At 62.0% G+C, this 56,903-nt stretch carries 50 protein-coding genes and 1 other RNA gene (2 of these 51 cut by a window edge); 34 read left to right on the forward strand and 17 right to left on the reverse strand.

Features of this window, described 5'->3' with window-relative positions:
- The 4 genes from ILFOPFJJ_RS03510 to tkt all read right to left on the reverse strand — a co-directional run.
- Nucleotides 1-410, reverse strand: the 5' portion of a protein-coding gene (locus ILFOPFJJ_RS03510) for a phosphoglycerate kinase (RefSeq protein ID WP_173509171.1). 790 nt of this gene lie to the left of the window's left edge; only the first 410 of its 1,200 coding nucleotides appear in the window; the start codon lies at nt 408-410; the stop codon falls past the left edge of the window.
- Entirely contained in the window at nt 410-1,000 is a 591-nt protein-coding gene (locus ILFOPFJJ_RS03515) for a putative glycolipid-binding domain-containing protein (protein WP_173509172.1), read from the reverse strand. The genes ILFOPFJJ_RS03510 and ILFOPFJJ_RS03515 overlap by 1 nt, the downstream gene beginning before the upstream one ends.
- A gap of 5 nt (nt 1,001-1,005) precedes the next feature.
- A complete protein-coding gene (gene gap, locus ILFOPFJJ_RS03520; RefSeq protein ID WP_173509173.1) occupies nt 1,006-2,016 on the reverse strand; it encodes a type I glyceraldehyde-3-phosphate dehydrogenase in 1,011 nt (336 codons plus the stop codon).
- A 71-nt stretch (nt 2,017-2,087) separates the two neighbouring features.
- Nucleotides 2,088-4,070, reverse strand: a complete 1,983-nt coding sequence (gene tkt / locus ILFOPFJJ_RS03525; RefSeq protein ID WP_173509174.1) for a transketolase — start codon at nt 4,068-4,070, stop codon at nt 2,088-2,090.
- Between the two features lie 519 nt (nt 4,071-4,589).
- On the opposite strand from tkt, the gene ILFOPFJJ_RS03530 reads away from it, so the two are divergent.
- From ILFOPFJJ_RS03530 to ssrS, 3 genes are all read left to right on the forward strand, one after another.
- Nucleotides 4,590-4,859 (forward strand): DUF4164 domain-containing protein, encoded by a 270-nt coding sequence (locus ILFOPFJJ_RS03530; RefSeq protein WP_173509175.1) that lies wholly within the window; start codon nt 4,590-4,592, stop codon nt 4,857-4,859.
- Between the two features lie 10 nt (nt 4,860-4,869).
- Nucleotides 4,870-5,247, forward strand: a complete 378-nt coding sequence (locus tag ILFOPFJJ_RS03535) for a cell division protein ZapA (RefSeq protein WP_173509176.1) — start codon at nt 4,870-4,872, stop codon at nt 5,245-5,247.
- 57 nt (nt 5,248-5,304) lie between these two features.
- Nucleotides 5,305-5,462, forward strand: a non-coding RNA gene (ssrS, locus tag ILFOPFJJ_RS03540) — 6S RNA.
- A gap of 50 nt (nt 5,463-5,512) precedes the next feature.
- On the opposite strand, the gene ILFOPFJJ_RS03545 is transcribed toward ssrS, so the two are convergent.
- Entirely contained in the window at nt 5,513-6,391 is an 879-nt protein-coding gene (locus ILFOPFJJ_RS03545) for a LysR family transcriptional regulator (RefSeq protein WP_246299457.1), read from the reverse strand.
- 111 nt (nt 6,392-6,502) lie between these two features.
- Between ILFOPFJJ_RS03545 and ILFOPFJJ_RS03550 the strand changes: the two genes are divergently transcribed.
- From ILFOPFJJ_RS03550 to ILFOPFJJ_RS03585, 7 genes are all read left to right on the forward strand, one after another.
- Nucleotides 6,503-6,733: a hypothetical protein gene (locus tag ILFOPFJJ_RS03550; RefSeq protein ID WP_173509178.1), complete on the forward strand. Its 231-nt coding sequence runs from the start codon at nt 6,503-6,505 to the stop codon at nt 6,731-6,733.
- A gap of 690 nt (nt 6,734-7,423) precedes the next feature.
- Nucleotides 7,424-8,005 (forward strand): 5-formyltetrahydrofolate cyclo-ligase, encoded by a 582-nt coding sequence (locus ILFOPFJJ_RS03560; RefSeq protein ID WP_173509179.1) that lies wholly within the window; start codon nt 7,424-7,426, stop codon nt 8,003-8,005.
- 113 nt (nt 8,006-8,118) lie between these two features.
- Nucleotides 8,119-8,943, forward strand: coding sequence for a TIGR00282 family metallophosphoesterase (locus ILFOPFJJ_RS03565; RefSeq protein WP_173509180.1), 825 nt, complete (start codon nt 8,119-8,121; stop codon nt 8,941-8,943).
- 289 nt (nt 8,944-9,232) lie between these two features.
- Nucleotides 9,233-10,393, forward strand: a complete 1,161-nt coding sequence (locus ILFOPFJJ_RS03570) for an efflux RND transporter periplasmic adaptor subunit (protein WP_173509181.1) — start codon at nt 9,233-9,235, stop codon at nt 10,391-10,393.
- The gene (locus ILFOPFJJ_RS03575; RefSeq protein WP_173509182.1) at nt 10,390-13,572 is read left to right on the forward strand and encodes an efflux RND transporter permease subunit; all 3,183 of its coding nucleotides are present in this window, start codon (nt 10,390-10,392) and stop codon (nt 13,570-13,572) included. Before ILFOPFJJ_RS03570 ends, ILFOPFJJ_RS03575 begins: the two co-directional genes overlap by 4 nt.
- Before the next feature lie 270 nt (nt 13,573-13,842).
- Nucleotides 13,843-14,676, forward strand: coding sequence for an MBL fold metallo-hydrolase (locus ILFOPFJJ_RS03580; protein ID WP_173509183.1), 834 nt, complete (start codon nt 13,843-13,845; stop codon nt 14,674-14,676).
- Between the two features lie 131 nt (nt 14,677-14,807).
- Nucleotides 14,808-15,554, forward strand: a complete 747-nt coding sequence (locus ILFOPFJJ_RS03585; RefSeq protein WP_173509184.1) for a YebC/PmpR family DNA-binding transcriptional regulator — start codon at nt 14,808-14,810, stop codon at nt 15,552-15,554.
- A 93-nt stretch (nt 15,555-15,647) separates the two neighbouring features.
- Here ILFOPFJJ_RS03585 and ILFOPFJJ_RS03590 read toward each other — a convergent pair whose 3' ends face one another.
- The gene (locus ILFOPFJJ_RS03590; RefSeq protein WP_173509185.1) at nt 15,648-16,649 is read right to left on the reverse strand and encodes an LLM class flavin-dependent oxidoreductase; all 1,002 of its coding nucleotides are present in this window, start codon (nt 16,647-16,649) and stop codon (nt 15,648-15,650) included.
- 224 nt (nt 16,650-16,873) lie between these two features.
- On the opposite strand from ILFOPFJJ_RS03590, the gene ruvC reads away from it, so the two are divergent.
- The 4 genes from ruvC (at nt 16,874) to ILFOPFJJ_RS03610 (ending at nt 20,185) form a co-directional block, all read left to right on the forward strand.
- Complete coding sequence (gene ruvC, locus ILFOPFJJ_RS03595; RefSeq protein ID WP_173509186.1) at nt 16,874-17,386, forward strand: crossover junction endodeoxyribonuclease RuvC; 513 nt, start codon at nt 16,874-16,876, stop codon at nt 17,384-17,386.
- A gap of 56 nt (nt 17,387-17,442) precedes the next feature.
- A complete protein-coding gene (ruvA, locus tag ILFOPFJJ_RS03600; RefSeq protein ID WP_173509187.1) occupies nt 17,443-18,060 on the forward strand; it encodes a Holliday junction branch migration protein RuvA in 618 nt (205 codons plus the stop codon).
- Between the two features lie 181 nt (nt 18,061-18,241).
- Nucleotides 18,242-19,282, forward strand: a complete 1,041-nt coding sequence (gene ruvB / locus ILFOPFJJ_RS03605; protein WP_173509188.1) for a Holliday junction branch migration DNA helicase RuvB — start codon at nt 18,242-18,244, stop codon at nt 19,280-19,282.
- Nucleotides 19,283-20,185, forward strand: coding sequence for a metallophosphoesterase (locus ILFOPFJJ_RS03610; protein ID WP_173509189.1), 903 nt, complete (start codon nt 19,283-19,285; stop codon nt 20,183-20,185).
- A 69-nt stretch (nt 20,186-20,254) separates the two neighbouring features.
- Here the strand turns inward: ILFOPFJJ_RS03610 and ILFOPFJJ_RS03615 are convergent, their stop codons facing one another.
- The 3 genes from ILFOPFJJ_RS03615 to ILFOPFJJ_RS03625 are packed head-to-tail and all read right to left on the reverse strand — an operon-like array spanning nt 20,255 to nt 23,252.
- Nucleotides 20,255-21,160 carry an NAD-dependent epimerase/dehydratase family protein gene (locus tag ILFOPFJJ_RS03615; RefSeq protein ID WP_173509190.1) on the reverse strand — a complete coding sequence of 302 codons (906 nt, stop codon included), beginning with the start codon at nt 21,158-21,160 and terminating at the stop codon, nt 20,255-20,257.
- Nucleotides 21,157-22,035 (reverse strand): glycosyltransferase, encoded by an 879-nt coding sequence (locus ILFOPFJJ_RS03620; protein ID WP_173509191.1) that lies wholly within the window; start codon nt 22,033-22,035, stop codon nt 21,157-21,159. The genes ILFOPFJJ_RS03615 and ILFOPFJJ_RS03620 overlap by 4 nt, the downstream gene beginning before the upstream one ends.
- A complete protein-coding gene (locus ILFOPFJJ_RS03625) occupies nt 22,032-23,252 on the reverse strand; it encodes an NAD-dependent epimerase/dehydratase family protein (RefSeq protein ID WP_173509192.1) in 1,221 nt (406 codons plus the stop codon). The genes ILFOPFJJ_RS03620 and ILFOPFJJ_RS03625 overlap by 4 nt, the downstream gene beginning before the upstream one ends.
- 130 nt (nt 23,253-23,382) lie before the next feature.
- Here ILFOPFJJ_RS03625 and ybgC point away from each other — a divergent pair, with 130 nt between their 5' ends.
- Nucleotides 23,383-23,850, forward strand: coding sequence for a tol-pal system-associated acyl-CoA thioesterase (gene ybgC / locus ILFOPFJJ_RS03630; protein WP_173509193.1), 468 nt, complete (start codon nt 23,383-23,385; stop codon nt 23,848-23,850).
- Between the two features lie 156 nt (nt 23,851-24,006).
- Here ybgC and ligD read toward each other — a convergent pair whose 3' ends face one another.
- Both ligD and ku read right to left on the reverse strand, forming a co-directional pair.
- Nucleotides 24,007-26,604 carry a DNA ligase D gene (gene ligD / locus ILFOPFJJ_RS03635; protein WP_173509194.1) on the reverse strand — a complete coding sequence of 866 codons (2,598 nt, stop codon included), beginning with the start codon at nt 26,602-26,604 and terminating at the stop codon, nt 24,007-24,009.
- 8 nt (nt 26,605-26,612) lie between these two features.
- Complete coding sequence (gene ku, locus ILFOPFJJ_RS03640; RefSeq protein WP_173509195.1) at nt 26,613-27,467, reverse strand: non-homologous end joining protein Ku; 855 nt, start codon at nt 27,465-27,467, stop codon at nt 26,613-26,615.
- Between the two features lie 376 nt (nt 27,468-27,843).
- Here ku and tolQ point away from each other — a divergent pair, with 376 nt between their 5' ends.
- The 13 genes from tolQ (at nt 27,844) to serA (ending at nt 43,833) form a co-directional block, all read left to right on the forward strand.
- Nucleotides 27,844-28,563 (forward strand): protein TolQ, encoded by a 720-nt coding sequence (gene tolQ, locus ILFOPFJJ_RS03645; protein ID WP_173509196.1) that lies wholly within the window; start codon nt 27,844-27,846, stop codon nt 28,561-28,563.
- A gap of 27 nt (nt 28,564-28,590) precedes the next feature.
- Entirely contained in the window at nt 28,591-29,043 is a 453-nt protein-coding gene (tolR, locus tag ILFOPFJJ_RS03650; RefSeq protein ID WP_173509197.1) for a protein TolR, read from the forward strand.
- A gap of 9 nt (nt 29,044-29,052) precedes the next feature.
- Nucleotides 29,053-30,123, forward strand: a complete 1,071-nt coding sequence (gene tolA, locus ILFOPFJJ_RS03655; protein ID WP_173509198.1) for a cell envelope integrity protein TolA — start codon at nt 29,053-29,055, stop codon at nt 30,121-30,123.
- 79 nt (nt 30,124-30,202) lie between these two features.
- Nucleotides 30,203-31,513, forward strand: a complete 1,311-nt coding sequence (gene tolB, locus ILFOPFJJ_RS03660; protein ID WP_173509199.1) for a Tol-Pal system beta propeller repeat protein TolB — start codon at nt 30,203-30,205, stop codon at nt 31,511-31,513.
- A 381-nt stretch (nt 31,514-31,894) separates the two neighbouring features.
- Nucleotides 31,895-32,425 carry a peptidoglycan-associated lipoprotein Pal gene (gene pal, locus ILFOPFJJ_RS03665; protein WP_173509200.1) on the forward strand — a complete coding sequence of 177 codons (531 nt, stop codon included), beginning with the start codon at nt 31,895-31,897 and terminating at the stop codon, nt 32,423-32,425.
- 196 nt (nt 32,426-32,621) lie between these two features.
- Nucleotides 32,622-33,653 (forward strand): tol-pal system protein YbgF, encoded by a 1,032-nt coding sequence (ybgF, locus tag ILFOPFJJ_RS03670; RefSeq protein ID WP_173509201.1) that lies wholly within the window; start codon nt 32,622-32,624, stop codon nt 33,651-33,653.
- Nucleotides 33,654-33,664: 11 nt separating this feature from the next.
- The gene (gene tilS, locus ILFOPFJJ_RS03675; protein WP_173509202.1) at nt 33,665-35,050 is read left to right on the forward strand and encodes a tRNA lysidine(34) synthetase TilS; all 1,386 of its coding nucleotides are present in this window, start codon (nt 33,665-33,667) and stop codon (nt 35,048-35,050) included.
- Between the two features lie 57 nt (nt 35,051-35,107).
- The gene (ftsH, locus tag ILFOPFJJ_RS03680; RefSeq protein ID WP_173509203.1) at nt 35,108-37,045 is read left to right on the forward strand and encodes an ATP-dependent zinc metalloprotease FtsH; all 1,938 of its coding nucleotides are present in this window, start codon (nt 35,108-35,110) and stop codon (nt 37,043-37,045) included.
- Between the two features lie 335 nt (nt 37,046-37,380).
- Nucleotides 37,381-38,733: a phosphoglucosamine mutase gene (gene glmM / locus ILFOPFJJ_RS03685; RefSeq protein WP_173509204.1), complete on the forward strand. Its 1,353-nt coding sequence runs from the start codon at nt 37,381-37,383 to the stop codon at nt 38,731-38,733.
- A gap of 270 nt (nt 38,734-39,003) precedes the next feature.
- On the forward strand, nt 39,004-39,768 hold the full coding sequence (locus ILFOPFJJ_RS03690; protein ID WP_173509205.1) for an outer membrane protein: 765 nt from the start codon (nt 39,004-39,006) through the stop codon (nt 39,766-39,768).
- A gap of 212 nt (nt 39,769-39,980) precedes the next feature.
- Nucleotides 39,981-40,817 (forward strand): outer membrane protein, encoded by an 837-nt coding sequence (locus ILFOPFJJ_RS03695; RefSeq protein ID WP_173509206.1) that lies wholly within the window; start codon nt 39,981-39,983, stop codon nt 40,815-40,817.
- Nucleotides 40,818-40,980: 163 nt separating this feature from the next.
- The gene (locus ILFOPFJJ_RS03700) at nt 40,981-42,159 is read left to right on the forward strand and encodes a phosphoserine transaminase (RefSeq protein WP_173509207.1); all 1,179 of its coding nucleotides are present in this window, start codon (nt 40,981-40,983) and stop codon (nt 42,157-42,159) included.
- Nucleotides 42,160-42,237: 78 nt separating this feature from the next.
- Nucleotides 42,238-43,833 carry a phosphoglycerate dehydrogenase gene (gene serA, locus ILFOPFJJ_RS03705; protein ID WP_173509208.1) on the forward strand — a complete coding sequence of 532 codons (1,596 nt, stop codon included), beginning with the start codon at nt 42,238-42,240 and terminating at the stop codon, nt 43,831-43,833.
- Between the two features lie 129 nt (nt 43,834-43,962).
- Here the strand turns inward: serA and ILFOPFJJ_RS03710 are convergent, their stop codons facing one another.
- Complete coding sequence (locus tag ILFOPFJJ_RS03710) at nt 43,963-44,853, reverse strand: DMT family transporter (protein WP_173509209.1); 891 nt, start codon at nt 44,851-44,853, stop codon at nt 43,963-43,965.
- Between the two features lie 205 nt (nt 44,854-45,058).
- Between ILFOPFJJ_RS03710 and ILFOPFJJ_RS03715 the strand changes: the two genes are divergently transcribed.
- Together ILFOPFJJ_RS03715 and ILFOPFJJ_RS03720 are read left to right on the forward strand one after the other, a co-directional pair.
- The gene (locus ILFOPFJJ_RS03715; RefSeq protein WP_173509210.1) at nt 45,059-46,357 is read left to right on the forward strand and encodes an adenylosuccinate synthase; all 1,299 of its coding nucleotides are present in this window, start codon (nt 45,059-45,061) and stop codon (nt 46,355-46,357) included.
- A 65-nt stretch (nt 46,358-46,422) separates the two neighbouring features.
- On the forward strand, nt 46,423-48,699 hold the full coding sequence (locus tag ILFOPFJJ_RS03720) for a hypothetical protein (RefSeq protein WP_173509211.1): 2,277 nt from the start codon (nt 46,423-46,425) through the stop codon (nt 48,697-48,699).
- A gap of 100 nt (nt 48,700-48,799) precedes the next feature.
- Here the strand turns inward: ILFOPFJJ_RS03720 and rpoH are convergent, their stop codons facing one another.
- Nucleotides 48,800-49,705, reverse strand: coding sequence for an RNA polymerase sigma factor RpoH (gene rpoH / locus ILFOPFJJ_RS03725; protein WP_173509212.1), 906 nt, complete (start codon nt 49,703-49,705; stop codon nt 48,800-48,802).
- Nucleotides 49,706-50,016: 311 nt separating this feature from the next.
- Nucleotides 50,017-51,045 (reverse strand): RluA family pseudouridine synthase, encoded by a 1,029-nt coding sequence (locus ILFOPFJJ_RS03730; protein ID WP_173509213.1) that lies wholly within the window; start codon nt 51,043-51,045, stop codon nt 50,017-50,019.
- 31 nt (nt 51,046-51,076) lie between these two features.
- On the opposite strand from ILFOPFJJ_RS03730, the gene ILFOPFJJ_RS03735 reads away from it, so the two are divergent.
- Nucleotides 51,077-51,460 carry a hypothetical protein gene (locus tag ILFOPFJJ_RS03735; protein ID WP_173509214.1) on the forward strand — a complete coding sequence of 128 codons (384 nt, stop codon included), beginning with the start codon at nt 51,077-51,079 and terminating at the stop codon, nt 51,458-51,460.
- Between the two features lie 10 nt (nt 51,461-51,470).
- Nucleotides 51,471-52,301 (forward strand): TrmH family RNA methyltransferase, encoded by an 831-nt coding sequence (locus ILFOPFJJ_RS03740; protein ID WP_173509215.1) that lies wholly within the window; start codon nt 51,471-51,473, stop codon nt 52,299-52,301.
- Between the two features lie 80 nt (nt 52,302-52,381).
- Here ILFOPFJJ_RS03740 and ILFOPFJJ_RS03745 read toward each other — a convergent pair whose 3' ends face one another.
- Entirely contained in the window at nt 52,382-53,563 is a 1,182-nt protein-coding gene (locus ILFOPFJJ_RS03745; RefSeq protein ID WP_173509216.1) for a coiled-coil domain-containing protein, read from the reverse strand.
- 227 nt (nt 53,564-53,790) lie between these two features.
- Nucleotides 53,791-54,378 (reverse strand): DUF1134 domain-containing protein, encoded by a 588-nt coding sequence (locus ILFOPFJJ_RS03750; protein ID WP_173509217.1) that lies wholly within the window; start codon nt 54,376-54,378, stop codon nt 53,791-53,793.
- A 354-nt stretch (nt 54,379-54,732) separates the two neighbouring features.
- Between ILFOPFJJ_RS03750 and chpT the strand changes: the two genes are divergently transcribed.
- Entirely contained in the window at nt 54,733-55,377 is a 645-nt protein-coding gene (gene chpT, locus ILFOPFJJ_RS03755) for a histidine phosphotransferase ChpT (RefSeq protein WP_173509218.1), read from the forward strand.
- A 240-nt stretch (nt 55,378-55,617) separates the two neighbouring features.
- Nucleotides 55,618-55,980, forward strand: coding sequence for a response regulator (locus ILFOPFJJ_RS03760; RefSeq protein ID WP_173509219.1), 363 nt, complete (start codon nt 55,618-55,620; stop codon nt 55,978-55,980).
- A gap of 393 nt (nt 55,981-56,373) precedes the next feature.
- Here the strand turns inward: ILFOPFJJ_RS03760 and ctrA are convergent, their stop codons facing one another.
- Nucleotides 56,374-56,903 carry the 3' portion of a response regulator transcription factor CtrA gene (gene ctrA / locus ILFOPFJJ_RS03765; protein ID WP_136508054.1) on the reverse strand. Its footprint extends 172 nt past the window's final position, so 530 of the gene's 702 nt are visible here — the last part of the coding sequence; the start codon falls outside the window, past its right edge; its stop codon occupies nt 56,374-56,376.

Here is a 56,903-nt window from a genome sequence, read left to right on the forward strand (position 1 = left end):
GCCGCCAGCGCCGTGACGAAAGCCGGATCGTTCTTTTCCTCGCCCTTGTGGAAGCGGGTGTTTTCGAGCAGCAGCACATCGCCGTCGTTCATCTCGGCAATGGCATTGGCGGCCTTGTCGCCGATGCAGTCAGCGGCGAAATGAACGCGCTGGTCGAGAATTTCCTCGACGGCGGGCGCGATCATCTTCAGCGACATGTCGGCGACCGGCTCGCCCTTCGGCCGGCCGAAATGCGCGAGCAGGATGACCTTGGCACCCTTTTCCGAGAGCTCGCGAATGGTCGGCGCCACGCGCTCGATGCGGGTGGTATCGGTCACCTGACCGTCCTTGACTGGTACGTTGAGATCGACGCGCACCAGTACGCGCTTTCCGGCGATGTCGGTCAGATCGTCGAGAGTCTTGAAAGTCATCAGATAGTCTCCGGTGATAGTCTCTGGAAAAGGGTAGGGTAGTCGATGACGAGGCCGTCCTCGTCCACCGGCAGGTCGGCCGTGAAGCTTCCATCCTCTGCCTCGAAGCGGTAGAGCTTGCCGTTCTCGAGGCAGGTGTAATGCTGGCCGTCGACCGTGGGTTCGAAGCTATCGAACGGCACAAAGAGCATCTTGAGCTTTGTCGTACCGGCTTTCCGGTTGAGGTTGAGCCTGCGGATCGGGAGCGTGTTGGTGAAGGGTGTGCCGGCCAGGTCGACGTCGATGCAGCCGTCGAATTCAGGAAGGGCGACGCCGTTGAGGTCGCGCCAATGTCCCTGGCGGTCCGAGAGCAGGTGCAACGTCCTGCCTTCCGTCGTTTCGATCAGCAACGACATCACCTGCCAGTGCGCGTCGCAGTCGATCCGGTAACGCAGGCCATAAGGACGGCCGCCGCGCTCGCCGATAACGACGCTTTCGGCGCGGATGGCCGCGCCGGCCGTTGCTTCAAGAGCCGTGAGGCTCAGATGTTCGAGCCCTTCCCCTTCGAGCGGGCGCCACCGCACCGTCGTTGAGGAAAGGGCCCGAAACATCGGTCTTACAGGAGCTTGCCGAGGGCGACCGCCGTATCCGCCATGCGGTTCGAGAAGCCCCACTCGTTGTCGTACCAGGACAGGATCGACACGAACTTGCCTTCCATGACCTTGGTCTGATCCATATGGAAGATCGAGGAATGCGGGTCATGGTTGAAGTCGACGGAGACGTTCGGCTGAAGCGTATAGCCGAGAATGCCCTTGAGCGGACCATCGGCGGCCGCCTTGATGGCCGCGTTGACCTCTTCCTTGGTCGTCTCGCGCTTGGCGACGAACTTGAGGTCGACGACCGAGACGTTCGGGGTCGGCACGCGCACGGAGACACCGTCGAGCTTGCCCTTCAGTTCCGGCAGCACGAGGCCGACGGCCTTGGCAGCACCGGTGGAGGTCGGGATCATCGACAGGGCGGCCGCACGTGCACGGTAGAGATCCTTGTGCATCTGGTCGAGCGACGGCTGGTCGTTGGTGTAGGAGTGGATCGTCGTCATCATGCCGTGGTCGATGCCGATGGCGTCGTGCAGCACCTTGGCGACCGGCACCAGGCAGTTGGTCGTGCAGGATGCGTTGGAGATGACGAGGTGGTCCTTCGTCAGCTTGTCGTGGTTGACGCCGTAGACGACCGTCAGGTCGGCGCCGTCCGCGGGGGCCGAGACGATGACGCGCTTGGCACCGGCTTCGAGGTGGGCGGCCGCCTTGTCGCGCGCGGTGAAGATGCCGGTGCACTCCATGGCGATATCGACGCCGAGTTCCTTGTGCGGCAGTTCAGCCGGATTACGGATGGCGGTCACCTTGATCGGCTTGCCGTTGTTGATGACGATGGCGTCGCCCTCGACCTTCACATCAGCGGGGAACCGGCCGTGGATGGAATCGAAACGCAGCAGGTGCGCATTCGTCTCGACCGGGCCGAGGTCGTTGATGGCGACGACTTCGATGTCGGTGCGGCCGGATTCGACGATCGCGCGGAGCACGTTGCGGCCGATGCGGCCAAAACCGTTGATGGCGACTTTCACTGTCATGTCGGGTCTCTCCCTGTCAGAATGGCATTGTACGGAAAGAGGGCGCCCTTGGGGAGCGCCCTCCGGCTTGATCAGGACAGTTTGGCTTCCGCGGCCGCTACGACGGCTTCCGGCGTGATGCCGAAATGCCTGTAGAGGTCCTTGTAGGGACCGGAGGCGCCGAAGCTCGACATGCCGATGAACGTGCCATCGGTGCCGATGAAGTGATCCCACCCCTGCCGGACGCCGGCTTCGACCGCAATCTTGACCGGTGAATCGCCGATGATGGCCTGCTGATAGTCTTCGCTCTGTTCGGCAAAGAGCTCGAAGCAGGGAACCGACACGACGCGCGTCGAAACACCCTTGGCGGTGAGCGTCTGGCAGGCCTTGACGGCGATCTCGACTTCCGAGCCGGTGGCGAAGATCGTCACCTGGGCGTCGCTTGCGGAAATCAGGTCGTAGGCGCCGCGGGCGCAGAGGTTCTCTTCCTCATACTCCGTGCGCACGGCCATCAGGTTCTGGCGCGTAAGCGCGATGCCGGACGGACGGTTATGGCTTTCGAGCGCAAGCTGCCAGCATTCGGCCGTTTCCGTCGCGTCGGCGGGACGGAACATCAACAGGTTCGGAATGGCGCGCAGCGCGGCCATGTGCTCGACCGGCTGGTGGGTCGGGCCGTCTTCGCCAAGACCAATGGAATCGTGGGTCAGCACATGGATGACGCGGATGCCCATCAGTGCCGCAAGGCGGATCGACGGGCGGCAATAATCCGAGAAGATCAGGAAGCCGCCGGAATAGGGGATGAGGCCGCCATGCAGCGCCATGCCGTTCATCGCCGCCGCCATGCCGTGCTCGCGCACGCCATAGTGGATGTAGCGGCCGGAGAAGTTGTCCGGGGTGATCGAATGGGTCTGGCTCGTCTTGGTGTTGTTTGAGCCGGTGAGGTCGGCGGAACCGCCGATCGTCTCGGCGAGAACACCGTTGATGACTTCGAGCGCGTCCTCGGAGGCCTTGCGGGTCGCGGGCGACGGCTTGGTGTCAGCGAGTTTCTGCTTGTAGGCGCTGATTGCGGAGGCAAGGCTGCCTTCGAGTTCGCCGGAGAAGCGGCGGATGAACTGTGCCTTCTTCTCGGTCTCGGTCTTTTCGAGACGCTCTTCCCAGTCTTTCCGCACTTTGGTCGAGCGAAGGCCGGCGAGACGCCAGGCGTCGAGCACGTCCGAGGGAACGGTGAAGGCCTCGGCCTCCCAGCCAAGCGCCTTGCGGGTGGCGGCGATTTCGTCGGCGCCGAGCGGCGAACCATGGACCTTGTGGGTACCGGCCTTGTTCGGAGCGCCGAAACCGATGACGGTCTTGCAGGCGATCATCGTCGGCTTGTCGGATTTCTGGGCCTGTTCGATCGCGGCGGCAATCGCGTCCGGATCATGGCCGTCGACTGCGATCGTGTTCCAGTTGCAGGCGCGGAAGCGCGCGTGCTGGTCGGTCGAATCGGCGATCGAGATCGGGCCGTCGATCGAGATGTTGTTGTCGTCCCAGAAGACGATCAGCTTGTTGAGCTTGAGGTGGCCGGCAAGCGCGATCGCTTCCTGGCTGATGCCTTCCATCAGGCAGCCATCGCCGGCGAGCACGTAGGTATAGTGCTCCATCAGGTCGCTGCCGAACTCGTCACGCAGCTTGCGCTCGGCGATCGCCATGCCAACCGAATTCGCGAGGCCCTGGCCAAGCGGACCGGTGGTGGTCTCGATGCCGGCCGCATGGCCGTATTCCGGATGGCCGGCCGTGCGCGAGCCAAGCTGACGGAAGTTCTTGATCTCGTCGATGGTGATGTCCTCGTAGCCCGTGAGATAGAGCAGCGAGTAGAGCAGCATCGAGCCGTGGCCGGCCGAAAGCACGAAGCGGTCGCGGTTGGGCCAGGCGGGGTTCTTGGGGTCGAAGCTGAGGTATCGCGTGAAGAGGACCGTTGCGATATCGGCAGCGCCCATTGGGAGACCCGGGTGGCCGGAATTTGCCTTCTCGACGGCGTCCATGGAGAGGAAGCGGATCGCATTTGCCATCCGATCGTGTTTTTCGCGAGAGATCATGACTGTTCCGTTTGAGTTCGGTGGTCAGGGACGGTCTCTATCCTCCAAGACCGTGTGAGAAGCGGCAGACACATAGCAGGTGCTCCACGCGAGTCAATAAATACGGGCCTTCCGCGGCCAAATGGCGACGTGCTTTTCGATACCGTTCTTGTGCGGGCAGCATACAGTATGAGTGCGATTGCTCGGGAGCAATGATCCACAGCTTCCGACGGCGTTTTGCCGCACGGGGCATTGTTGAGACTTATATAATGGGTTTAAAAAGAACCGAGGCGAAGCAGCGGACTGCGTCTGGCGATTCGGCTCTTCCGGAGCGCCGCGTTCGGGGAACGTGCAGACGACTCTACAGCGCCGCGCGTCCGATCGGACGCGCTAAGGTCGCTGTAGCACTTTGAAATGCTGCATGATTTTGTCCTAAATCGATTTCGATTTGAGGAATCATGCAGCGGCAGATTGATTTAGGGCGGGGCGGAAATCCGCTTCACACTTTTCCTCATCCCGCTCTAGAGAGGTATCGGGAGCATGCCGGCAAAGACGGTCAAAGCGGCGATCGAGGAGCTACGGAACGCGGTGCAATCGCTTGAGGGCGCGATAGACGGTCGTTTCGACAAGGAAAGGAATTTGAACGAGTTCGAGGGCGAGGTGCGGCGGGTCAATATCGATCGGTCGCGGCTGGCGCAGGAACTCGATCAATCCCAGTTCCGGGCCAATCGGCTGGAAGAGGTCAACCGCGAAGTCTCCCGTCGCCTGGTGACGGCGATGGAAACCATTCGAGCGGTGCTGGATCGTTGAGGTTTACGCTATGGCGCAGGTAACGGTGACGATCGACGGCAAGGCCTACCGGATGGCCTGCGAGGAAGGGGAGGAGGATCACCTGAGCGACCTTGCGGCGAGGTTCGATCAATATGTGAGCCACCTCAAGGGACAGTTCGGAGAAATCGGCGACCTGCGGCTGACCGTGATGGCCGGCATCATGGTCATGGATGAACTCAGCGAGGTCAATCGCCGGCTCAAGAGCCTCGAGACGGAACTGAGCAACCTGAAGAGCGGCCGCGACGTTCAGCTTTCCGAGCAGGCGAGGAGCGAGGAGGCGCTGGCCTCGGCACTCAGCGAAGTGACGGCGCAGATCCACAGCATTGCCGCCAAGCTCAACGGCCGCGCCGTTGCTCCGGCGAACTGATCGTCTTCTTTAAAAACGCCTCTGGCGAAAACGGCCAAGAGCCTCTATATCTGAGCGCGCGGTCTGCGCTTCCCGACAGGAACCACAATCCCCGGGGCCATACACGATCTCAAGGGAGTTGTCCCTGGCCGAACTCGTGGGTTCGGACACACGGCGCCCACCTACTTTGTAGGCACCCGGGATCGTAAACATCCACCGGTCGTCGTGGATCGCACTTCCCCTTTTCGTGGCGGGTCCTGCTGCTACAGCGTCTTTGCGCGTCTTATCAGGCGCGCGGCACTGTAGTGCCCAGGAAAGCGCTGCGAATGGCATCGGCCATTGCATCAGTCGTCGGTGATCGGTTCTCCGATCTCGTGCGCAGCACCACGTTCGACATGTCGATGACACCAAAACCGTCGTCCTCGGTCAGTTCGCGGCAACCGGGCGGTATGGCGCTGCGCGACAGCGGCGCGATCGCAAGACCGGAAACGACGGCGGCAATCAGACCCCCGCTCGTGCGGCTGACATAGGCTATGCGGCTCTGTCTCCCACGCTTCTTCAAATTCTGCATCGCCAGGTCGTCGCACCATCCGCCCGTTGCATAGGTATAGGCGGCGATCGGCAGGGGCTGCCGCTCGTGTATGCCGTGTTGATCCGAGGTCACCCAGACGGTTGGATCCACCATGAGGACCTCGTTCTTGCTGCGTCCACCGGGCTCAAAAACGATGGCGATATCGATCTCGCCCGCCTCCAGCGCTGCCAGGTTGGACATCGACGTACCCTGTTGCACCGTGACCTCCACGCCAGGATGGATGGCGGCGAACGCACCCAAGGCTTTTGGCAGGGTGGAGTTGATGTATTCCTCGGGGATGCCGATCCTGACCGAGCCGTCCAAGGCCGGCTGGCGCATGGATGCCGCCGTGTCATCGAGAAGGGCGACGATGCGCCGCGCATTGTCGACGAGGCGCTGGCCTTGCGTCGTCAGCACGACCCCGCGCGAATGCCGGTCGAACAGCGCGTCGCCCAGCATGTCCTCAAGCTTCTTGATCTGCATGCTCACGGCCGACTGGGTGCGGCCGACGCTGTCGGCCGCCTTGGTCAGATTGCCGGAGTCGGCAACCGCAAGGAAGGTTCTCAGGAGATCGCTGTCGAGTGGAAGGGACATGTAACCAGTCATCAGAAAATCTGATGATAGGTATGTTCGCAATTCGTTTGTCAGATGTCAACCAATGGCGGAAAATACAACTCTTTCGAGCGTCCTTTCGGAGATCCGCTCATGAGCATGCCCTTCACTGCCCGTTCCGCCAGCGCTTCCTCGATCGTGCAACTCCGTTCGCTGCTTGCGCACTGGCGTGCCTGGCAGGCGTCGCAGGTCGCGCAGTACCGCGAGGCGCCGTGGGACAATCCGCGATTGCTCAAGGACGCTGGCCTGAGTGGGCCCCGATGGCCAGCGGGCCTGAACGCGGCGCGCCTGGAGGCCGTCTATCGTTCGCACTGGATGTTATGAAATCAGCTTGAGCCCTGCTGCGCGAAAGATCGCTTCGGCGAGATTGCCTGCCTGCAGCTTCCGCATTGCGCCGTCGAGCGCCTTGTCGATACGTTTCATCGGAATGTCCGTCTCACACCACCATGTCCCGCCGGCTCCTGCCGCAGGCGGCAAGGGCGAGGCAACGCAATTCGAGGGCGAGTTGATTCATCTTTTCGGCCATGGACTTCCGCCCGCCACACTCTCGCAAGGCCGTGCCGCCGCAATGCACGCGGCATTTGGCCTGAGCTAATTATTTGAAATCGCGAACGTATCTGCACACGCCAGGCGCCTTTCGAAAGCGGAACCGTGCCTAGAGCGCCGTGCGTTCGAATGAACGCGCGAAGGACGCTCGAGCACTTTGATTCTAGAGCATCTTATCCGCTTTAGGTGATTCCAACTGAAAGCGGGATGCTCTAGTGATCAATGACGCGCGAACGCTGTGCCGAAATGGGAAAGGCGCGGAGGACTGTTGCGCGGTGTTGCAAACGCGGCGGCATGTATTCAGCAGCTACAGCGCCGTGCGTTCTACCAGACGCACAGAGGTCGCTGTAGCACCTTGAATTACTGCATGTTTTTGTCCTTAAATCCGCTCCGATTTAAGGAGACATGCGGTGAGCGCTTCGCGCTAACCGGCATGAAGGGCGAGGAACCCGCAGGGAGAGGTCTCGGATGTCACCGAAGGATTTGAAGGCAGCGCTGCGAAAGGAACGCCTGGCTTTGCGGGATGCGATGCCGTTGGAAGTGCGTATCGAGGCGAGCCTTTCCATGGCCGACCACGCCGGCGATGTCATTGCGCTCGATCCCGGTCATGTCGTTTCCGGCTTCTGGCCGATTCGCTCGGAAGCGGACATCCGGCCGCTGATGGTACGGCTCAAGGATCGCGGCGCGCGGCTCTGCCTGCCGGTGATCATCGACAAGAACACCATCCTTTTTCGCGAGCTCGTCGATGGCGTGGCGGTGGTCCAGACCGGCTTCGGCACGACCGGGCCGGGGCCGGACGCGCCAGAGATCGATCCCGACATCATGCTCGTGCCGCTTTCGGCCTTCGATTCGGTGGGGCATCGGATCGGCTATGGTGCCGGCTATTATGACCGCGCAATCGACCGATTGCGCCGCAAGGGTCACATGCCGCGACTGATCGGGATTGCATTCGACTGCCAGGAAGTGGCATCAGTGCCGGCTGAACCGCACGACGTGGCGCTTGACGCGGTGCTGACGGAGAGCGGTTTTCGGCATTTTAGAGCGGAATGAGGAAAAGTGCGCGGTTTCCGCCGCATCCCGCTCTAGCTTTTAGAACCGATCACGTTGTGGGACTTAGGGTCGATTGACCCAAACCATGGTGATCCAAGCGGGATTGAACGGGTATGCGACTTCTTTTTCTGGGGGACATGGTTGGCAAGACGGGCCGCACGGCCGTCTGGGAGCGTCTCCCGGGATTGGTCGGCGACTTGAAGCTCGACTTCGTCATTGTCAACGGCGAGAACGCCGCAGGCGGGTTCGGCATCACCGAAGACATCTTCCTGGAAACGATCAATGCCGGCGCCGACGTGGTGACGACCGGCAACCATGTCTGGGACCAGAAGGAAGCGGTAGTCTTCTGCGAGAGGCACGACCAGTTCCTGCGCCCTGCCAACTATCCGGCCGGGACCCCGGGGCGCGGATCCAATCTCTTCTTTGCCCGCAACGGCGCTCGCGTGCTGGTCGCCAACATCATGGGGCGGGTCTTCATGCATCCCGAGCTCGATGATCCTTTCAAAGCCGCCGAGACGATCCTCGATGCCTGTCCGCTCGGGGAGCAGGCTGACGCCATCGTCTTCGACTTCCATGCCGAGGCCACCAGCGAAAAGCAATGCTTCGGCCATTTCGTCGACGGCCGCGCGAGCTTCGTGGTCGGAACGCACACCCATGTTCCGACTGCCGACCATCAGATCCTCAACGGCGGCACCGCCTATATGAGCGATGCCGGCATGTGCGGGGACTATGACTCATCGCTCGGCATCGACAAGGAAGAGCCGCTCAATCGGTTCATCTCCAAGATGCCGAAGGGCCGCTTCGAGGCGGCTTCCGGCCCGGCAACGATCTGCGGCGTCGGCGTCGAGATTTCCGATCGCACGGGCCTTGCGGAGAAGATCGCGCCGCTCCGACTTGGCCCGAGACTCAGCGAAACGATCCCGCAGTTCTGGTCGTAATCCCAGGATAGCCCGCGCGATCTGGCGATTTTACACGCGATTTCTGGCGTTTGCCGCCGGCAATCCGGTGCTGCATATCGTCTTTCCCGAGTTGCCTTTTTCAAGTGACAGCCCCACCAAATGGTGGCAGGTTAGCGTCAAATCCAGAGCCGCACGGGATGCGGTCGCCGTTTGCAAGTTTTCCATTTGATGCTGCCCGCAGGCTCCTGCTTCGGGTTTTCAGTGTCGCCGGATGTACCGGGTTCGCGCCGGTCGTTTTGGTGGTTTCAAGCGCTATCGGAGGACGTGCATGTTGCTAAAGTGGCATTTGCCGACAATCTTCAGCGTTCCGTTCTTTCTTCTTGCCGCACTGCCCGCGGCCGCCCAGAACGCACCGCCGCCGCCGACTGTGACCGTCGCCAAGCCGGTGGTGCGCGATGTGATCGACGCTGACGAATTCATCGGCCGCTTCGAACCCGTCGACGAGGTCGCCGTCCGCTCCCGGGTCGGCGGCTATCTCGACGAGGTCTTATTTACCGACGGTGCACTGGTGAAGAAAGGCGATAAGCTTTTCGTCATCGACCAGCGACCGTTCCGCACCGCTCTCTCCCAGGCCGAAGCCTCGCTTGAAGCGGCGCGATCGACGCTTCAGTTCGCGGAATCCCAGTTCAAACGCACGGAATCGCTCGCCGGTACGGGCACGCTCTCGGTATCAGCGCTCGACGACGATCGTCGTGCGCTGCTTGCGGCGCAAGCCAATGTGCGCGGCGCCGAGGCAGCCGTCGAGCGGGCCAGGCTCGATCTCGAATATACGACAATCACGGCACCCCTGAGCGGCCGCGTTGACCGGCGCCTGTTGTCGCCGGGCAACCTCGTCCAGGCGGATCAGACCGTGTTGACGACGATCGTTTCGCTCGATCCGATCGATTTCTATTTCGACGTCGACGAGCGGCGGGTACTTTCCTACGCCCGCACCGCGCGGGAGCGGGGCAGCGTGCTTCAGGAGGGCGGGGGGGCGCTCAACGTACTGGTTACGATCGCCGACGCCAGCGAACGACCATTCGAAGGCAAGCTCGACTTCTCGGAAAACAGGGTCGACAACCAGACAGGCACGATGCGCCTGCGCGCCCGGTTCGCGAACCCGAACTTCATCCTCCAGCCGGGCCTCTTCGGGCGCGTGGAGGTTGAAGGCTCCAATACCTACAAGGCGATCCTCGTTCCTGATGAGGCGATCGCCGCCGACCAGAACGAACGCGTCGTCTACGAGGTCGGCGAGGATGGAAGCGTCATGACCAAGCCCGTGCGTCTCGGGCCGAGACTGCATGGCTACCGGGTCATTCGCAGCGGCATGACGGGCGAGGAGACGATCATCGTCAACGGTCTCATGCGCGCGCGACCGGGCGCGAAGGTGAAGCCCGAACTCGTCGTGCTCCCGCAGGAAGCAGCGCAAGCGGCGGAGAATGCCCAATGAGATTTGCGCACTTCTTCGTCGATCGGCCGATCTTCGCTTCGGTGCTGTCGATCGTTCTCCTGATCGTCGGCGGCATCGCCTACTTTCAGTTGCCGGTGGCGCAATATCCGGAAATCGCCCCGCCCACCATCGTCGTGCGCGCCTCCTATCCGGGGGCGGATGCCGAGACCATCGCCAATACAGTCGCCACGCCGCTCGAACAGGAAATCAACGGCGTCGAGAACATGCTCTACATGTCCTCCTATTCGACTGCCGACGGCTCAATGGCATTGACGATCACGTTCAAGCTCGGCGCGGACCTCGACCAGGCGCAGGTGCTGGTGCAGAACCGCGTTTCCGTCGCCGAACCACGACTGCCGGAGGAGGTCCGGCGCATCGGTGTCACCACGACCAAAAGCTCGCCGGACCTGATGATGGTCGTTCATCTGCTGTCGCCGAACGATCGCTACGACCAACTCTATGTCTCGAACTACGCCCGTACGCGCATCCGCGATCTGCTCGTTCGGCTGGACGGCGTCGGTGATGTTACCCTGTTCGGCGAGCGCGAATATGCGCTGCGCGTGTGGCTCGATCCGCAGAAGCTCTCCGCCTACGGCATGACCTCGGGTGATGTGGTCGAGGCGCTGCGCGAGCAGAACGTCCAGGTTTCCGGCGGTGCCATCGGGGGCCCCCCGATGTCGGGCGACAGCGCCTTCCAGTACACGGTTACGACCGACGGGCGTTTCAGCGACGCCCGACAGTTCCGCTACGTGATTGTCAAGGCCACGGAAGACGGCAGGCTTGTGCAGTTGCAGGATGTCGCCCGCGTCGAGCTCGGCGCCCGCGAATACGTCACCAACAGCTATCTGAACGGCAGCCCCGCCGTCGCGCTCGGCATCTTCTCGCGCCCTGGTACCAACGCGCTCGCCGCGGCGGAAGCGATCCAGGCCACCATGGCGGAGCTTTCGAAGGATTTTCCGGAGGGGCTGGAATACAGGATCATCTACAATCCGACGGAATTCATCGCGGAGTCGATCAATGAGGTCTACAAGACGATCGGCGAGGCCGCGATCCTGGTGGCCCTCGTCGTCATCGTTTTCCTGCAATCCTGGCGCACGGCGATCATTCCGATCGTGGCCATCCCCGTCTCGCTGATCGGTACCTTCGCGCTGCTTTTTGCCTTCGGCTTCTCGCTGAACATGCTGACGCTCTTCGGTCTGGTGCTCGCAATCGGCATCGTCGTCGATGACGCGATCGTCGTCGTCGAGAACGTCGAGCGCAATCTCGCGCAAGGCATGACCCCGAGGGAGGCGGCGCATGTGACGATGGACGAAGTGGGCGCGGCGGTCATCGCGATTTCGCTCGTCTTGACCGCGGTGTTCGTGCCGACCGCCTTCATTCCCGGCATAGCCGGCCAGTTCTATCTGCAGTTTGCGGTGACCATTGCGGTGGCGACAGTCATCTCTGCGCTCAACTCTCTGACGCTTTCGCCGGCGCTTGCGGCCATTCTGTTGCGGCCGCATGAAAGTCACGAGCATGAAAGCCGCAATCCGATCACACGGTTCGGTCGGGCGCTCGCCAATGGCTTTAACCGTGGCTTCGATCGCATGGCTGATGGCTACGGATGGGTGGTGCGCAACCTCGTCAAGACACGGATGGCGCTCGCGGCCGCGCTCATCGTTTTCGTCGGCCTCCTTGGTGCTACCTGGTACATGGCCCAAGTCGTGCCGCGCGGCTTCATTCCGACGATGGACCAGGGCTATGCCATCGTCGTCATCCAGCTTCCGGACGGCGCTTCGCTCGAACGGACCGACGCGGTCGTGCAGCGGGCATCGGCGATGATCAGGGACGTGCCCGGCGTCAGGGACGCCGTCGCCTTTGCCGGTTTCAGCGGCGCGACCTTCACCAATGCGTCCAATGCCGGTGTCATCTTCACGCCCTTCGACAGTTTCGAGGAGAGGCTCGAGAACAACCAGAGCGCCACCCAGATTATCGGTCAGATCTTCGGTACGATGCAGAGCATCCAGGAGGCCTTCATCATCGCCATTCCGCCGCCGTCCGTGCGCGGCATCGGCAATGCCGGTGGCTTCAAGATGCAGGTCATGGACCGCCAGAGCGCCGACATGCGCCGTGCACTCGGGCTTGCCCGCCAGATGATGGGCATGGCCAGCCAGACCGAAGGGCTGACCGGGGTCTTCACCACCTTCTCGGCATCGAGCCCGCAATTCTTCCTGGCGATCGACCGCGACAAGGCGCGAGCATTGAACGTGCCGATCCCGAATATCTTCGAGACGCTCTCGATCAATCTGGGGACGTCCTATGTCAACGATTTCAATGCATTCGGCCGTGTCTACCAGGTTCGCGCCCAGGCCGACCAGGAATATCGCGTGGAGAGGGAGGATATTCTCGCTCTGAAGGTGCGTTCCGCGTCGGGTGCGCTGGTACCGCTCGGAACGCTTGTCGAGATCCGCGACACCAGCGGACCTTCGCTCGTCCAGCGCTACAACATGTATGTTTCCGTGCCGCTGCAGGGCAATCCGGCGCCTGGTGTCTCGACCGGCACGGCGCTCGACAAGATGGAGGAACTCGCCGCCCAGGTCCTGCCGCAAGGTACCACCTTCGAATGGACGGAGCTTGCCTTCCAGGAGCGCCAGACAGGCAACACGGCCGCCTTCATCTTTGCGCTTTCGGTGATTTTCGTCTTCCTCGCGCTAGCCGCACAATATGAAAGCTGGGTGCTGCCGCTGGCGATCATCCTGATCGTGCCGCTTGCCGTTCTCGCCGCGCTTCTCGGCGTCGCCATCCGCGGGTTCGACAACAACGTGCTCACGCAGATCGGCCTTATCGTGCTGATCGGCCTTGCCGCGAAGAACGCGATCCTGATCGTCGAATTCGCGAGGCAAGGAGAGGAAGAAGGCAAGACGCCGGTCGAAGCGGCGATCGACGCAAGCAGGGTGAGGCTTCGGCCGATCCTGATGACCGCCTTTGCCTTCATCCTCGGCGTCGTGCCGCTGGTGATCGCAACAGGTCCCGGCGCCGAAATGCGCCAGTCGCTCGGCACGGCCGTCTTTTCCGGCATGCTGGGCGTGACGTTTCTCGGTCTGTTCCTGACGCCCGTCTTCTATGTGACGCTGCGCTCACTTGGCAGGAAACTTGCCAAGGTCATCAAGGAAGAAGCGGCAGGGGCGCCGGCGGAATGACCATGTTCCTTGGGCCGGCCTGAAGGAAACGCTTCGGGCCGGGGCGTTCGAGAAATGCGGAAATGACGCGATTGTGAGCGCCGGTGCTTGTTTGGCGCTGGACGGAGCGGCGAGCTTGAATGATCCTGCCACGCGCTAGATCACGATGACTTTAGGTCTCATCGACCTAAAGTCATCGTGATCGATTCTAATGAGTTAGAGCGGGATGCGGCGGAAAACCGCGCACACTTTTCCTCATCCCGCTCTGAAAACGCGTGTGAGGGGTGAAGGATGCTGCTCCGATACCTTGCCTACACTCTGGCCACCATCTGGCTGATCCATAGTTTTTGGCCGGAACATGCCCATGCGCAGCAGTCTCCGCCCCCGGTCAGCCAATGCCAGGCGATCGCGGAAGCAACGCCGAAGGCGACGTTCGTCAGCGTCACGCCTCCGGGAGCAACGCTTGCGGCCGCAGCCGACAGCGAGGTCGACATAACCTATCTCGGCCACTCGACATTCCTGATCGAAACGCCGGGCGGCATTTCGATCGCCACGGACTACAACGGCTGGTACCGGCCTCCCGTGCCGCCCACCGTGGTGACGATGAACAAGGCCCATTCCAGTCATTACACGCTGACGCCGGATACTGCCATTCGCCACGTCCTGCATGGCTGGGGCGAGGATGGCGAGGCGGCCGACCATGATCTGGTCGTCGGCGACGCCTATATCCGCAACGTGACGACGGACATACGCTCCGGCTACGGAGGCTCGGAACTCAACGGTAATTCGATCTTCATCTTCGAGGTCGCGGGGCTCTGCATCGGCCATCTCGGTCACCTCCATTACGAGCTCGACGACAGCCATTACCGTCAGATCGGCCGGCTAGACGTGCTGATGGTGCCTGTCGACGGCGGCCTGACCATGGGGGCCGAAAGCATGAGCCGCGTCGTTTCCCGCCTGCGTGCGGCGCTGATCCTGCCGATGCACCGGCCGCCGTTGATCGACGATTTTCTGGCGATGTTCGGCGACGGCTTTGACAAGAGCTTTGCCACGGGGGCGACCGTCAAGGTCTCGCTCCGATCCTTGCCGAATAAGCCGTTGATCTATGTTCTGAGGGGCATGTGAGTGAGGCGCCGTTTCGATCACGGTCGCCATTTGCCGCGAATTGAAAAGACGCGGCCCCTGCTGGACGGGGCGCGGCAATAAAACTATAAGGCGGCCCCATCTCATTAAATTTCATGCATGCAGAGGGTGCCATGGCTGGCCATTCACAGTTCAAGAACATCATGCACCGCAAGGGCCGTCAGGATGCGGTGCGCTCGAAAATGTTTTCCAAGCTCGCGCGCGAAATCACCGTCGCGGCAAAATCCGGCATGCCCGACCCCGCGATGAACCCGCGCCTCAGGCTCGCGATCCAGAACGCCAAGGCGCAGTCGATGCCGAAGGACAACATCGAGCGGGCGATCAAGAAGGCGTCGGGTGGCGATGCGGAGAACTATGAGGAAGTCCGTTACGAGGGCTACGGCCCGGGCGGCGTCGCCGTCATCGTCGAGGCGCTGACCGACAACCGCAACCGCACCGCCTCGAATGTCCGCTCGACCTTCACCAAGGCTGGCGGTGCGCTTGGCGAAACCGGTTCGGTTTCCTTCTCCTTCGATCGCGTCGGCGAAATCACCTACAAGCTTTCCGTCGGCGATGCCGACAAGGTCATGGAGGCCGCGATCGACGCAGGTGCCGATGACGTGACGACGGACGAAGACGGCCACACGATCATCTGTGGCTTCGAGGACATCGGCGAGGTCTCGAAGGCCCTCGAGGAGGTTCTTGGCGAAGCGGAAACCGTCAAGGCGATCTGGAAGGCGCAGAACACCGTGCCGGTGGACGAGGAAAAGGCGCAGTCGCTGATGAAGCTGATCGACAACCTCGAAGACGACGATGACGTTCAGAACGTCTATTCGAACTTCGAAGTTTCCGATGAGGTTCTTGCCAGGCTTTCGGCCTGACGTTCCCTTTTGATCTGACGAAAACGACCCGCGCTCCGAGTGGAACGCGGGTTTTTTGTTTCAGCATGGCTTCGCAGCCGACGAAACTCTCGCTCACTCTGCAGCCGCGAGGTTCCGCTGCGCCTCGCCAAACAGCTTCAAGGAATGCAGCCGCGCCTCCATGTCGAAGATCGGCATGGAAATGATCAGCTCGTCGGCCCTGGTCTGCTCAAGGAAGGTCTGAATTTTCCTGCGGATCGTCTCGGGACTACCGACGATCGCATAGGACATGGCGTGATCGACGAAGATCTTTTCGTCGCCGCTCCACAACCCTTCCATGGATTTGACCGGCGGCGGGAAGCGGCCGCGGGCGTTGCGGCGAAGTGCCACGAAGGACTGCTGCATGGAGGTGAAAAGATAATTCGCCTCCTCGTCGGTATCGGCGGCAACCCCCATGACGCCGACCATCACATGCGGCTTGTCGAGTTGCGACGACGGCGTGAAGCGTTCGCGGTAGATTTCGAGCGCGGTGAGCAGCATGTCGGGGGCGAAATGTGAGGCGAAAGCGAAGGGGAGACCGAGCATGCCGGCGAGGTGAGCACTGAAGTGGCTGGAACCGAGCAGCCAGATTGGCACATTGGAATCGGCGCCGGGCACGGCGATGATCTTCTGGTCGTCGGTGACGGGACCGAGCAGCGCCTGGAGTTCCACGACATCATTCGGAAAATTGTTGGCGCTGGCCTCCATGTTGCGCCGGAGCGCCTGGGCCGTCCTCATGTCGGTGCCGGGCGCACGGCCGAGGCCGAGATCGATGCGGCCGGGATAAAGCGCAGCCAGCGTGCCGAACTGCTCAGCTATGACGAGAGGCGAGTGATTGGGCAGCATGATGCCGCCCGAGCCGACGCGGATCGAGCGCGTCGCCGCCGCCACATGGGAAATGACCAGCGACGTCGCGGCGCTGGCGATGCCTTTCATTCCGTGATGCTCGGCCAGCCAGAAGCGCTTGTAGCCGTTCTCCTCCGCTGAGATCGCCAGCCGGCGCGAGTTTTCGAGCGACTGGGCGACGCTGCCGCCCTCGGTGATCGGCGACAGGTCGAGAACGGAGAAAGGGATCATGGCAGGACCTTCAATTAAAGGAAATTGATCGATCGCAATGTAGGTTCAAGTTTCTTAAAGCCAAGAGTGGCACTTCATGTTTCCTTAAATCGTACCGATTTGCGTCTGAAAAGACGCGCGGCGCTGTAGGCCGTTTTCGCGACCGCGCGTGCCATTCCTGTGCAATGTTTTTGTTTTGTTCACTTTTTTCTGGCAGCGTCCGGCTGAGCGACATAGGGTGAGGCATGCAGAGCACGATTCGCATCATCGGCATCGACCCGGGCCTTAGACGCACGGGCTGGGGCATCATCGAAACCTTGGGCAATTCGCTGCGTTTCGTGGCCTCTGGCACCGTGACCTCCGACGGCGAGATGGACCTCGCATCGCGCCTCTGCCAATTGCATGACGGGCTCGCGGATGTCGTGCACAGCTACCAGCCTCACGAAGCGGCCGTCGAGCAGACTTTCGTCAACAAGGATGCGACCGCGACGCTGAAGCTCGGCCAAGCGCGCGGTATCGCTATGCTTGTCCCGGCTCGTGCCGGCCTCAGAGTGGCCGAATATGCGCCAAACGCGGTGAAGAAGGCGGTGATCGGCGTCGGCCACGGCGAGAAGCAGCAGATCCACATGATGCTGAAGGTGCTGATGCCGAAGGCTGAGTTCAAGGGCAATGACGCCGCCGACGCGCTCGCCATCGCCATTTGCCACGCACACAACCGGCAGGCGATCACGAGCCGCCTCGCGGCTCTTGCCGGCTAGGTTGCCCATCTGCTTAAACGGTTGCGCTCCTAAACCACCCAGAAAGACAAGGTCAGATGATCGGCAAACTCAAGGGCACCATTGACGAGATCGGCGAGGATCACGTCGTTCTCGACGTGCATGGCGTCGGATATGTCGCCCACTGTTCGGCACGCACTCTCGGCAGGCTGGGATCGGCGGGTGAGGCGGCAGTGCTCTTCATCGAGACCTATGTGCGCGAGGACCAGCTGAAGCTCTTTGGTTTCCTGACCGCGCTCGAGCGTGAATGGTTCCGCCTCCTCCAGAGCGTGCAGGGCGTCGGATCGAAAGTGGCGCTGGCAGTGCTCTCGACGCTGACACCCAGCGAACTCGCAAGCGCGATCGCGCTGCAGGACAAGGCGTCGGTTTCTCGGGCCCCGGGCGTCGGTCCCAAGGTGGCCGTACGCATTGTTACCGAACTCAAGAACAAGGCGCCCGCCTTTGCAGGAGAGCCATCTGCCGCGATCAACCTCAAGCAGGAACTGGGCGAGGGGGTTGCCTCGGCACCTGTCGCGGACGCGGTTTCCGCACTGACCAACCTCGGCTATTCGCGCGACCAGGCGGCAAACGCCGTCGCCGCGGCCTTGAAGAACGGGGGGGAGGGCGGCGACAGTGCCAGGCTTATTCGCCTTGGGCTAAAGGAACTGGCGCGGTGAGGGCGGAAGGCCAAGCCTTTCTCCGGCCACAAAAGCATTGGAATGAGGTAATCGCGTGCCGACCGCGCTGGATTGCCCGTTGCGTTCCCAATATGGTCGAACGCGCTGGAACCACCGTGGCAAGGGGCTTAGACCCGGACGCCATGCTGCCGTGCCGTTCATCCCGAAATGGAAGTTTGACATGAGTGAAGCCGCACGCCTGATTGCGCCGGAGAAGCGAGGCGAGGATCTCGATGCGACGATGCGTCCGCAGTCGCTGGACGAGTTCACGGGCCAGGCGGAGGCGCGAGCCAATCTCAAGATCTTCATCGAGGCGGCCCGCAATCGCGGCGAGGCGCTCGACCACGTGCTCTTTGTCGGTCCGCCCGGTCTCGGCAAGACGACGCTCGCGCAGATCATGGCGAAGGAACTCGGCGTCAACTTTCGCTCGACCTCCGGACCGGTCATTGCGAAGGCCGGCGATCTCGCGGCGCTGCTCACCAATCTCGAAGAGCGCGACGTGTTGTTCATCGACGAAATCCATCGCCTGAACCCGGCGGTCGAGGAAATCCTCTATCCGGCCATGGAGGATTTCCAGCTCGATCTCATCATCGGCGAGGGCCCGGCGGCGCGCTCGGTGAAGATCGACCTTTCCAAGTTTACGCTGGTGGCGGCGACCACCCGCCTCGGCCTGCTGACGACGCCGCTGCGCGACCGCTTCGGCATTCCGGTGCGGCTCAATTTCTATACGGTCGAGGAACTGGAGCTGATCGTCCGCCGCGGGGCGCGGCTGATGGGCCTCGGCATGACCGATGAGGGTGCGCGCGAAATCGCGCGTCGGGCGCGCGGGACGCCGCGTATTGCCGGCCGTCTCTTGCGCCGGGTGCGTGATTTCGCCGAGGTGGCACGGGCGGAGGCCGTAACCAGGGAGATCGCCGACGAGGCGCTGACCCGCCTCCTCGTCGACAGCATGGGGCTAGACCAGCTGGACCGCCGCTACCTGACGATGATCGCGCACAATTTCGGCGGCGGGCCGGTCGGCATCGAGACGATTGCGGCCGGGCTTTCCGAGCCGCGCGACGCGATCGAGGACATCATCGAACCTTATCTGATCCAGCAGGGTTTCATCCAGCGCACGCCGCGCGGCCGGGTGCTGACGGCGAACGCCTGGAAGCATCTCGGCCTCAATCCGCCGAAGGACCTGGAAACAACCCAGTTCCGCCTGACGCTGGAGAACGACTGAATGATCACGCGCCGGGGATTCCTGCAGACACTCGGCAGCGGCTTCGCGAGCTTCGCGGCGCTCGGCAGTTATGCCTTTGCGATCGAGCCGCTCGCGCGGCTGAATATCGCGCGCTACAGACTGACACCGCCCGGCTGGACGCCCGGCCTGAAGCTTCGCGTGGTAGCACTCGCCGATCTTCATGCCTGCGAACCCTGGATGTCCACCAAGCGCATCGCCTCCATATGCGCGCAGGCCAACGATCTCGGCGGCGATGTCACGGTTCTACTTGGCGATTACGCCTCGGGCATGAACCTCGTCACGCGCTATGTCCACTCCAGCGAATGGTCGAAGGCGCTCGCCACGCTCAAGGCTCCGCTTGGCGTCCATGCGATCATGGGTAATCACGATTGGTGGGAGGACAGGACCGCGCAGAAGAACGGCGGCGGCGAGACCTTCGGGCATCGGGCATTGGCGAATGTCGGCATTGCGGTCCACAGCAACGGCGCCATCCGCCTGGAGAAGGACGGATTTGGATTCTGGCTTGCCGGGCTCGAGGACCAGCTGGCGCTTCTACCCGGCAAGAAATGGGGCCGGCGCTCGATGACGGGCCTCGATGACCTCGACGGAACGCTGGCGCAGGTGAGCGATACGGCGCCCGTCATCCTGCTTGCTCATGAACCCGATATCTTTCCGGAAGTGCCGGCGCGCGTTTCCCTGACACTGTCCGGCCATACTCATGGCGGCCAGGTGCGGTTTGCGGGTCTTGCTCCAGCGGTGCCTTCCCGTTTTGGCGACCGGTATGCTTATGGTCATATCGTCGAAGGGGATCGCAATCTGATCGTCTCGGGCGGTCTTGGGTGCTCGATCGCGCCGATCCGTTTCGGCGTCCCACCGGAAATCGTCGTGGTCGATCTTGGATAGGTTGCCGTGACCGTTTTGCCGGTTATTGCCCGTCATCCGGCGGCCTTCTCCCGCTTTGACAGGGAAAGGCTAGGGGCAATCGCCCGCATCCCCGGCCAGTTCGCGTATCGTTGCCGCCAAAAGATCCCGTCCTCCGGGCGACCAGCCGAGCGCTCGCAGCTTGTCCGTCGACATGACCTTGAATTCATCCGTACCCGCCTCAGCTGGCAACGGAAGGGGACATCCGGTTGCCGCCTGAAGAAGCGAGAGGATGTCGCGGTTGTCCGTGAGCACGTCTGAGACGTTGAAGACCTCGCCTGCGACTTTTGCGGGGTCGGCTTCCAGCATCAAGCGCACTGCCTGGGCGACATCGTCGCCATGGACCTCGGTGCCGGCGCGCGGCGGAACGGCCTTGCCTGCGAGGTAGTCGGCAAAGAGGCTGCTCCATTTGTGGTTCCGGCCGGGACCCGCTGGCCCGTAGACCCCGGTCGCGCGCAGGCTGATGGTGACGAAGCCGTGGCCGGTCATCGATTTCAAGGCGTCTTCACCGGCAAGCTTCACCGCGCCGTAGAGCGTGTCGGGCATGGCGGGCGATGTCTCGTCGACGAAAGGTACCGGCGTTTCGCCGTAGACGGCGCGGCTCGACAGAAAGACGCAGCGGCGAACGCCGGCAGCGCGGGCCTCTTCGAAGAGACGGACCGAGCCGTCGAGATTGGCGCGGCGGAAGCCGTCCGGGTCACTGCCTTCACCGCCTCGATACTTTCCTTCGACATGCCCGAAGGCCGCATGGACGAAATAATAGATATCGTCGAAGGCGGTGATCTGCTCCGCATCCGGATCGAGATGAAGCGAAACGTGGGATACCGGCTGCGAGAAGAACCCCGCGGGCGGTGGCATGCGCCCGCCGACCGTGACCTTGTAGCCGTGGGCGATGAGGTGCTCGACGATGAAACGGCCGACGAAGCCGGTGCCGCCGGAAACAAGAACGCGGGTCATGAGGGCACGGTGCCGGCTTGTACCGGATTGTCGAGCTTGGCGAGGTCCGGAATATTCTCGCCAGTCAGGTAGGCGCGCCAGAGCTCGATGAGCGGGCGAAGAGCCTCGGCGCGCGGGTGATCCGCCTCCCATGGTTTTTCATACTGGTAATGCAGCACGCAGATCGAGCGCCAGTCCCAGAGCGCCGGCAGATTGAACCAGACATATTGCAGCATGTTCATCGTCACGGGCAGGCCATGCCAGTCGGGAAAGTAGCTCTGCAGGAAAGTCTGGTCGGTGCGCGGCCAGAAGGCGTCCGGCGCATCGAGCACCGCAACCATCTTCTCGAACGTATCGAGCGACGGTTCCGCGACGAAAACGCCGGAATTCAGCCGATGAAAGTCGCCGAGGCTCTCATAGACGTTCGGAGCGGCGGAAAATTCCGGGTAACGAAAGAGTTTGTCGATGTTGCGGAGCACGATCGCATCGGCATCGATGAAGACGCAGCGCTCGTATTCGACGAGTTGCCAGAGCCTGAGCTTGCAGAAATTGTCGAGCGGCGAATGGAAATCGGGTTTGCGGCCCTTGGTGAAGGGCGCTTTTTCATGAACATTGCGCCGCGCGTGCCTGGTGTTGAATTCGTCGGATAGCGGCAGCAAATCCGATTCGACAAGGCGGCAGCCGAAGTCGCCGAGCGGCTCAAGTGTCGAGGGGTCCACGCCGCCGGTGTGCAGGACGACGATATCGGCTCTCGTTCCCGTCAGGCGAATGGAGCGGGCGAGTGCCCGCGCGCCGAGGGCGTAATCGGCATTGGTGACCAGCGTCACAAAGGCGTGGCGAGCGCGGGCGGGTGAGGAGGGGCGGAGCCCCTCCGGATCGGTAGTCGAGAGGCTCATGAAACGGATTTCAGACGCTTGCCTTCCGGATCGTGGTTGATCAGCGGCGCTATTTCCTTCGTCCAGGCCGAGACGGCCGGTACCCGCGAGCGGTCTACGCGATAGGCGAACTTCTTCGCCACATCGACGATTTCCGAGAGCAATCCATCCTGAAGCCGGATCGGCTCGAGACCCAGCGCCAGGAACTTCTCGTTGTGCACCACCAGATCGTTTTCGGCCGCTTCCTTGCGCGGATTGGGCAGCCAGGCGATCTTGGTTCCGGTCATGCCGGCGATCATCTCTGCGAGGTCGCGGACGCGATGCGTCTCGGTCATCTGGTTGAAAATCTCGACGCGGCTGCCGCGCGCAGGCGGATTGTTGAGCGCGAGTTCGATGCAGCGGACCGAGTCCTGGATGTGAATGAAGGCGCGGGTCTGGCCGCCGGTGCCATGAACCGTCAGCGGATAGCCGATCGCCGCCTGGATCAGGAAGCGGTTCAGTACCGTGCCGTAATCGCCATCATAGTCGAAACGGTTGATGAGCTGCTGGTGCCGGCGCGTCTGCTCGGTGTGCGTGCCCCAGACGATGCCTTGGTGAAGGTCGGTGATCCTGAGACCGTCATTCTTGGCATAGAACTGGAAGAGAAGCTGATCGAGGCACTTTGTCATGTGATAGATCGAGCCGGGATTGGACGGATAAAGAATCTCCTGGCTCACCGTCTCTCCGCTCATCGTCTCGATCCCGACCGGCAGATAGCCCTCGGGGATCGCCGCGCCGACGGTCGAATAGCCGTAGACGCCCATTGTCCCGAGGTGCACGAGATGGGCGTCGAGGCTGAGTTCCACCAGAGCGTTGAGGAGGTTGTGCGTGGCGTTGACGTTGTTGTTTACCGTGTAGTTCTTGTGCCGGTCGGTCTTCATCGAATAGGGCGCGGCGCGCTGTTCGGCGAAATGGATGACCGCATCCGGCCGGTGCTCGGCGAGCCAGTTCTTGAGAAGTTCATAGTCGCGAGCGAGATCGATCAGGTTGAAGTGGATGCGCCTGCCCGTCTCCGCGTGCCAGATGCGGGTGCGCTCCTGAATCGAGTCCATCGGGGTCAGGGATTGCACGCCGAGCTCCGTATCGATCCAGCGGCGGGAGAGGTTGTCGAGAATGTGGATGTCGTGGCCCGCATCAGACAAATGCAGCGCGGTCGGCCAGCCGACGAAACCATCACCGCCGAGGATTGCAATCTTCATGCACGGTTCTCCTGATCGCGAAGAAGGACATGGTGAGGTGATAGGATAGGATTGTGACAAAGCTGCAATGCTTGCAAATGGCTTTTTGTTCCTGCACAGAAAAAGACAAATCCTCCCGGAGAATGAGACGATGTCACTAATTTCGCTCGCGGGCGAGCTGACCGAAAATGGCCATCGGCTGGTGCAGCGAGTCTATTACGAGGACACCGATTTTTCGGGCGTTGTCTATCATGCGCGCTACCTGCATTTCATGGAGCGGGCCAGGACGGACTACCTACGATTGCTCGGCGTCGAACAGGCATCGCTCGCAATCGAGGGGGATGCGGAAGGCCTCGTCTTCGTCGTCCACCGCATGGAGATCGACTTCAAATTGCCGGCGCGCATGGATGATATCCTGACGATCGAGACGGCGACCGAGCGGGCCGGTGGCGCCAAGATGGTGCTGCAGCAGGAGATCCGCCGCGACGGTATGCTGCTGATCGCCGCCAAGGTCATCATCGCCGTCATCAACGGGCAGGGGCGACCACGAAGGTTGCCGGAAGCGCTGGCAGTAAAGTTCCTGGCGGCGGGTCATAGGATTCCGACCCGGGTCGAATAGCCCTACAGCGCCGTGCGTCTTCTCAGGCGCACAAAGGTCGTTGTAGCACTTTGAATTGCTGCATGTTTTTGTCCTTAAATCGGTTCCGATTTAAGGAAACATGCAACAGGCACGGTGCTGTCGGGAAGCCGCATAAACTTGCCTTCCCGTCGCGAATCAGCCGGGGACCGAACTCAATATCTTCTTCGTCAGCGATTGCCTGATCTCGCCGGTATCCGCCCACGGATCGCTTCCGGCTTCGATGCGTTCAAGAATATCGGAAATCTGGAACGTGTTGGCGGCTGCAAGGCTTTCGAGTTCGTCCCAGCTGACTGGAGTGGCGACGGGGCCGCCTGCGCGGGCGCGGGTGGAGTAGGGGGCGATCGCCGTGGCGCCGCGGTCGTTCCGCAGCCAGTCGATGAAGATCCGTCCCTTGCGCTTCGCCTTCGACATGGTGGCGACGAAATGCTCCGGATCGCGCTCGGCAAAGGATTGCGCGATCGCCTTGGCGAAGCCTTTTGCCTCGTCCCACCCGGCATGCGGACGAAGCGGCACAATCACGTGGACGCCCTTGCCGCCGGTCACCATGGCAACCGTTCTGAGGCCGATATCGGCCAGTTCGTCGCGCAGGGCGGCGGCCGCCGCCTTCACGGTGGCGAAATCGACGCTCGGATCGGGATCGAGATCGAACACCAGCCGGTCAGGCTTCTCCAGCCGGTCGATCTTTGCGCCCCAGATGTGGAACTCGAGCGTGCCCATCTGCACCGCGGCGACCAGGCCCTTTGCATCGTGTACATACATATAGCTTTCGGTCTCGCCCGACGCCTCTTCAATCGGCACTTCCCGGATGGCGTCCGGAAAGCCGTCGCTTGCATGTTTCTGGAAGAAGCACTGTCGCTGCCCGCCCTGCGGGCAGCGCACCAGCGAGACGGGATGATCGGCCGCAAAGGGCAGCATCCTGTCCGCCACGATGCCGTAGTAGCGGGCGAGGTCGATCTTGGTGATCCCCTGGCCTTCGAAGAGGACGCGGTCCGGATGCGAGATGCGGACGCTAAGGACATCGGCATCGCCCTTTGCAGCCGACGCTGTGCGCGTCGTGGCTGACGATTTGCCCCTTCCCGTGTCCGCCTCGGCGGCTGTCGGCTTCGGTGTTTCCAGTTTCACGGCCTTGGCCTCCTTGTCCTCGCGCAATCCCTCGAATGAGCCGTGGCGGATATGTCCGTCAGCCGTAAACTCGGTGAAATCCACCTCTGCGACAAGATCGGGCTTCAGCCAGACGGCATTTCGGTTCCTTTCCCTCGGCACGCTGTCGAAGGGCGACGTCTGCCGCCTGCGCTTTGCAAAGACGGCGGCGAGTTCCTCCATCGCCTTTTCACCGAAGCCGGTACCGACGCCGCCCCGGTAGACCAGTTTGTCGCCCTCGAAGGTCCCGAGAAGGATCGAGGCGAAGGCGCGCCCCTTTTTCGACGAGGGGGTGTAGCCGCCAATGACGAATTCCTGGCGTTTCGTACATTTGACCTTCAGCCAACTCCGGGTGCGTCCGCTACGGTAGCGAGCATTCGCTTCCTTGGCGATGATGCCTTCCTGTCCGGCCTTGCATATGGCGGCCAGCACATGCTCGCCATTGCCTCGAACGTGCTCGCTGTACTGAATGGTCGACGTGGTGCCGAGCGTGTCGAGCAGGGTCTCCAGCCGCTCCTTTCGCTCGACGAGTGGCTTGCTGCTCAGGTCCTTTCCGTCGAGCTCGATCAGATCGAAGGCATAGAGCCGTGTGCTGGCTCCGGTCCTCAGTGCCTTCTGCAGGGCAGAAAAGGACGAGCCTTCTTCCGACAACGCCACCACCTCGCCGTCGATCAGGGCGGACTTGCAATCGAGCTCGGCAAGGGCGGAAGCAATAGCCGGGAACTTCGCGGTCCAGTCGAGACCATTGCGCGTGTAACAGCGGACGGTGCCGCCGCCGATGGCGCACATCAGACGGTAGCCGTCGAACTTGGCTTCGTTCAGCCACGCATCGCCGGCGGGCGCTTTCGTCACCAGCGTCGCAAGTTGCGGCGCCTTGAACGCGGGCAGCTTGCCGGAGGATTTTCGCGTTGGACGCTTGCCTGCATTGTCGTTCTCGGCAATCGCGCCAGCCTTCAGATTGGCCGCCGTGCTCTTGTTCGAGTGCCAGACACGCGCCCGCTTTTCGCCCTTGCCCTCGTCGATCTCCTCCATCCTGCGGCCGGTGACCACGCTGGTGATGTTCTCTTTGATCAGGCTCTCGCCGTCCTCGGACGCTACTTCGTCCGACTCCTTGACGAGCAGCCAGTTTTCGCGCTTCTCGCCGTCGCGCGGCCGCATGCGGACGAGCGCCCAGCCACCCTTCATTCTGCTGCCATGCAGCCGGAACGAGAGTTTGCCCTTCTTCAGGCCTTCGGACGGGTCATCTTCCGGCTCCCACCAGCCGGTGTCCCACAGCATTACCGTGCCGCCGCCATACTCCCCTTCCGGTATCGTGCCCTCGAAGTCGCCATAGGCCAAGGGGTGATCCTCGGTGCGCACGGCCAGCCGCTTGTCTTCCGGATTGAGGCTCGGACCACGCGTCACCGCCCAGCTCTTCAGCACACCTTCCCATTCGAGGCGGAAGTCGTAGTGCAGGCGCGTGGCATCATGCTTCTGGACCAGAAAGCGCTTTTTGCCGGGATGCGCCCGGACCACCGTACCCTTCGGCTCGCGCGTTCTCGAGAAGTCGCGGCGTCGGTTGTATTCAGACAGCTGTTCATTGCGAGCGGCCATGGTCACCCTCATGCCGATTTCCGGCGGCCGCCGCGCGCAGACGACTTCGCCTTGGTTTGCGGTTTCTTGCCACCACCGCCTTCCAGGCTCTTCTTCAGGGCCGACATGAGATCCACGACATTGTCGCCTCGCCGTTGCGGCCGTTCGCCTTCTTCGACCTCGACACGCGCCGACTTGCCCTTCATCTTGCGATTGACCAGCTCCTTCAGCGCCGCAGCATAGTTGTCCTTGAATACATCGGCGTCGAAAGGGGCGCTCTTCTTCTCGATCAGCGCGGTCGCGACGTCCAGCAGCTCCTTGTCCGCCTTCTTCCCGGAGATCTCGGAGAACATCGGGTCGGCCTTTCGCAACTCGTCGGCATAGCGGAGCGTCTCCAGAAGCAGGCCGTCGCCGCAAGGCTTTACGGCGACGAGATATTCCCGGCCCCTCAGCGTCAATTGCCCGAGCCCGACCTTGTTCGATGTCCTTAGTGCGTCGCGCACGACGCGATAGGCATCCTCCGCCAGTTCATCGGCGGGCACGAGGTAATACGGCTTGTCGAAATAGAGCGGCGGGATATCGCTGGTCTCGACGAACTGAACCAATTCGAGCGTCTTCTTGGTCTCCAGCTTGATCGCATCGACTTCTTTGGGTTCGAGCAGGACATACCTGTCGTCCTCGTATTCATAACCCTTGACGATTTCGTCCACATCGATTGGCCCGATGCCTTCGACCACCTTCTGGTAATGCACCGGTTTGCCCGAGGGTTTATGAATTTGCCGGAAGGAGATGCTGGCTCCCGAGCGGGTCGCGCTGAAGAGCTCGACGGGTATCGAAACCAGCGAAAGCCGAAGCTGTCCCTTCCACATTGCCCGAGGCGCCATGGCAACACCTCACACGGAGTCCGTTGCAGCGCGGCGGAAGTGCCGCGTCGGTTTTTTCGCTTTCAGTCTCAGGGAAAAGGAACTCATGCGATCGAAACGTGCGACGCGGTGTGAAGTTCCGTGACGATCCAGTCGTCGAAGTGCCGTCCCAGTAACACTCCCTTAACCATAATGGTGTCTTAATCCGTGTATTAGGATTTGTGCAGTGCACGTCATCCTTTGACCAAAATTGACGGCAAGAAGGCAACCTGAAGCATTAGATCGCAATGCCGCGATCAGCGGCGATGCCGGGGCATTCTTGCAACAGGACGTTTGGGCGACCCGGTCATGAGCATGAGCCGCTCTTGCCGGGTATTTGGATTCGGGGACTGGAACGATGGAACAGGTTGGATTGGCCGCGACGAGCGATGTGACCCTCTGGTCGCTGTTCATGGAAGCGGGCTTTGTCGTGAAGCTGGTCATGCTGGGGCTGATCGCAGCCTCGATCTGGACCTGGGGTATCGTGGTCGACAAGACGCTCAACTTCGGGCGCGTTCGCCGCCAGCTCGACAATTTCGAGCAGGTCTTCTGGTCCGGCCAGTCGCTTGAAGAGCTTTATCGCACGCTGTCCGACCGGCAGACGGCAGGCATGGGCGCGATCTTCGTCTCGGCGATGCGCGAGTGGAAGAAGAGCTTCGAACGCGGTGCCCGCTCCCCGATCGGCCTGCAGATGCGTATCGACCGGGCGATGGACGTCACGCTCGCTCGTGAATCCGAGACGCTCGAGGCAAGGCTCGGATCGCTGGCGACCATCGGTTCGGCCGCTCCCTTCATCGGTCTCTTCGGAACGGTTGTGGGCATCATGACCTCGTTCCAGGCAATCGCCGGCTCGAAATCGACCAACCTTGCCGTCGTCGCGCCGGGTATCGCTGAGGCGCTTCTTGCGACCGCCATCGGTCTGCTCGCCGCTATTCCCGCGGTTATCGCCTACAACAAGTTTTCCGCCGACGCCGGCAAGCTGACGGCACGCATGGAAGCCTTCGCCGACGAGTTCTCCGCCATCCTGTCGCGGCAGATCGACGAGAAGCTGCAGTCCTCGCGCCAGGCCGCGCAATAACGACCCTCGAGCACGGAGACCACGCTGATGGGTATGGCAGTTGGCGGAGCCAAGGGTTCGGGCGGCGGACGTCGTCGACGCAACGGCAAGAAGGCAATCATGAGCGAAATCAACGTCACGCCCTTCGTGGACGTGATGCTCGTGCTGCTCATCATCTTCATGGTGGCGGCACCGATGATGACGGTCGGCGTGCCGATCGATCTGCCGGAGACGCAGGCCAAGGCGCTCAACTCCGATACCCAGCCGATTACCGTTTCGGTCAATCCGGCCGGGGAAATCTTCCTGCAGGAAACGCCGATCGCCATCGACGAGGTCGTTCCGAAACTCGAGGCAATTGCCACCACCGGCTACAACGAGCGCATCTATGTGCGCGGCGATACCAACGCCGACTACGGCACGGTGATGAAGGTCATGGCGCGGATCTCGGCGGCCGGCTTCAAGAATCTCGGCCTCGTAACGCTTCAAGAACAGGAAAAGTGATACCCGGTCATGAAGGGCAGTCTCGCAACATCTGCTGTCCTCCACGCCCTGGTGCTCACCTGGGCGCTGGTGTCGCTCGGTAGCCCGGCCGATTTCGAGGTCGCGGACGTCGAGGCGCTGCCGGTCGACATCGTGCCGATCGAATCGATCACACAGATACAGCAAGGCGACAAGAAAGCCCCCGCAAAGGAGAAGGCGTCCCCGGTTCCGACCAAGAAGCCGACGCCGGTCGAGAACGCCGAGAACATCGGCGATAACGACGTGAACCTGAAGACGCCGCCCACGCCCAATACCAAACCGGTCCAGAATGAATCGGCCGCCGCGCCGGAGAAAACCGAGAAGGCGCTGCCGACACCGGATCCGGTCAAGGATGAGATACAGAAGGTCGAGGAGCCCGAGCCGGCGTCCGAGCCCGCGACGGAGGTTGCGGCACTGCCCGAGCCGAAGCAGGAAGTGAAGCCCGAGACCAAGCCGGAACCGGCGCCGGCGGAGGAACAGCCGGCCGAGAATCCGCAGGCCGAGGCGCTGCCCGACAAGGTGCCGACGCCGATGGCGAAGCCCAAGGTCGAAAAGCCGGCGCAGACCGCCAAGACGCCAGAGCGCAAGAAGGAAGAGACCAAGAAGGAGCAGAAGAAGGCATCCTCCGCCAAGGAGAGTGACTTCAACGCCGACGAAATCGCGGCGCTGCTCAACAAGCAGGAATCGTCCGGCGGCGGCGCGAAGCGCTCGACCGAAGAAGCAGCGCTCGGCGGCAAGAAGACGACCAGTGGTAACACGCTCTCGCAGAGCGAGATGGATGCGCTTCGCGGCCAGATCCAGAACAATTGGTCGATCATCCCCGGAATGGCCGATGCCACGGACGTCCGCATCAAGGTGACGATGCGGCTCGACCCGAACGGCGAACTGGTCGGAGAACCGGAAGTCGAAGCGACGGGTGGCTCCGATGCCGCGCGGCGGGCGCTCGCCGGTGGAGCGCGACGCGCCATCCTGAAATCCGCGCCCTTCAAGGGATTGCCGGCCGACAAATATGATTCCTGGAGCGAGGTGGTCGTCAACTTCGACCCAAGCTCGATGCTCTAAACAGGTTGGGGCGGGATGTGGGCGGAAAACCGCGCACTTGTCCTCACCGGTACAGAAAAATGAAAGGCTGAAAGGCTTTATGGAAATGCTGAGACGCAATTTTTTCCGCCTTCTGATGGTGATGTTCGCAGGCTGTGGGCTCATTGCTTCGCCGGCAAACGCACTCGTCGAGATCAACATCAACAAGGGCAACGTCGAGCCGCTGCCGATTGCGGTGACCGACTTCCTGCAGGGGGAGCTTGGTCAGAAGATTTCCGACGTCGTCGCGGCCGATCTCAAGCGCTCCGGCCTTTTCGCACCGATCAGCAAGGGCGCCTTTATCGAAAAGATTTCCAATCCGGACGCTGCCCCGCGATTTGAGGACTGGAAGGTCATCAATGCCCAGGCGCTCGTCACCGGACGTGTCACCCAGGAAGGCGATGGCCGGCTGAAGGCTGAATTCCGTCTGTGGGATACCTTTGCCGGTCAGCAGATGCTGGGACAGCAGTTCTACACCCAGCCGGAAAACTGGCGCCGCGTCGCCCACATCATCGCCGATGCGATCTATGAGAGGATCACCGGCGAAAAGGGCTACTTCGACACACGCATCGTCTATGTCGCCGAAAGCGGCCCGAAGACGGCACGCAAACGCCAGCTCGCGATCATGGATCAGGATGGCGCCAATTCCCGCGCACTCACCAATTCGAACGACATCGTTCTGACGCCGCGTTTCTCGCCGAACCGTCAGGAAATCACCTACATGTCGTTTGAGAACCAGCAGCCGCGCGTCTACCTGCTGCAGCTCGAAACGGGGCAGCGCGAGGTGGTCGGCAATTTCCCGGGCATGACCTTCGCGCCGCGTTTCTCGCCGGACGGCCAACGGGTGATCATGAGCCTGCAGCAGGAAGGCAACGCGAATATCTACACGATGGACCTGCGTTCACGCACGACGACGCGGCTGACCAACACAGCGGCGATCGACACGTCTCCGTCCTATTCTCCGGACGGCAGCAGGATCGTTTTCGAAAGCGACCGCGGCGGCAAGCAGCAGCTCTATGTCATGGGTGCCGACGGTTCCGGTCAGACGCGCATTTCCTTCGGTGACGGTTCCTATTCGACGCCGGTCTGGTCTCCTCGCGGTGACCTCATCGCCTTCACCAAGCAGTCGGGCGGCAAGTTCTCGATCGGCGTCATGAAGCCGGACGGTTCGGGCGAGCGCATACTTACGACCGGCTTCCACAACGAAGGCCCGACCTGGGCGCCGAACGGCCGCGTCCTGATGTTCTTCCGCCAGAACGCGGGCGCCGGCGGGCCGCAGCTCTATTCGATCGACCTCACAGGCTACAACGAGCAACCGGTCCAGACACAAGGCTTCGCATCAGACCCGGCCTGGTCTCCTCTGATGGAATAGAGCGGACGAGGAGAACTGTAGGCGGTTCTCCGCCCGCATCCCGCGTCTCTACTTGCTGAAGCGCGCCGCGATCAGACCGATCCATGCGGCGCGCTTCATGTCTTTGTTTTTGTGCATGTCGTAGCCCAAGACCACTGTCTCCGGGGTAGCATGGACCAGAACCGATCACATTTGCGATCGATCCAAGATCATCGTGATCCGGTGTCCACAGAAGCGGCGGGAAATGTGGCCGATGTGCCGCTTTCTCGCCGCAAAGTGCTGTTCTAGCAGGCGTCCCACGCAAATTATCGATTTGTTAACCATATCAGTTGAAAAGCAATTAACCGCTTCCGGTTACAGTCTGGCAACCGTGAATCAGACACTTCCAAGGAGACCCGGCCCATGAGCCGAATTGACACCCCGGCCGCGAGCCGCATGCAGTCCATCGCCCGCAATCCGGTCATGATCGCTCTCGTCATGACGCTCGCTCTCGCCGGCTGCGCTTCCAAAAAGAACCTGCCGAATGATGCCGCCGGCCTCGGTCTTGGCGCAGGTGCTGCAACGCCGGGCTCGCAGCAGGACTTCACCGTCAACGTCGGCGACCGCATCTTCTTCGATACGGACTCGAGCTCCATCCGTGCCGACGCCCAGGCGACGCTCGACCGTCAGGCGCAGTGGCTGGCGAAGTACCCAAACTACGCGATCACCGTCGAAGGCCACGCCGACGAGCGCGGCACCCGCGAGTACAACCTGGCGCTCGGCGCCCGCCGTGCCGCTGCCACCCGCGACTATCTCGCCAGCCGCGGCGTTCCCGCGAACCGCATGCGCACGATTTCCTACGGCAAGGAAAAGCCGGTCGCTGTCTGCGACGACATCTCCTGCTGGTCGCAGAACCGCCGCGCCGTTACCGTTCTCGGCGGCGCCGGAATGTGATCGTCCGATCACTGAACTTGAATTTGAAGGGGCGGCCACGGGCCGCCTTTTCTTTTTTACCACACTTTAGCCGAACTCCGTTGCTTTTTCACAGCAATTGGAAAACTGTGCGGCGCGCTCACCTTAAGAATCGGCGACAGTATCGCGGACCGCGATCGCGGGTGGGAGTAATCGGTATTCGAACAGGACAGACGAAATGAAGAAATTTGTCGTGGCAGGACTGGTTGGTCTTGTGGCCCTTTCGGGTCTCGGACCAGCGGCAAATGCCATGCCACTTTCCGGGCTCTTCGCCCGCGTGACCCATGCCGATGCCGCCAGCAAACATGACTTGCCGGTGGTGAAGGTGCAGTCGGCCGACCTCGGACGGATCGGTCAACTCGAGGAACAGATCCGCTCGCTCAACGGGCGTATCGAGGAAATGAGCTTCCAGTTGCTGCAGATGCAGGAACAGATCCGGAAGTTCCAGGAGGACAACGAGTTCCGCTTCCAGGACCTCGAAAACGGCAAGTCCTCTTCGAAGAAGAGCGGCGCACTCGAAACGCCGAACTCCAGTGATCAGGCGTCCGTCACCCCCGGGGTGACGGATAGCCAGCCCCCGGTGGCACCTCCCGCCGCCGGCAACGACATGGCGGCAACGGGCGCCAATCCGGGCGCGACGGGCGCCGCACCGCCGACGACGTTGGGGCAGATCATTTTCGACGAGAACGGCAATCCGGTGTCGGCGACCACCGATGCCCAGCCGGGCGCGAACGCCACGCTTCCCGGCGTCGGGACGGGAACGGCAGACGGCGGCGATGCGGGCCTCAACGGCAATCCCGGCAGCGAGCAGCAAACCGCCTCTCTCGACAATCCTGGCGATCTCTACCAATCCGCCTACGGACACGTGCTTTCGGGCGACTATGGCTTGGCCGAGCAGGAATTTCGCGATTACCTCGATACTTTTCCCAACGGCGACAAGGCGGCCGACGCCAGTTTCTGGATGGGCGAGGCGCAATATTCACAGGGCAAATACAGCGACGCAGCGAAGACCTTCCTGAACGCGCATCAATCCCACGGGAAATCGCCCAAGGCGCCCGAGATGCTGCTGAAGCTCGGCATGTCGCTCGGTGCACTCGACAACAAGGAAACTGCCTGCGCGACGCTGCGCGAGGTGAATAAGCGCTACCCGAAGGCTTCGCCCGCCGTGAAAGCAAAGGTGTCGAGCGAGCAGAGCCGCTTTGGCTGCTGAGGCCCACCCACGTGCCTGAAGCCGTCATTGCCACGGCCAGATATTTTCTCCGCGCGTTCATCGAGCCTTGCCGGATTCTTGTGGCCGTCTCTGGAGGCAGCGACTCCAAGGGACTTATTCTCGCCCTCCATTCCGCAATCGGTGACAAAGATCGCGAAGGTTTCTCGCTCGTCGCCTGCACGATTGATCATGGCTTGAGACCGGAATCCGCAGATGAGGCGGCAGCGGTGGCGGCGTTCTGTGCCGAACTCGGCGTTCCTCATCTTGTCTGCCGCTGGGAAGGCGACAAGCCGCGAACCGGGATTCAGGCGGCTGCGCGCCGCAAACGCTATGAATTGCTGGCGGACGCTGCCGCCGCGTTTGGCGCCGACTGCATTGCGACCGGACATACGCTCGATGATCAGTACGAGACGATTGTGATGCGCGGTGCGCGTGGCGAAGGGGAGGGGGCGGGCAGCGCCGGCATGGCGAGCACCATGCTTTACGGGCGCCGGATCTGGGTGTTGCGACCATTCCTCGGCCTTAGGCGTGCCGACATACGGGCATTCCTGATCGCGCGGGGTGTCGCGTGGTTTGACGACCCGAGCAATGCCAATCCCCTGTTCGAGCGCGTTCGTGTGCGCTCCGAGCTCGCAGCTTCGGAGGAGGCGCCGGCCGCCCGGTGGAGCGCTGCGCAAAGGGCAGCGTCGTCGGCGCGGGCAGCCGCCTTGATCGAAAGCCATGTCCGGGTTCACGAGGCCGTCGCGGCCGAGATCGCGACCGAGCAGGCGGGAAACATGGGCGACGCCGACTGGCGCCGCGCGCTTCTGTCCGTCGCTGCCGTACTCGGCGGCCGCAACCATTTGCCCGTGCATGCGACGATCGAGCGCATATCCGCCTTTCTGCAGGCGGGCATGCCGGGGCGGATGACGGCGGGAGGGGTCGTATACGACAGGCGCCCGAGCGGTCTCTATCTCTATCGTGAGGCGCGCAACCTTTCCGCACTTGTCATTGAACCGGGCGAGACGAAGACGTGGGACGGGCGCTTCAACGTAACGAATGGCGAACGCAGCCCGTTGATGGTGACTGCCAAGGGACAGGATGGTCAATGGGATCAGAGGCTTATTGACGCAGGCCTGCCATCTGGAGTCGCCAAACGGGCCTCCCGAGCTGCGCCACATATTGCTCCAGCAGCCGCCAATGTCGTTGGCATGAGCCCGATTCAGGCGAAGGTGGAATGTCGCATCGGTCCCTACGACGCCTTTTTGCCCGGTTTCGACCGGATCATGGCAGATGCGGTCGCGATGCTGTTTGGGCGCGAACGATACCCCGCTCCGCCGGTTCACGATGTTTTTGACAGAAATGGAGAGGTAGCTGGCGGTTTGCCTTGGCAAGGCGACACCAGAACCTTATGTTAGGGAACAAGACTGTAGCTCGGCGAAATGCGCGAGTTGCGACAGGTTCCGGGGAGTTCGATGAACCCTAATTTTCGAAATTTTGCCCTTTGGGCAATCATAGCGCTTCTCCTGATTGCGCTATTCAGCATGTTCCAGCAGCCGACCGAGCGCGCCGGTTCTCGTGAAATTCCATTCTCGCAGTTTCTGAAGGACGTCGACGCCAGCCGCGTCAAGGAAGTCGTGATCACCGGCTCGAAGGTGATCGGCAGCTATTCCGAAAGCGGCGCCACCTTCCAGACCTACGCGCCCTCCGTCGATACGGCCTTGACCGAACGGCTGGAAGCCAAGGACGTCACCGTCACCGTGCGTCCGGAAACGGATGGGTCTTCGGGTTTCCTGAGCTATATCGGTACGCTGCTGCCGATGCTGCTGATCCTCGGCGTCTGGCTGTTCTTCATGCGGCAGATGCAAGGTGGCTCCCGTGGGGCGATGGGCTTTGGCAAGTCCAAGGCCAAGCTCCTGACCGAAGCGCACGGCCGCGTCACCTTTGACGATGTCGCCGGCGTCGACGAGGCCAAGCAGGATCTCGAGGAAATCGTCGAATTCCTGCGCGACCCGCAGAAGTTCCAGCGCCTTGGCGGGCGCATCCCGCGCGGCGTGCTGCTGGTCGGCCCTCCTGGCACCGGTAAGACGCTGCTTGCCCGCTCGGTCGCCGGCGAAGCGAACGTGCCTTTCTTCACGATCTCCGGCTCTGATTTCGTCGAGATGTTCGTCGGTGTCGGTGCGTCGCGTGTCCGCGACATGTTCGAGCAGGCGAAGAAGAACGCCCCCTGCATCATCTTCATCGATGAGATCGATGCCGTCGGCCGCCATCGCGGTGCCGGCCTCGGCGGCGGCAATGACGAACGCGAGCAGACGCTGAACCAGCTGCTCGTCGAAATGGACGGCTTCGAAGCCAATGAAGGCATCATCCTGATCGCCGCGACCAACCGTCCCGACGTGCTCGACCCGGCGCTGCTGCGTCCGGGCCGCTTCGACCGCCAGGTCGTCGTGCCGAACCCGGACATCAACGGCCGCGAACGGATCCTCAAGGTGCATGTCCGCAATGTGCCGCTGGCGCCGAATGTCGATCTCAAGGTCCTGGCGCGTGGCACTCCGGGCTTCTCCGGCGCCGATCTCATGAACCTCGTTAACGAGGCTGCGCTGATGGCGGCGCGGCGCAACAAGCGCCTTGTCACCATGCAGGAGTTCGAGGACGCCAAGGACAAGATCATGATGGGTGCGGAGCGCCGCTCTTCCGCCATGACCGAGGCCGAAAAGAAGCTGACCGCCTATCACGAAGCGGGCCATGCCATCGTCGCTTTGAACGTCCCCTCCGCCGATCCGCTGCACAAGGCGACGATCATCCCGCGCGGCCGTGCGCTCGGCATGGTGATGCAGTTGCCCGAGGGTGACCGCTACTCGATGAGCTACAAGTGGATGATCTCGCGTCTTGCCATCATGATGGGTGGACGCGTTGCCGAGGAACTGACCTTCGGCAAGGAGAACATCACTTCCGGCGCCTCCTCCGACATCGAGCAGGCGACGAAGCTTGCGCGTGCGATGGTGACGCAATGGGGCTTCTCCGATCAGCTCGGCCAGGTCGCCTATGGCGAGAACCAGCAGGAGGTCTTCCTCGGCCACTCCGTGGCGCAGCAGAAGAACGTTTCGGAAGCAACGGCACAGAAGATCGACAACGAAATCCGCCGCCTGATCGATGATGCCTACGAAACGGCGCGCCACCTCCTGACCGAGAAGAACCACGAATTCGTGGCGCTTGCGGAAGGCCTGCTGGAATACGAAACCCTGACCGGCGACGAAATCAAGGCGCTCATCCGCGGTGAGAAACCCGCACGCGACCTCGGAGACGACACGCCTCCGCATCGTGGTTCGGCCGTTCCCTCTGCCGGTACGAAGAAGGAAGCCGGTGCCAAGGGCGAGGAGCCGGAAGGCGGCTTCGAACCGCAACCGCAATAGCACCGTCGGAAAAACGAAAATCGGAAGCCGCCGCGCCGAAAGGAGCGGCGGCTTTTTTGTTGGGTATTTTCTTCGAACGTATCTTTCGCGCAGTTGGTAACGCGCTGTAATGATTTCTGATGATAGGATTGCTGCCGTTTGCTGCGGTTTTATGCCAAAGATGATTCAACCATGCCTGACCTCTGCGGTGGACGCGAGCAGGCTGCAGCCATAACAAGCCGCGCGAGCGTCAAGCCCTTTATATGAGGTCCGGCGATATGAAATCCAGTCGCGGAACACGCGGACAGACGCGGCCGACAAAGAAGATCCTGCCGAAGCAGGACAATGGAGTTTTTATGAAGCGCAAGTATTTCGGGACTGACGGCATTCGCGGGCAGTCCAACATTTTCCCGATGACGCCGGATCTGGCCATGCGTGTCGGCATTGCCGTCGGAACGATCTTCCGCAACGGCGCGCACCGTCACCGCGTCGTGATCGGCAAGGACACGCGTCTTTCCGGCTATATGCTCGAAAATGCAATGGTCGCCGGCTTCACCGCGGCTGGCCTCGATGTTTTCCTGCTCGGACCGATCCCGACACCAGGTGTCGCCATGCTGACGCGGTCGTTGCGCGCCGACATCGGCGTGATGATCTCGGCCTCGCACAATCCTTTCCGCGACAACGGCATCAAGCTCTTCGGACCTGATGGTTACAAGCTTTCCGACGATATCGAGGAGAAGATCGAGGAGCTCATCGACCAGGATATGTCCGCACAGCTTGCCAAGCCCGAGGATATCGGCCGGGCCAAGCGCGTCGATGGCGACATCTATCGCTACATCGAACAGGCGAAGCGGACCCTGCCGCGCGACGTCACGCTGAAGGGATTGCGGATTGCCATCGACTGCGCGAACGGCGCCGCCTACAAGGTTGCCCCGTCCGCGCTTTGGGAGCTCGGCGCCGAAGTGGTGACGATCGGGACGGAGCCGAATGGCGTCAACATCAATCTCGAATGCGGGTCGACGCATCCGGCCGCCTTGTCGAAAAAGGTCCACGAAGTCAGGGCCGATATCGGCATCGCACTCGACGGGGATGCGGACCGGGTCCTGATCATCGATGAAAACGGCACTGTCGTCGATGGCGACCAGCTCATGGCCGTCATCGCTGACAGCTGGGCTGCCGATGGCATGCTGAAGGGTGGCGCGATAGCCGCGACGGTGATGTCGAATCTCGGCCTCGAGCGCTACCTGAAGGAGCGGGGCATCGGACTGCACCGCACCAAGGTCGGAGACCGCTACGTCGTCGAGCAGATGCGCCAGGATGGCCTGAACGTCGGCGGCGAACAATCCGGCCATATCGTGCTCTCCGATTTCGGGACGACCGGCGACGGTCTGGTGGCTGCGCTGCAGATTCTCGCTGTGGTCAAGCGGCAGGGCAAATCGGTCAGCGAAGTGTGCCATCGCTTCGAGCCCGTGCCGCAGGTTCTGAAGAATGTTCGTGTGTCGACGGGCAAACCGCTCGAGCATCCGACCGTGCAGCAGGCCATCGCCGACGCCGAGGCGGGACTTGCCAGGAATGGCCGCCTGCTGATCCGTCCGTCCGGAACCGAACCGCTGATCCGCGTCATGGCGGAAGGTGACGATCGTAGCCAGGTCGAGCGTATCGTCGACGAACTGGTCAACGTGATCGGCAGCGTTCGTAGCGCTGCCTGACCATCGAAGTGCGACAGCGAACTTTGCGCGCCTGAAAAGACGCGCGACGCTGGAGGACCATGATTGCTTTTGAAGGCCGGCATCGATGCCGGCCTTTTTTGTTGCGGTGTCGGGTTGTCGAATACGGCGAGCATGAGCAATTGTTAATAAACAGAGTAAATTTCTATGCTTAATCCGATATTAACCGCGGCGTGCAACTTTTGACGCAACAAGAGTTGCAGTATCCGCCCGAGGCAACGCGGCGCGGGTCAGAATATTCGCGGAGCTGTTATGAAAAGACCTTTGATTGCATTTGTTGCCGCAATATTGAGCGGCGCCCCGGTTTTGGCTGCCGACCTTTATGTCGAAGATCCTGCGCCGGTTATAGTGCCAAGCGGCTGGTATCTGCGCGGCCATTTGGGGATGAGCAACCAGAAACTCGGTCATATGAAGCACGAACTCATGGATGTCGTGGAACTTCACGAGTTCCTCGACGAAGGCGAGTTCGACAGCGCGCCGCTCGCCGGCGTCGGTATCGGTTATCAATTCAATGACTGGCTGCGCCTGGACGGTATCGTCGAATACCGCGGCAAGGCGGATTTCGCCGCGCTTGATCGTTACGGCCACAGCGGCCCGACTGGTCCGATCTGGGATGGCACCAACGACTACGACGCCGCCAAATCGGAGTGGCTGTTGATGGCCAACGCCTATGTCGACATCGGCGATTGGTACGGCATCAAGCCCTACGTGGGCGCCGGTATTGGTGCCTCGCGAAACAGGATCTCGGGTTTCCGTGACATCAACGTGCCGACCCTCGGCGTTGCCTATGCTGACGACGACCCGACCTGGAACTTTGCCTGGGCGGTGCATGCCGGCGTCGCCTATCAGGCGACCGAGCGCCTGGCGCTCGATCTCGGCTACAGCTACGTCGATCTCGGCGACGCAAAGACCGGCAATATTCGTACCTACGACGGCTCCACGGTGAACGCCCCGATGCACTTCGAAGACATCACGTCGCACGACTTCAAGCTGGGCATGCGCTACGCCCTGCAATAGTCCGGGCTGCAGAGCGAGACATCGTCCGGGGGCCGCCATGCGGCCCCTTTCACTTCGGGGGCTCACCTTTCGAGTGCGGCCGCCGTGCCGGATTTCCTTAAATTTTCCGTCAATCAACATGCTTAACCGATGGTTAACTTGTCGCTGCCAATAGTTAACGCCAGCAAGCGGGCCGTCATGGCCGCTGACACGAATACTGACAGGGCGCGGACATGCATTGGCGGAACGGGATTTGCGGCATCGCTTTCAGCGCCGGTTTTCTGCTCTCCGGCATGGTGGAGGCCGCAGACGAGGATTTGCTCGACGCGCCGGAGATCACCATCTCGACGAAAGCGGAGCGCAGCAGCGGTCTCTATTTGCGCGGCGACATCGGTTATGCGCCGTGGCGCGACGAGGGCGATCCCTCCTATCGCACCTTCGATGCCGGCACCGGCAGCTACAACAACGTTCCGTTCGACAATGCACGTTTCGACAGGCCGATCTCCGGCACGATCGGTATCGGCTATCAGTTCAATGACGTCGTGCGCGCCGACATAACCGCGGAATATTTTGAGGGGCGGTTCGACGGCTCGTCGTTGTCAGCCACTCCCTGCGCAGGCCAGGGCGCCGGAACGTCATGCGACTTGTCGCACAGCGCCAATTTTTCCGCGCTCGGGCTCATGGCGAACGGCTATGTCGACCTGGCGACACTTGCCGGCTTCACGCCGTATCTCGGCGCGGGCATCGGCGCCACGAACATCAACTGGAACACCGTCCGCGAGACGGCAACCTGTGTCCCGGGGGGCGGCGCCTGCGCGGGTGCGGCAGGTGGAACGTCCTATGACGGAGAAGACAGCTGGCGCTTCACCTATGCGCTCATGGCCGGTGTCTCCTACGACATCACGGATCGGCTGAAATTCGATCTCGGCTATCGCTATTCCCACATCTCGGATGGCGACATGTTCGGCTTCGGAGCCGAGGCGCTTGCCGGCGCCAGTGGCGCCAAGGGTCATGACGACGGCCTTTCCCGCCACGAGATCCGCGCGGGCCTGCGCTTCTCGCTCTGGTAACAATCGTTCGGCGTCTGCACTCTCTGTGTTCGAAGTTTACCCGGAACGCCGAAAATTTTTCCAAAAGCGACGCAAGTTGCTTGACTTCCTCTCTGACCCGCAATATTCCCGGCGGCGGGACACCCCTCCCCAACGAGGGGCTTCTATCTGAGAGGATAGCATTATGACGAAGCCTGCCACGCCGGACGTGCGTCCGGCAAATACCCATTTTTCTTCTGGCCCCTGCGCAAAGCGTCCCGGTTGGACGCTCGAAGCTCTCTCCGATGCCGCGCTCGGTCGATCGCACCGAGCCAAGATCGGTAAGACGAAGCTGAAGCAGGCCATTGACCTCACCCGTGAAATTCTTGAAGTGCCGGCCGATTACCGCATCGGTATCGTGCCCGCTTCCGATACCGGCGCCGTCGAAATGGCGCTGTGGTCGCTGCTCGGGGCCCGCGGCGTCGACATGCTCGCCTGGGAAAGCTTCGGTGCCGGTTGGGTGACCGACGTGGTCAAGCAGCTCAAGCTCGCCGATGTTCGCAAGTTTGAGGCTGCCTATGGCGAATTGCCGGACCTCGCCACGGTCGATTTCGACCGCGATGTCGTCTTCACCTGGAATGGCACGACCTCTGGTGTGCGTGTGCCGAATGCCGATTTCATTCCGGCGGACCGCAAGGGCCTGACGATCTGCGACGCGACCTCCGCCGCCTTTGCCCAGGATCTCGATTTCGCCAAGCTCGACGTCGTCACCTTCTCCTGGCAGAAGGTTCTGGGCGGAGAGGGCGCGCATGGCGTCCTCATTCTTTCGCCGCGCACAGTCGAACGACTGCTGACCTATGCGCCGGCATGGCCGCTGCCGAAGATCTTCCGCCTGACCAGCGGCGGCAAGCTGATCGAAGGCATCTTTTCCGGCGAGACGATCAACACGCCGTCGATGCTTTGTGTCGAAGACTATATCGACGCGCTCCTTTGGGCGAAGTCGGTCGGCGGCCTCAAGGGGCTGATCGCCCGGGCAGACGCCAACGCCGACGCGATCCATCGTTTCGTCGACGCAAATGCCTGGATTGCAAACCTGGCGATCAAGGCGGAAACCCGCTCCAACACCTCGGTCTGCCTCAAGATCGTCGACAAGGACGTACTTGCCCTGGATGCCGACGGCCAGGCCGCTTTCGCGAAGGGCGTCGTCGCCCTGCTCGAAAAGGAAGGTGTGGCCCACGATATCGGCCACTATCGCGACGCCCCCTCCGGTCTGCGGATCTGGGCTGGTGCCACCATCGAAACTTCCGACATGGAAGCGCTGATGCCGTGGCTCACCTGGGCCTTCGAGACCCAGAAGGCGACGTTGTCGCAGGCCGCCGCCTGATCCAAGCGATAAGCTTCGCTCGCTGCGAGCGAAGCCACTCACGCACCCTTTCAGAACTGATCCTCAAGGAGGCCTCTCATGGCACCTCGCGTTCTCGTATCCGATGAACTGTCGGAAACCGCCGTCCAGATCTTCCGCGACCGCGGCGTTGAAGTGGATTTCCAGCCGAAGCTCGGCAAGGACAAGGAAAAGCTCGCCGAAATCATCGGCAACTATGACGGTCTCGCCATCCGCTCCGCCACCAAGGTGACGGAGAAGCTGATCGCTGCCGCCACCAATCTCAAGGTCGTCGGCCGAGCCGGTATCGGCGTGGACAATGTGGACATCCCGGCTGCATCTCGCCGCGGCATCATCGTCATGAACACGCCCTTCGGCAACTCGATCACGACGGCCGAGCATGCTATCGCGCTGATGTTTGCCGTCGCCCGGCAGCTTCCCGCGGCAGACGGTTCCACCCAGGCCGGCAAGTGGGAAAAATCGAAGTTCATGGGCGTCGAGATCACCGGCAAGGTGCTCGGCGTCATCGGTGCCGGCAATATCGGCTCGATCGTCTGCGCCCGCGCCATCGGTCTCAAGATGCACGTCGTCGCCTATGATCCGTTCCTGTCGAAGGAACGCGCCGAGGAAATGGGCGTGGTCAAGGTCGAACTCGACGAGCTCTTTGCGCGGGCGGATTTCATCACCCTGCACGTACCGTTGACGGACAAGACCCGCAACATCATCGACGCGCAGGCAATCGCAAAGATGAAGCCGGGCGTGCGCATCGTCAACTGCGCGCGTGGCGGCCTCGTCGTCGAAAGCGCGCTTGCCGCAGCGCTGAAATCGGGTCATGTCGCCGGTGCCGGCTTCGACGTCTTCGAGGTGGAACCCGCCACCGAGAGCCCGCTCTTCGGTCTGCCGAACGTCGTCTGCACGCCGCATCTCGGCGCTTCGACGACGGAAGCGCAGGAGAACGTGGCACTGCAGGTTGCCGAGCAGATGTCCGACTATCTGGTCAACGGCGCTGTCTCGAACGCCATCAACATGCCGTCGATCACGGCCGAGGAAGCGCCGATCCTGAAGCCCTTCATTCGGCTCGCCGACGTTCTCGGCGCCTTCGTCGGCCAGGTCACCGAAAGCGCCATCAAGGAAATCGAAATCCTCTATGACGGTTCCACGGCGGCGATGAACACCAAGGCACTGACGAGCGCCGTTCTTGCCGGCCTGATCCGTCCGCAGGTGGCGGACGTCAACATGGTTTCCGCGCCGGTCATGATCAAGGAAAAGGGCGTCATCCTTTCCGAAGTGAAACGCGACAAGTCCGGCGTCTTCGACGGCTATATCAAGCTAACGGTGACGACATCGAACCAGACCCGTTCGGTCGCCGGTACGGTCTTCTCTGACGGCAAGCCGCGCTTCATCCAGATCAAGGGCATCAATCTCGATGCCGATGTCGGCAAGCACATGGTCTATCTCACCAACACCGACGTCCCCGGCATGATCGGCTTCATCGGTACGACGCTCGGTGACGCCGGCGTCAACATCGCCAACTTCCAGCTCGGTCGCGAGAAGGAGGGCGGCGACGCCATCGCTCTGCTTTATGTCGACGGTCCGGTCTCCGAGACAGTGCTCGACAAGCTGCGTGCCAACGCGGCAATCCGCCAGGCGAAGCAACTGGTGTTCAATATCGATTGATTGGCACCGCTCCAGAACCGGCTTGCTACAGCGCCGCGCCTCGTTCAGATGCGCGGCGCTGTCGTCTTCAACGCTGCACGCCTTCATTCGAGGCGGACAGGAACACCGGCTACCCCTCGCGTTTCGATCTCATCGGGGCAGCTTCGGCCGGCCACGTTCCGCGATGGCAATGCCGCCGAGCACCAGCAGCAATGCCACGAGATGAAACGGATGAAATGTCTCCCCGACAAGAAGCACGGAAAGGAGCGTCCCGAAAACCGGGATGGCGTTGATGAACAGTCCGGCGCGATTGGCGCCGATCATTTCCACGCCACGCACGTATAGAACCTGCGACATCAGCGACGGGAAGATCGCAGCGTAGACGACGATTGCCCAGCCGCTGGCATCGGGCACGATGGCGCTGCCGTTTGAGAATTCCCAGATGAGGAGCGGGATAGCGCTCAAGAGTGCCCCGAAGGCCGGCGCGGCGATAAAGCTCTGCCAGTGCATGTTCGGCTTCCAGCGCAGACCGACCGTATAAGCGGCATAGACGATACAGGCGAGAAGCATCAGTGCGTCGCCGAAATTGAACTGCAATTGCATGAGGCTTGCGAGGTCGCCATGCGCGGCCGTGATCAACACGCCCACCAGCGTCACCGTAAAGCCTAGGATCTGCGCGACCGAGGCCTTTGTGCGGAACAGGACGAAGTTGAAGAGGAAGATCAGCATCGGGATGCCGGCCTGCAGGATCACGGCGTTGATGGCGCTCGTATATTTCACCGCCGAATAGAGGAATGCGTTGAACATGGTGAAGCCGACGGCGCCGTAGGCCAGCAATTGCAGCCAATGCTCACGGATCTTGGCCCAGTCGCGACGGATCTGCGGCGTCATCAATGCCAGGATGACGGCGAGTGCCACCGTCCAGCGCAGCGTCGTCAGCATCATCGGACTGACGTGCCCGACGGCCATCTTGCCCGCGACTGAATTGCCGCCCCAAAAAAGCGAAGTTATTGCGAGATAGAAATAGGCCCTGGCGTTCACGATGCTGCGATCCATGTGGGACGGGAATGAGTGCCGGAGAGGCGGGAGAGCAGCAGAGATATAGGCGCTAAATCCGTCGGTTGTCATGCGAAAAAGGGCTTCGAGCGGGGCACAACGGGGTCGCTTTCCGCAAGACAACACAGTATAGATGCGCGGGTTTCAGAATGGCGCAATCCCTTGTGCGCGTGCGAACAGGAAGAAAATTATGACGAATGTCGTGGTGGTCGGATCCCAATGGGGCGACGAAGGCAAAGGCAAGATCGTGGACTGGCTTTCGGAGCGCGCGGACATCGTCGTGCGATTCCAGGGCGGCCACAATGCCGGCCACACCCTGGTGATCGACGGCGTCAGCTACAAGCTGTCGCTGCTTCCCTCCGGCGTCGTCCGCCCCGGTAAGCTCGCGGTCATCGGCAACGGCGTCGTGATCGATCCCCATGCGCTGATCGCGGAGATCGACAAGCTTGCCAACCAGGGCGTGAAGGTCACCCCGGACAACCTGCGTATCGCCGACAACGCGACGCTCATCCTGTCGCTGCATCGGGAGCTCGACGGCTTCCGCGAGGATGCCGCCTCGAACAGCGGCACCAAGATCGGCACGACACGCCGCGGCATCGGCCCGGCTTACGAGGACAAGGTCGGCCGCCGCGCCATTCGCGTCATGGATCTTGCCGATCTGGACACGCTGCCGGCAAAGGTCGACCGACTGCTGACACATCACAATGCGCTGCGCCGCGGGCTCGGTGAAGTGGAGATCAGCCATCAGGCGATCATGAATGAACTGTCGTCGGTCGCCGCACGCGTGCTGCCGTTCATGGATACGGTCTGGCTGCTCCTCGACAAGCATCGGCGCAAAGGCGCGCGTATCCTCTTCGAAGGCGCTCAGGGCACGCTGCTCGACATCGACCACGGCACGTATCCCTTCGTCACCTCGTCCAACACGGTTGCTGGTCAAGCGGCCGCCGGTTCGGGCATGGGGCCGGGCTCGCTCGGCTATATTCTCGGCATCACCAAGGCCTATACGACACGTGTCGGCGAAGGACCGTTTCCGACGGAGCTTAACGACGAGGTCGGCCAGTTCCTCGGTGAACGCGGCCATGAATTCGGGACCGTCACCGGGCGCAAGCGCCGCTGCGGCTGGTTCGACGCCGCGCTCGTGCGTCAGTCCGTCGCCGCGAACGGAATCACGGGCATTGCGCTCACGAAGCTTGATGTGCTTGACGGTCTCGACGAGTTGAAGATTTGCGTCGGTTATACTCTGGACGGACAAGAGATCGACCATCTTCCGGCAAGTCAGGCGCAGCAAGCTTCGGTAAAGCCCGTCTACATTACGCTTGAAGGCTGGAAGGAATCGACGGTCGGCGCCCGCAGTTGGGCCGATCTTCCGGCACAAGCGATCAAGTATGTTCGCCAGGTCGAGGAACTGATCGGCGCGCCGGTCGCACTTCTTTCGACGAGCCCGGAACGCGATGACACAATACTTGTGACGGACCCTTTTGAGGACTAGTGTCGGCGCGACGACAGTGGCGTCGGTGATTGCGGGCGCATGCCTGGGAGTATGAGAAAGTTCTGATGGCGGATTTTGTTGCAGTTATTCGCAGGACCGTTGACGGCCTGTCGGAAAACACACCGGAAATGCGGGGCAGGGTTTACGAGAAGGCGCGTAGTGCCGTGCGCCGGCAACTCGAAAACATGAGCCCACGGCCATCGGACGACATGATCAATCGCCAGCTTAACAAGCTGGAACAGGCAATCGGCGAAGTCGAAAGCGAGCATGCGGAAGCCCTCCCTGCGGTCGAGGAAACCGACGCGGTCGAGCCGCGCGTAGCCGAAACGCCGACGGGGCAGGAGCCGCCTGCCTCGAGCGAGCCGCAGACTGAAGCGAGCGTTGCTGACGAGCCGGAACAAGCGTCGTCGGAGGAACAGACCGAGGAACCTGCAAGCGAGGAGCCGGAAGTCGCAGAACCTGTGTCGCCGCCGCCGGTTAGCGCCGAAGCGGGCGACGAGGCGCAGCACGCCGCGCCGATCGACGAGGAGGCGGCACACGAACCGGTCGCCGCCTATGACGAGGGCACCCCGTCCGAACCGCCTGAGGAAGTGCCGGCCGAAGAACCGACGGACGAAGCAGCGGCACCACGGACCGCTCCGACAGACGACCGACCGGCCGAACATGAATTCGAAGCCGATCAGGCGCCGCCGGTTGACAATGCGGGACAGTCGGAATCGCGCGCTGACGATTTCCGCGACGAGCAGGTCGAGGCCGAGCCCGATCACGGGGAGCCGGTACGGCCCGAATCTCTCCCGCGTGAGGAGGATACCGAGGCGAAATCCGCCGCGTCGGAATGGGCCCTGCCGGAATGGGACGATACGGCTTCGACGACAAAAGCGCCCGAGGCGGTCGGGGACGCGTCTTCGGCGGCGCCAGAGCGGCTGGGCATCCACCCGGTGGAACCGGTAACGGACGAGCCCGAACAGCAGCATCCCGGCGACGCCGAGCCGTCGCGCTCCTGGTCCTTCGACGAAAACGATCCTTTCGCGCCGGCAACGGAGAGCAAGAAGGATAAGGCTGCCGAAGCCGACATTTCCGAATGGTCGTGGCCGGTGGAAAAGGCGCCTGTGCCCGCGAGCCAGGAAGAGCGCGCCAGCACCGCCTGGGACCACATCGACGACCTGCTTGGCTTTGGCGACAACGCCGGGGCAGGGGCGGCTGCGAACGGAGCGGCAACTGCTGCCAAGGAGAATGGCAGCGAGCCTCCGGTTTCCGCGCCGGCTCGTCCGTCCTACCGGGCAACACCCAAGCCCTCCCGCTTCAATTTCAAGCGGCTGGCGATCGGCGCCGTCATTGCGCTTCTTCTCGGCGGCGGCGGTTATGCCTATTGGCAGAACCGCGAGGCGGGCAATGCCTGGCTTTCGGGGCTGATCGCGAAGATCATGCCCGCGGCGCCGGAGGGCACCGGAACGCCGGACGGCCAGAACGCGCCTGCCGACCAGCCCAGCCAGCCAAGCGGGCAGTCTGGCACGCCTGGCGAAACGGCGCAGCCCGAGGACAGTTCGACCAAGCTCACCCAGCGGCTGCTTGCCGATGGGTCCGAAGTGGATGAAGGTCCGGCGGGCGCGAGCGACACGGAAGTCTCGCAGGAGGGCAAGTCAGTCGCTCCTCAGACGGATGCCGGACAGCCGCAAAGTGGTGGTGCCGAACCACAGCAGACGGCAGGGGCAGAGGCCCCCGCGGCGCCGAACCAGGACGCCGGGCAAGCGCCTCAGGCGGAGATCTCCGTCGCCGACGGGGAGAAGATGTTCCTTTACGAGGAACGGCTCGGCCAGTCCTCCCCGACGGCGATCCCCGGTACCGTCGCCTGGTCGATCAAGGATGAGTCGCCGGGCGGAGACGCGAAGCCCGAGCCCACGATCCAGGCGCAGATCACGGTGCCCGACAGGGGGTTGACCGCGCTGATGACGATCAAGCGTAATGCCGACCCGTCGCTGCCGGCGAGCCACGTAGTCGAATTTGTGTTCTCGCTTCCGGAGAACTTCGAGGGCGGCGCAATCGACGGTGTCCAGCGCGTTTCGATGAAGCGCACGGAGCAGGACCGTGGCGATCCCCTGATCGCCGTCCCCGCGAAGATCACCGACGATTTCCACATGATCGCGCTCAACGACTTCGCCGAAGCCGTAAGCAACAATACGGAACTGCTGCGCAGCCGCAGCTGGATCGACATTCCGATCACCTACCGGAACGGGCGTCGTGCCTTGCTGACGCTGGAGAAGGGGGCTGCCGGCATCGAAGCCTTCAACAAGGCGATGCAGGCGTGGGGCGCGCTCGGCAACACGGCCGCAAGCAGCCAATAGCCGGGGAAGAGATGGCGATACAAAAAATCCCGGCCAGGAGAGCCCCGGCCGGGATTTTTCTTGTTCCTATGTGACTTCCCGCGGGCGGGAAACCGAGCCGTTACGCGCCTTCGACGACGCGCAAGGCGTTCGAGCGTTCGAGCGCTGCCTTGCGGACCGCGTCCTGAACCTTCTCGAAAGCGCGGACTTCGATCTGCCGGACACGCTCCCGGCTGATGTCGAACTCGGACGAGAGGTCCTCAAGTGTTACCGGATCCTCGGCAAGGCGACGGGCCTCGAAGATGCGGCGCTCGCGATCGTTCAGAACCTTCATCGCGCTGGCGAGCAAGGCCCTGCGGCTATCGAGTTCGTCCTGCTCGATCAGGATCTCTTCCTGGTTGTCATGGTCGTCGACAAGCCAGTCCTGCCACTGCCCCGAGTCGCCTTCGCTGGCCTTTATCGGCGCGTTCAACGAGGCATCGCCCGACAGGCGACGGTTCATCGAAACGACCTCGTCCTCGCTGACCTTCAGGGTCGTCGCGATTTCCTTCACCTGCTCGGGCTTGAGGTCTCCCTCATCGAGAGCCTGAATGCGGCCCTTCAGCCGCCGCAGGTTGAAGAACAGCCGCTTCTGGTTGGCGGTCGTACCCATTTTGACGAGGGACCAGGAGCGCAGGATGTATTCCTGAATGGCTGCCTTGATCCACCACATCGCATAGGTCGCCAGCCGGAAGCCGCGATCGGGTTCGAATTTCTTGACGGCCTGCATCAGACCGACATTGCCTTCCGACACGACTTCGCCGATCGGCAGGCCATAGCCGCGATAGCCCATAGCAATCTTGGCGACGAGGCGAAGATGGCTTGTCACCAGCTTGTGCGCGGCGCTGCGGTCGTCATGCTCCTGATACCGCTTGGCGAGCATGTACTCTTCCTGCGGTTCGAGCATCGGAAATTTGCGGATTTCGTCGAGATAACGGTTGAGACCGCCCTCTCCGGCGGTAATGGTCGGCAAAGTATTGCGGGCCATGAAGCACCCCCTTTTTGCGTCTCCGGCCTCCGGGACGGCAGACCGGGCTGTGGGTCTTCGTCAAGACCCCACGAAGCTAAAAGATAAGTACGGCGAAAGCATGATTCAAGGACTCCGGTTTCACGCCACCGTGAGACCGGGGAAGGGAATGTTGCGAATTGAAGCTTCTATAAGATTGGAATCCGCAACGGCGAATTCAAGGGCTACTGCATGTATCCTCAAACGTACTCTGTTAAAGGACAAAAACATGCAGCAATTCAAAGCGCTACGGCGTCCTTTGCGCGTCAGATAAGACGCGCGGCGCTGTAGGATCACTCCTCAGCGCGTAGAGCAGCGACAAGGACCTCCATGTCCGCGGGCATCGGCGCCTCGAAATGCATCGTCTCGCCCGTGGTCGGGTGCTCGAATTGCAGCATGAAGGCGTGCAGCGCCTGCCGGTGAAAACGGTTGACCACGGCTTTTGCCGGTTCCGGCAGCAGATTGGCCTTGGTGCGAAAGGCTGCACCATACTCAGGATCGCCGATCAGCGGATGGCCGATATGGGCCATGTGAACGCGAATCTGGTGCGTGCGGCCGGTTTCGAGGTGGCATACTACGGTCGAGGCGAGGCAGGTGCCATCCGGCTTTTCGAGGTAACGCTCGACGACTTCATAATGGGTGATGGCCTCACGCGCGTCGTCGCTCTCCTCGCGTTTGACGGCTCGCTTCGTCCGGTCTAGGGCCCGTCCCAGCGGAGCGTTGATGGTGCCCTTCAACTGACGGGGACGTCCCCAGACTACTGCCTGATAGGCGCGCTCGAGCGGTCCGGTGCGCCCATGGTCGGCAAACTGGTCCGAAAGATGGCGGTGGGCGACGTCGTTCTTCGCCACGACCATGACGCCGCTGGTTTCCTTGTCGAGCCGATGAACGATACCCGGTCGCCTGACACCGCCGATGCCGGAAAGGCTGTCGCCGCAATGGTGGATGAGCGCGTTGACGAGGGTGCCCGTCCAATTGCCGGCACCCGGATGCACGACCAGGCCGGCCGGTTTCACGAGAACGATCAGGTCGTCGTCCTCGTAAAGCACGTCAAGGGCGATCTCTTCGCCCTTCGGTTCGGGATCCTCGGGCTCAGGCAAGGCAATCTCGAACACGTCGCCGGGATGCACCTTTCTTTTCGGCTCGATGATCGTCGAGCCGTTGATCGAAACGGCGCCCTGTTCGATCAGGCTTTTGATGCGATTGCGGGAAAACTCGCCCGAAAGCGCCGCCGTGAGGAAGGCGTCCAGCCTTCCGGCCGCGCTCTCGTCCGCCTTCAGGACTTTCCTATTGTCGGCCGCTTGTTTAAAGGGATCGTTCATTCCGTTTCAATTCCGATAGAAAGCCAGCCCCATGACTGCAATCGAGCCCGATGAACAGGAAGAAAAGCCGCTTGATCCCGCGATGGAGAATGTCCGTCGCAAGATGGTGCGCCTGCAGCTCGTCTCGGCCGGCGTGATGCTCGTCATGCTTATGGCTGTCCTTGGGACGATTGTCTACAAGGTCACCCGTCCGAATGGTAGCGCGGAGGCAGCACCGATCGCGGTGAGCGTGCCGAGCGACGCGCCGGTGAGCGCGATCGCCGCACTGCCGGCCGGATTTTCGGTGAGCAATGTTGCACTCTCCGGTTCGCAGGTGCTTTTCTACGGCAATCTGCCGGGTGCCGAGCCGCGTGCGATCGTGTTCGACATTCCCGCGGGGCGCATCGTCGCCGACATCACCGTCAGGACCAATTGACGGATTCGCCATGACGCTGCCCTCCCTCGCCCGCATCGATGATCCGTCCGATGGCCGCATCGCCGCATTCGTCGCGATCAAGGAGCGAGATCTGACGGGGCGGCAGGGCCGTTTCATCGCCGAAGGCACTGTCGTGCTCCGCATGCTGGCTGCCGCTCACCGCGCTGGACGCGGCATCGTTGCCGAGGCGATCCTGCTGCTCGAGAGCCGCGTTGCCGGCCTGACCGGGCTGCTTGCGGAATTTCCGGCCGACATTCCCGTCTATGTGGCGGATGCTCGGGTCTTCGACGCGATCGCCGGCTTCAACATGCATCGCGGCGTCCTGGCGCTCGGGCGGCGCGACGCGATGCCGGACGCGGATGCTCTGATCGCGGGACTTCCGGCGGTGAGCCTGGTCCTCGCCGCCTGCGGGATATCGAACCACGACAACATGGGCTCGTTGTTTCGCAATGCGGCCGCCTTCGGCGTCGATGCCGTGTTCATGGACGCCACGAGCTGCGATCCAATGTATCGCAAGGCAATCCGGGTATCGGTCGGATCGGTACTGACGATGCCTTTCGCACGCGAAGGGACGGCTTCCTCGCTGATCGAACGACTTCAAGTCGCCGGTTTCGCGATCTGGGGGCTGTCGCCGCGCGGCACAGTCGACATCAACGATATCCAGCCTGCGCCGCGCACGGCGCTCCTCGTCGGCACCGAGGGCGAAGGGCTACCGGAGGCGATCCTGTCTGCGATCCAGACAGCCCGCATCCGCCAGCGGCCGGGCCTCGACAGTCTGAACGTCGCCATGGCTGCCGGCATAGCGCTGCATCAGGTTGCACTGATCAACAAGCGCCTCTGACGCTTGCGCTTTCTATCGTCCGAAGCATGCGGACGACGCGAGGCATAGCCTTCAAAAAGGAAAAACGGTCGACAGCGCGCTCATTCCGGAGGCAGGTATTCCTTGGCGCGGCTTGCGAGGCTCTTGCGGGTCGGCGTTGCGCCCGTCTCCTCCCCGGCAAGAAGGCTGCGGATCGGTGACACCTTGCCTTCGCTTGCCGCCGTCAGTGCGATCATGCCCGCGGCAATATCGGCGATCTCCTGCCGCAGCGCCTCGTCATGCGCGGCGGATTTGGCGTTTATCAGGCGCTCCGAAAGTGCGGTCGCGCGATTGCGAAGGTCTTCGGACAGTATGGTCGTGTCGGGGCCTGGAGCGGCCGCAGGCGCCGCTTTTGTGGCGGGCTCGGCGATCTCTCCATCCACGGCGTCCAGGACGGCGGACTTTTGCTCCGCGCGTTTCGGCATGGTCAGACCGGCCGCGCGAAGTGCCTTGGCCGCTTCGCGCATCTCATGATTCAGCTCCTTCACGCGGGCCTTCAGTTTTTCGATTTCGTCCGCGCGCCGCGTCAGCGCGTTCTCGCGGTCCGCGTTGGTGGCGGCTTCGCGCGCGACGGTGGTTTCAAGCTGGCGTATCCGCGTCTCGTTCCGACCGAGCCGCAATTCCATTTCCCGGGCCCGGGCATTCTCGGCCTTGAGTTCGCCGCGAAGCGCCTCGCGCTCGTCGCGCAGCGTGGCGACCCGGCTCTTCAGGTGCTCGATCTCGGTTTCGCGGGCGGCGAGATCTATCCGGAGATTGTCGATATCCGCCGCTTGTTTCTCCATCTGGCCGTTGAGCTTGCGAATCGTATCGTCCTTGGCGCCGTTGTGCTTTTCCGAGGTTTCAGAGGTCGACTTCATCCGCTCGATGCGTTGTTCGAGTTGGCGGATGGTGGAGCGCATGTCGGCGGCCTCCACGTTCATGTCGGCGAGTTGAGCCTGCAGATCGGCCTTCTCGCCGGCAAGTTTGCGCGCCTCCCGCAGGGTATTTTCGCTTTGCAGCATCAGCGTGACGCTCTTGTCGCGCTCGCGGCGGAGCGCCTGCTGGGCCTTGGCATTTTCGGCAGCATAGGCGGCGCGGGCGGCATCCTTCTGCGCGCGTACTTCCTGGGGGCTCAGAGGCATAGTCGCCTTCAGCCGATCCTCCGCAAAGCGCACGATGCGTCTTTGAATGGCAGGGGCGGCCATGAGGCCGATGACAATCGCTGTCAGAAAGCCCAGGGAAAAGAGGAGCGCAAATTCAATCACGAGCTGGCCGTTTCAATCTGGACCGGATGCGCCGCCCGCCGCGGAAGCCAGGCGCCATCTCGGTGCTTCCCCCGCAGTAAACATGATGCCCTGAATGCTGCAAGTGCTAGAACAGCAAAGCGCGTCTTTTGAGACGCGCTTAATTTCTGGCGAGACGGGGAGATGAGGCATTTTTGCAGCGGCCGGGTCAGCGGCTTTGCTGGAACACGCCGCCGCTTGAAGTACCCTCAGAAAGGATTCCAGGTCGGCTGCTGCGTCAGCTTGAGATAGCCGACGTTAAGACCGAGTCTCGCGCCGATGCCCGTGCGGATCGGCACGACAACAACGTGCTCGTCGGTCAATACCGTCATGCCGACGCCGGCGACGACATATGCCGAGCCGGAGACGCCGCCGAACCGCTTGTAGAGTGCCGGAACGCTGGGCAGATTGTAGACGAGCATCATGGCGCGACTCCCCTGGCCGCCCCAGTCGAGCCCGAGCGAGGGTCCCTGCCAGAAGACCGTGTGTTGGCCCACGTTCTTCGTATAGAGCTCGCCTTCGCCATAGGTGAGGCCGGCGATGAAGGCGCCGGAGCCTTCCTGCCCGAGGATGTAGCCATTCGGCAAGCCGTAGCGCTCGAAGGCGCGTTCGACGACCTTGGCGAGTCCGCCCGATGTTTCGCCGAAGAAGCCGTGGCCGGCGTCAACGATTTCCTGCATCGTGTACTGGCTGTTGTTGGGGGACTGGGCGTGGGCGGCAGACATGGTGCCGGCTATCAGCATCATCGTCAGGATAGCGCGAACAACCACCGTGGTTGCCTTCATGAACGGCTGCATCGTTTCCTCCGTCAGGCACGAAAGTGACCTGCGCCGGCTGTCATGGCCGGCATTTGCATCGGTTGCGCGTCCGGCGCGGGTCTGCTCCAATTCCAGGGGCGGGCGCGGAAAAGTGTGAAAACTGGTTCCGGCCGCGCATCCTCCAGCGATTCAGGCTGAATTCGGGATGCTCCAGCAATTTGAACCGATCATCTTAACAATCGGTTTACCAAATGTGATGTCATTATGGCCTATTGATTACCGGCCGCGCCCGCGCGATTCATGGCCCATGCCATGGTCGTGCGGCAGCTTTGGTTGCGGGGCAAGAACGCGCGGCGGTGGCGCCGGCAGACGGATAGCGAACAAGGAAGAATGATGGCAAAGAATCCGAACCTGACACTGACGGGACCCGATCTGGCCGCACTGCTCTGCAGCCGGGTTTGCCACGATATCATTTCGCCAGTCGGCGCCATCAATAACGGCCTTGAACTCCTGGACGAAGGGGGGGCTGACGCCGATGCGATGGACCTGATCCGCACCAGTGCGCTCAATGCGTCCGTCCGCCTCAAGTTTGCGCGCCTTGCCTTCGGCGCATCCGGTTCGGTCGGCGCGTCGATCGATACGGGCGAAGCCGAAAAGGCGGCCAAGGATTTCGCCGCGGCGGAAAAGAAGACCGAGGTCAACTGGAACGGCCCGCGCGCGATCATCGCCAAGAACCGCGTCAAGCTTCTCCTCAATCTCTTCCTGGTCGCCTACGGCTCCATCCCGCGCGGCGGCTCGATCGACATCACGCTGGAAAAGCCCGAATTCGACGCGACCTTCACGCTCGTCGCCAAGGGGCGAATGATGCGGGTGCCGCCGAAGCTCGTGGAACTGCTCTCCGGCACTCCGGAAGAGGCCGTCGACGCGCACTCGATCCAGCCCTATTACACCGTCCTGTTGGGCGAGGAGGCCGGAATGACGATCGACGTCGTTTCGACCGGCGAGGCGATCGTGTTCACCGCCAAGGCCGAGGCCTAGAGTATCCCTCTTTCATCGAAACGGCCCGCATCCAACCCTCCGCGACGCAAGTCTGCCGGAGGGTTTTCGTGTGCGGCCTTGGCGTTGCGCTCGCCTCTGCGCGATTAAGAAGCATTGGATCGGCGCCAAGCCGAAAGGAAGCATTAAGCAATCGTCGTAACGGTTTCTTTGCCAAATCTGTATAGGCTTTGTTTCTTGGATGCGGGGTGCGCGTGCAAGTAGGCGTGAAGGAGTTTGGACATGCGGCGCTTGATGATTGCTGATGGCTCGGATGTTGTCAGGAAAGTTGGGAAGCGCATCCTCTCGGGCATGGGATTTCTGGTTCTGGAGGCGCCAAGCAGCCTTGATGCGCTGGTGCGCTGCGAAGCCGAGTTGCCGAACATCCTGATCGTCGATGCCGCGCTGGACGGCGCGCTCGATCTGATCGCCAATATCCGGCACCTGCCGAACGGCACGTCGGTGCGCATCTACTATTGCGTTGTCGAGGCGGACCTGAAGAAGATGATGGCGGGCAAACGTGCCGGCGCCGACGACTTCCTGCTGAAGCCCTTTGACCGCAAGATCCTGACGAGTGTCTTCGCCAGCCAGTCGATGGCCGCCTGACGAGCGTTGAGAGCCTCGTTAGATCATTGGTGAAATAAACTAGTTGTTTGAAACACGGCCGCGGCAATGCTGCGGCCCTTTTTGCGTGCGCCCTCTCGGCATGCCCAGCGCCAACCCGACATGAGACGGCATGGACGGGGGAGAAGGCGCCGCCGTCTCTTCATTGTCTAATGCATGTCGCGCGAAAGTGTGCAGCGGTATCGGGACAACGACATGCATGCAAACAAGGACTTAAAAGCGCGTCGCGTGACTCCAATTGAATGCGACGCGCTTTGATGAGCGGGCAACCTGCCGCCAAAGAAAAACCCGCCCGAGAGGGGCGGGTTTTCGATCCGATAATAGCCGTCAGAGCGGACGAGGAAATGCGGGTCTCGACCGTGATGCTATCGAAAATCAGGCCGTTTCCAGGTAGTCGTTGCCGTCGGGCTCGCGCAGCACGTAGCCGCGACCCCAGACGGTCTCGATGTAGTTGGCGCCGCCGGCAGCATTTGCGAGCTTCTTGCGCAGCTTGCAGATGAAGACGTCGATGATCTTCAGTTCCGGCTCGTCCATGCCGCCATAGAGATGATTGAGGAACATTTCCTTGGTGAGCGTCGTGCCTTTGCGCAGCGAGAGGAGCTCCAGCATCTGGTATTCCTTGCCGGTCAGATGCACGCGCTGACCACCGACTTCCACAGTCTTGGCGTCAAGATTGACGATCAGCTCGCCGGTCGAGATGACCGACTGGGCGTGACCCTTGGAGCGACGGACGATTGCGTGGATACGCGCGACCAGTTCGTCCTTGTGGAAAGGCTTGGTCATGTAGTCGTCAGCGCCGAAACCGAGGCCCCGCACCTTGTCTTCAATTCCCGCCATGCCCGACAGGATGAGGATCGGGGTCTTTACTTTCGACAAGCGCAGCGTTCTCAGGACCTCGTAACCGG

The sequence above is a fragment of the Sinorhizobium psoraleae genome (assembly GCF_013283645.1).
In the GTDB taxonomy this organism is placed as follows: Bacteria; Pseudomonadota; Alphaproteobacteria; order Rhizobiales; family Rhizobiaceae; genus Sinorhizobium; species Sinorhizobium psoraleae.

Bases quoted from the DNA above. Each gene is read 5' to 3' on its own strand.
- ILFOPFJJ_RS03695 (WP_173509206.1), top strand. From the start codon at position 39,981: ATGCATTGGCGGAACGGGATTTGCGGCATCGCTTTCAGCGCCGGTTTT.
- ILFOPFJJ_RS03535 (WP_173509176.1), top strand. From the start codon at position 4,870: ATGGCGCAGGTAACGGTGACGATCGACGGCAAGGCCTACCGGATGGCC.
- ruvA (WP_173509187.1), top strand. From the start codon at position 17,443: ATGATCGGCAAACTCAAGGGCACCATTGACGAGATCGGCGAGGATCAC.
- serA (WP_173509208.1), top strand. From the start codon at position 42,238: ATGGCACCTCGCGTTCTCGTATCCGATGAACTGTCGGAAACCGCCGTC.
- ILFOPFJJ_RS03735 (WP_173509214.1), top strand. From the start codon at position 51,077: ATGACTGCAATCGAGCCCGATGAACAGGAAGAAAAGCCGCTTGATCCC.
- tolA (WP_173509198.1), top strand. From the start codon at position 29,053: ATGAAGGGCAGTCTCGCAACATCTGCTGTCCTCCACGCCCTGGTGCTC.
- pal (WP_173509200.1), top strand. From the start codon at position 31,895: ATGAGCCGAATTGACACCCCGGCCGCGAGCCGCATGCAGTCCATCGCC.
- ILFOPFJJ_RS03590 (WP_173509185.1), bottom strand. From the start codon at position 16,649: ATGATCCCTTTCTCCGTTCTCGACCTGTCGCCGATCACCGAGGGCGGC.
- ILFOPFJJ_RS03620 (WP_173509191.1), bottom strand. From the start codon at position 22,035: ATGAGCCTCTCGACTACCGATCCGGAGGGGCTCCGCCCCTCCTCACCC.
- ILFOPFJJ_RS03515 (WP_173509172.1), bottom strand. From the start codon at position 1,000: ATGTTTCGGGCCCTTTCCTCAACGACGGTGCGGTGGCGCCCGCTCGAA.
- ruvC (WP_173509186.1), top strand. From the start codon at position 16,874: ATGCAGAGCACGATTCGCATCATCGGCATCGACCCGGGCCTTAGACGC.
- ILFOPFJJ_RS03700 (WP_173509207.1), top strand. From the start codon at position 40,981: ATGACGAAGCCTGCCACGCCGGACGTGCGTCCGGCAAATACCCATTTT.
- ILFOPFJJ_RS03720 (WP_173509211.1), top strand. From the start codon at position 46,423: ATGGCGGATTTTGTTGCAGTTATTCGCAGGACCGTTGACGGCCTGTCG.
- gap (WP_173509173.1), bottom strand. From the start codon at position 2,016: ATGACAGTGAAAGTCGCCATCAACGGTTTTGGCCGCATCGGCCGCAAC.
- chpT (WP_173509218.1), top strand. From the start codon at position 54,733: ATGGCAAAGAATCCGAACCTGACACTGACGGGACCCGATCTGGCCGCA.
- rpoH (WP_173509212.1), bottom strand. From the start codon at position 49,705: ATGGCCCGCAATACTTTGCCGACCATTACCGCCGGAGAGGGCGGTCTC.
- ybgF (WP_173509201.1), top strand. From the start codon at position 32,622: ATGAAGAAATTTGTCGTGGCAGGACTGGTTGGTCTTGTGGCCCTTTCG.
- ku (WP_173509195.1), bottom strand. From the start codon at position 27,467: ATGGCGCCTCGGGCAATGTGGAAGGGACAGCTTCGGCTTTCGCTGGTT.
- ILFOPFJJ_RS03560 (WP_173509179.1), top strand. From the start codon at position 7,424: ATGTCACCGAAGGATTTGAAGGCAGCGCTGCGAAAGGAACGCCTGGCT.
- ILFOPFJJ_RS03690 (WP_173509205.1), top strand. From the start codon at position 39,004: ATGAAAAGACCTTTGATTGCATTTGTTGCCGCAATATTGAGCGGCGCC.
- ILFOPFJJ_RS03585 (WP_173509184.1), top strand. From the start codon at position 14,808: ATGGCTGGCCATTCACAGTTCAAGAACATCATGCACCGCAAGGGCCGT.
- ILFOPFJJ_RS03750 (WP_173509217.1), bottom strand. From the start codon at position 54,378: ATGCAGCCGTTCATGAAGGCAACCACGGTGGTTGTTCGCGCTATCCTG.
- ILFOPFJJ_RS03550 (WP_173509178.1), top strand. From the start codon at position 6,503: ATGAGCATGCCCTTCACTGCCCGTTCCGCCAGCGCTTCCTCGATCGTG.
- tkt (WP_173509174.1), bottom strand. From the start codon at position 4,070: ATGATCTCTCGCGAAAAACACGATCGGATGGCAAATGCGATCCGCTTC.
- ILFOPFJJ_RS03530 (WP_173509175.1), top strand. From the start codon at position 4,590: ATGCCGGCAAAGACGGTCAAAGCGGCGATCGAGGAGCTACGGAACGCG.
- ruvB (WP_173509188.1), top strand. From the start codon at position 18,242: ATGAGTGAAGCCGCACGCCTGATTGCGCCGGAGAAGCGAGGCGAGGAT.
- ILFOPFJJ_RS03580 (WP_173509183.1), top strand. From the start codon at position 13,843: ATGCTGCTCCGATACCTTGCCTACACTCTGGCCACCATCTGGCTGATC.
- ILFOPFJJ_RS03575 (WP_173509182.1), top strand. From the start codon at position 10,390: ATGAGATTTGCGCACTTCTTCGTCGATCGGCCGATCTTCGCTTCGGTG.
- glmM (WP_173509204.1), top strand. From the start codon at position 37,381: ATGAAGCGCAAGTATTTCGGGACTGACGGCATTCGCGGGCAGTCCAAC.
- ILFOPFJJ_RS03625 (WP_173509192.1), bottom strand. From the start codon at position 23,252: ATGAAGATTGCAATCCTCGGCGGTGATGGTTTCGTCGGCTGGCCGACC.
- ILFOPFJJ_RS03730 (WP_173509213.1), bottom strand. From the start codon at position 51,045: ATGAACGATCCCTTTAAACAAGCGGCCGACAATAGGAAAGTCCTGAAG.
- ILFOPFJJ_RS03565 (WP_173509180.1), top strand. From the start codon at position 8,119: ATGCGACTTCTTTTTCTGGGGGACATGGTTGGCAAGACGGGCCGCACG.
- ligD (WP_173509194.1), bottom strand. From the start codon at position 26,604: ATGGCCGCTCGCAATGAACAGCTGTCTGAATACAACCGACGCCGCGAC.
- ILFOPFJJ_RS03615 (WP_173509190.1), bottom strand. From the start codon at position 21,160: ATGACCCGCGTTCTTGTTTCCGGCGGCACCGGCTTCGTCGGCCGTTTC.
- ybgC (WP_173509193.1), top strand. From the start codon at position 23,383: ATGTCACTAATTTCGCTCGCGGGCGAGCTGACCGAAAATGGCCATCGG.
- ILFOPFJJ_RS03740 (WP_173509215.1), top strand. From the start codon at position 51,471: ATGACGCTGCCCTCCCTCGCCCGCATCGATGATCCGTCCGATGGCCGC.
- ILFOPFJJ_RS03545 (WP_246299457.1), bottom strand. From the start codon at position 6,391: ATGTCCCTTCCACTCGACAGCGATCTCCTGAGAACCTTCCTTGCGGTT.
- ILFOPFJJ_RS03570 (WP_173509181.1), top strand. From the start codon at position 9,233: ATGTTGCTAAAGTGGCATTTGCCGACAATCTTCAGCGTTCCGTTCTTT.
- tolQ (WP_173509196.1), top strand. From the start codon at position 27,844: ATGGAACAGGTTGGATTGGCCGCGACGAGCGATGTGACCCTCTGGTCG.
- ILFOPFJJ_RS03760 (WP_173509219.1), top strand. From the start codon at position 55,618: ATGCGGCGCTTGATGATTGCTGATGGCTCGGATGTTGTCAGGAAAGTT.
- ftsH (WP_173509203.1), top strand. From the start codon at position 35,108: ATGAACCCTAATTTTCGAAATTTTGCCCTTTGGGCAATCATAGCGCTT.
- tolR (WP_173509197.1), top strand. From the start codon at position 28,591: ATGGGTATGGCAGTTGGCGGAGCCAAGGGTTCGGGCGGCGGACGTCGT.
- tolB (WP_173509199.1), top strand. From the start codon at position 30,203: ATGGAAATGCTGAGACGCAATTTTTTCCGCCTTCTGATGGTGATGTTC.
- ILFOPFJJ_RS03715 (WP_173509210.1), top strand. From the start codon at position 45,059: ATGACGAATGTCGTGGTGGTCGGATCCCAATGGGGCGACGAAGGCAAA.
- ILFOPFJJ_RS03610 (WP_173509189.1), top strand. From the start codon at position 19,283: ATGATCACGCGCCGGGGATTCCTGCAGACACTCGGCAGCGGCTTCGCG.